Source organism: Pseudomonas sp. Colony2, assembly GCF_019382755.1.
Taxonomy (GTDB): Bacteria; Pseudomonadota; Gammaproteobacteria; order Pseudomonadales; family Pseudomonadaceae; genus Aquipseudomonas.
Window position 1 is genome coordinate 1 of record NZ_CP080030.1, and the last position, 55,387, is coordinate 55,387.

Sequence of the window (55,387 nt, forward strand, 5' to 3'; positions counted from 1 at the left end):
GTTTCATGGCGTGTTACCTGGTTCGTCCACAACGGCCGGAATGGCCCCCGTTTTAAGAGACCGGCGATTCTAGAGAAAGCAAGCCTCTAGGTCAATTTCCAACCAGCTTTTCCTTTAATTAGATATCTGGAGGCCTGCGGACCGAATCCGGGCGATTCGCCTTTCACGAGCAATGCCATAGATATAAAAATAAAGAAGGAAGTTATTTAAAGCTTTTCTGTAAAGCTTATAAAAGCTAGGCACCCCATCTTCTGTGGATAACTGCCTTGAGGCCATATTCTACGGGCTGTACAGAGAATGACAACACGGGGGAGAAACGGTGCTCTGCCTGTGCTGCGCTATCGGATAAGCTGTGTGTGGAATGGCTAGTTATCCACAGGCCAGTTACCCACAGACTTTCGACCCCACTTGTACAACGAGCTTAGGGGCGCTTATCCACAGAGCTTATGCACAGACCATTTGTCGCCTTTTTTACGGTTAAGGCATTGATTCTTGGCGCCCTGTGAGCAACCTACATGTGGATAAGTGGGCGGCTGGCCGCTACAATGGCGGCTGTTTTTGCCTCACCGGCTTTCAACTTAGGGGATATCCGTGTCAGTGGAACTTTGGCAGCAGTGCGTGGAGCTTTTGCGCGATGAGCTGCCTGCCCAGCAATTCAACACCTGGATCCGTCCGCTACAGGTCGAAGCCGAAGGCGACGAGTTGCGTGTCTACGCACCCAATCGTTTTGTTCTCGACTGGGTCAACGAGAAATACCTGAGCCGCGTTCTCGAATTACTCGATGAACATGGCAACGGGCTTGCTCCGGTGCTCTCCTTATTAATAGGCAGCAAACGTAGCTCGGCACCTCGTGCTGCGCCGAATGCACCGTTGGCAGCCAGTGCCTCCCAGGCTCAGGCCGCTGCGGCACCTGTTAATAACTCGCCAGCCCCGGCCGCCCAGACGCCTTCGAAATCCTCGTCGCAGAAAAACGCGCCTATAAATGAAGAGCCGTCCCGCGACAGCTTTGACCCAATGGCCGGCGCCAGCTCACAACAGGCCCCGGTTCGTGCCGAACAGCGCACCGTCCAGGTAGAGGGTGCGCTCAAGCACACCAGCTATCTGAACCGCACGTTCACCTTTGAGAACTTTGTCGAAGGTAAATCCAACCAGCTGGCCCGCGCGGCTGCCTGGCAGGTCGCCGACAATCCCAAGCACGGTTACAACCCGCTCTTCCTTTATGGTGGCGTTGGCTTGGGTAAAACTCACTTGATGCACGCCGTGGGTAACCACCTATTAAAGAAGAACCCGAATGCCAAGGTCGTGTACCTGCACTCGGAGCGCTTCGTGGCCGATATGGTCAAGGCGTTGCAGCTCAACGCCATCAACGAGTTCAAGCGGTTCTACCGTTCCGTTGATGCCTTGCTGATCGATGACATTCAATTCTTCGCCCGCAAGGAACGTTCCCAGGAAGAGTTTTTCCACACGTTCAACGCGTTGCTCGAAGGTGGCCAGCAGGTCATCCTGACCAGTGACCGTTATCCGAAGGAAATCGAAGGCCTGGAAGAGCGCCTGAAGTCGCGCTTCGGCTGGGGCCTGACCGTAGCGGTAGAACCGCCGGAGCTTGAAACCCGCGTCGCGATCCTGATGAAAAAGGCCGACCAGGCCAAAGTCGACCTGCCGCACGACGCCGCGTTCTTTATCGCCCAGCGCATTCGCTCCAACGTGCGTGAACTGGAAGGCGCACTCAAGCGGGTCATCGCTCACTCGCACTTCATGGGGCGTGACATCACCATCGAGCTGATTCGCGAATCCCTGAAAGACCTGCTGGCGTTGCAAGACAAGCTGGTGAGTGTGGATAACATCCAGCGCACCGTGGCCGAGTATTACAAGATCAAGATTTCCGACCTGCTGTCCAAGCGCCGTTCGCGCTCGGTAGCACGTCCCCGCCAGGTAGCGATGGCGCTCTCCAAAGAGCTGACCAACCACAGCCTGCCGGAAATTGGTGATGTGTTTGGCGGTCGCGACCACACCACGGTCTTGCACGCGTGCCGCAAGATCAACGAACTTAAGGAATCCGACGCGGATATTCGCGAGGACTACAAGAACCTGCTGCGTACACTGACTACTTGATGAACACCAGCGCAGCTTATTAAGGCAAGGGACTAGACCATGCATTTCACCATTCAACGCGAAGCCCTGTTGAAACCCCTGCAACTGGTCGCAGGCGTCGTCGAGCGCCGACAGACCTTGCCGGTGCTTTCCAACGTATTGCTGGTTGTCGAAGGCCAGCAATTGTCCTTGACCGGTACCGACCTGGAAGTCGAGCTGGTCGGTCGCGTCCAGCTCGAAGAGCCCGCCGAACCCGGCGAGATCACCGTGCCGGCGCGCAAGCTGATGGACATCTGCAAAAGCCTGCCCAACGACGCGCTGATCGACATCAAGGTTGATGAGCAAAAGCTGGTGGTCAAGGCCGGTCGCAGCCGTTTCACCCTGTCGACCTTGCCGGCCAACGACTTCCCGACCGTGGAAGAAGGCCCAGGCTCGCTGACCTGCAGCCTGGAACAAAGCCGACTGCGCCGTTTGATCGAGCGCACCAGTTTCGCCATGGCCCAGCAGGACGTGCGTTATTACCTTAACGGCATGCTGCTGGAAGTCTCCGAAGGCATCATCCGCGCCGTAGCCACCGACGGTCACCGACTGGCCATGTGCTCGATGAAAGCCGATATCGGTCAGCCGGATCGCCACCAGGTGATCGTGCCGCGTAAAGGTATTCTGGAGCTCGCGCGCCTGCTGACTGAGCCGGATGGCAGTGTCAGTATCGTGCTGGGCCAGCACCACATCCGCGCGACCACTGGCGAGTTCACCTTCACTTCCAAGCTGGTTGACGGCAAGTTCCCGGATTACGAGCGCGTTCTGCCTAAAGGCGGCGACAAGCTGGTGATCGGTGATCGTCAGGCCCTGCGTGAAGCGTTCAGCCGTACCGCTATTCTTTCCAACGAGAAATACCGTGGTATCCGCCTGCAATTGGCCAACGGCCAACTGAAAATCCAGGCGAATAACCCTGAGCAGGAAGAAGCGGAAGAAGAAGTGGGCGTCGACTACAACGGCGGCAACCTGGAAATCGGCTTCAACGTCAGCTACCTGCTGGACGTGCTGGGCGTGATGACCACTGAACAGGTTCGCCTGATTCTGTCTGACTCCAACAGCAGCGCCCTGGTACAAGAATCCGACAACGATGACTCGGCTTACGTTGTCATGCCGATGCGCCTGTAATCATGTTCAGCAGAAGCTAGATGTCCCTCAGTCGCGTCTCGGTCACCGCGGTGCGCAATTTGCACCCGGTGACCTTCTCCCCCTCCCCCCGCATCAATATCCTCCACGGCGCCAACGGCAGTGGCAAAACCAGCGTGCTGGAAGCCATTCACCTGCTGGGGCTCGCTCGTTCCTTTCGCAGTGCCCGCTTGTTACCGGTGATTCAGTACGAACAACTGGCGTGCACAGTATTTGGCCAAGTCGAATTGGCCGAAGGCGGTCATAGCAGCCTGGGGATTTCTCGTGATCGTCAGGGGGAGTTTCAAATCCGCATCGATGGGCAGAATGCTCGCAGTGCTGCGCAGCTGGCAGAAATCCTGCCACTGCAACTGATCAACCCGGACAGCTTCCGCTTGCTGGAAGGCGCGCCAAAAATCCGCAGGCAATTCCTCGATTGGGGAGTGTTCCACGTGGAACCGCGTTTCATGGCCACTTGGCAGCGCCTGCAGAAGGCCCTGCGGCAGCGGAACTCATGGCTGCGGCATGGTACACTTGACGCCGCTTCACAAGCTGCTTGGGACCGGGAACTGTGCCTGGCCAGCGCTGAAATAGATGAATACCGCCGCGCCTATATCAAAGCCTTGAAACCAGTCTTTGAGCAGACCTTGAGCGAGTTACTTGAACTCGAGGGGCTGACGTTGAGCTACTACCGTGGTTGGGACAAAGACCGGGAACTGAGTGCAGTGCTCGCGACGTCCTTGCAACGGGATCAGCAAATTGGTCACACCCAGGCCGGACCACAACGGGCTGATTTGCGCCTTAGATTGGGCGCACATAATGCTGCGGATATCTTGTCCCGCGGTCAGCAGAAGTTGGTGGTCTGCGCTTTGCGTATCGCCCAGGGGCATCTGGTTAGCCAGGCCCGGCGCGGGCAATGTATTTATCTGGTGGATGACTTGCCGTCCGAACTGGACGAGCAGCACCGCCGCGCGTTATGCCGCTTGTTGGAAGACTTACGCTGCCAGGTGTTTATCACCTGTGTAGACCACGAATTATTGAGGGAAGGCTGGCAGACGGAAACGCCAGTCGCTTTGTTCCACGTGGAACAAGGCCGTATCACCCAGACCCACGACCATCGGGAGTGAAGGCATGAGCGAAGAAAATACGAATACGTACGACTCGACCAGCATTAAAGTGCTTAAAGGTTTGGATGCCGTACGCAAACGTCCCGGTATGTACATCGGTGATACCGATGATGGCAGCGGTCTGCACCACATGGTGTTCGAGGTGGTCGATAACTCGATCGACGAAGCTTTGGCCGGTCACTGCGACGACATCAGCATCATCATCCACCCGGACGAATCCATCACCGTACGCGACAACGGTCGCGGCATTCCGGTAGATGTGCATAAAGAAGAAGGCGTTTCGGCGGCAGAGGTCATCATGACCGTGCTCCACGCCGGCGGTAAGTTCGACGATAACTCCTATAAAGTATCCGGCGGTTTGCACGGTGTAGGTGTTTCGGTAGTAAACGCCCTTTCTGAAGAGCTGATCCTGACTGTACGTCGTAGCGGCAAGATCTGGGAACAGACTTACGTTCATGGTGTTCCACAGGAACCGATGAAAATCGTCGGTGACAGCGAAAGCACTGGTACGCAGATTCACTTCAAGCCTTCGGCTGAAACCTTCAAGAACATCCATTTCAGCTGGGACATTCTGGCCAAGCGGATTCGTGAACTGTCTTTCCTGAACTCCGGTGTGGGTATCGTTCTCAAGGACGAACGCAGCGGCAAGGAAGAGCTGTTCAAGTACGAAGGCGGTCTGCGTGCGTTCGTTGAATACCTGAACACCAACAAGACCGCGGTCAATCAGGTGTTCCACTTCAACATCCAGCGTGAAGACGGCATCGGCGTAGAAATCGCCCTGCAGTGGAACGACAGCTTCAACGAGAACCTGTTGTGCTTCACCAACAACATTCCTCAGCGCGATGGCGGTACTCACCTGGTGGGTTTCCGTTCTGCACTGACGCGTAACCTGAACACCTACATCGAAGCGGAAGGCTTGGCGAAGAAACACAAAGTCGCCACCACCGGTGACGATGCCCGCGAAGGCCTGACCGCCATTATCTCGGTCAAGGTTCCGGATCCGAAGTTCAGCTCCCAGACCAAAGACAAGCTGGTGTCCTCCGAAGTGAAGACAGCGGTCGAACAGGAAATGGGCAAGTACTTCTCCGACTTCCTGCTGGAAAACCCGAACGAAGCCAAGCTGGTTGTCGGCAAGATGATCGACGCAGCACGGGCTCGTGAAGCGGCGCGTAAAGCCCGTGAGATGACGCGTCGTAAAGGTGCGCTGGATATCGCCGGCCTGCCGGGCAAACTGGCTGACTGCCAGGAGAAAGACCCTGCCCTCTCCGAACTGTACCTGGTGGAAGGTGACTCTGCTGGCGGTTCCGCCAAGCAGGGTCGCAACCGTCGCACCCAGGCCATCCTGCCGTTGAAGGGTAAGATCCTCAACGTCGAGAAGGCGCGTTTCGACAAGATGATTTCCTCGCAGGAAGTCGGCACCTTGATCACCGCCCTGGGCTGTGGCATCGGCCGCGATGAGTACAACATCGACAAGCTGCGCTACCACAACATCATCATCATGACCGATGCTGACGTTGACGGTTCGCACATCCGCACCCTGCTGCTGACGTTCTTCTTCCGTCAGTTGCCGGAGTTGATCGAGCGTGGCTACATCTACATCGCCCAGCCGCCGTTGTACAAAGTGAAAAAAGGCAAGCAAGAGCAATACATCAAAGACGACGACGCCATGGAAGAGTACATGACGCAGTCGGCCCTGGAAGATGCGAGCCTGCACTTGAACGACGAAGCCCCGGGCATCTCCGGTGAAGCGTTGGAGCGCCTGGTAAACGACTTCCGCATGGTGATGAAGACCCTCAAGCGTTTGTCGCGCCTGTACCCCCAGGAGCTGACCGAGCACTTCATCTACCTGCCATCCGTCAGCCTGGAGCAGTTGGGTGATCATGCCCACATGCAGGCTTGGTTGGCCCAGTACGAAGTCCGCCTGCGTACCGTTGAAAAATCCGGCCTGGTCTACAAAGCCAGCCTGCGTGAAGACCGTGAACGTAACGTCTGGCTGCCAGAGGTCGAACTGATCTCCCACGGCCTGTCGAACTACGTCACCTTCAACCGCGACTTCTTCGGCAGCAACGACTACAAGACGGTTGTTACCCTCGGCGCGCAACTGAGCACCCTGCTGGACGACGGTGCTTACATTCAGCGTGGCGAGCGCAAGAAAGCGGTCAAAGAGTTCAAGGAAGCCCTGGACTGGTTGATGGCGGAAAGCACCAAGCGCCATACCATTCAGCGATACAAAGGTCTGGGCGAAATGAACCCGGATCAACTGTGGGAAACCACCATGGACCCAGCCCAGCGTCGCATGCTGCGCGTGACCATCGAAGACGCCATTGGCGCGGACCAGATCTTCAACACCCTGATGGGTGATGCGGTCGAGCCTCGTCGTGACTTCATTGAGAGCAATGCCCTGGCGGTTTCCAACCTGGACTTCTGATCAGGTTGCAGCGCAAAAACAAAAAAGGCCAACGCTTAGCGTTGGCCTTTTTTATGGGCTGGATATGAGCATTTTATAAATGCTCCACGTGGAACATCTCAGTCCTCGGAAGCCGCCGTCACACTCTCCAACCGATATCCGTACCCATAGATCGTCAGCAACTGCCAACCCCGATCCGCCGTCAGCCCGAGCTTATTCCGCAGCCGATAAATATGCGTATCCAGCGGCCGCGACGACACCATCTCCTCATGGGTCCAGAACCGTTCATACAGGTACTCTCGAGACAGCGGCCGCGCCAGGTTCTCAAACAGGCACCGCGCCAGGCGGTATTCGCGCTCCGTCAGGCTGATGGGTTTTCCCGCCCTGCTCACCGTGAGTTCAGCATCATCAAAGGTCAGGTCATTGAAGGTATGCACCTCACTGGCTGCAGACTTCTGCAACCCGTGGCGACGCAGAACGGCATTCACCCGAGCCTTAAGCTCATTGGGACGAAACGGCTTGCTGACGTAATCATCGGCACCACTGTTCAGCGCCTGGACGATATCGCTCTCGGCATCGCGGCTGGTAAGCATGATGGCGGCTGGCGGCGCTTCCATGTGCTCGCGGGTCCAGCGCAGCAATGCCAGGCCACTGAGGTCGGGCAGTTGCCAGTCAAGGATCAGCAAGTCGAAGGTCTCGCGGCGCAGTTGTCGCAGCAGGTCTTCTCCACGCTCGAAGCAGTGCAGGGTCCATGGCTGATCCGCAGCGCTGGGGATTTGTCGCAGTGTCTGTTCCACCCGCCGCAGTTCAGCAGGTTCGTCATCCAATATTGCGACACGCATGGCAGGGTCCTTTCTTATTGAAGAATGCGGGCATCGAATCTGAACAATTATGGCCAGATTCTCAGGCCCTCTGAATCTCTCGGTACGCTGATATCAAATGGCCGCAAGCCATTGGAAATCGTCAACACCCAAGCTGGGAAGATACCGGCTCGAGACCTTCAGGAAAAGGATCAATGGCAATCTGGTTTTATGCTGTTTCGAGACGTATGGCCGTTCTGGGGAAGGTTGATGTATGGGGAAGACTGGTATTGGTGGTGATGGTTGCTACGCTGGGCACGGAAACGGTCGGGGCCAATAAGCCGGCGATACCTATGCCGTTCGAGGAACGGCAGACTTTGAGTGAGCCCGGCAATGGCATGGGCTTCGCCCGTTCACCGTTTCAGCAACTCAGCGAACAGCAGCAGACCCAACGTTGGGTATTTTAAGTACCCGCAAATCTGAACAAATGTTGCGAATCGGTCCGATGCACCTATGTTGTAGGTAAATTCGCTCTCGCTGGATGACACACGGATTGGAGCGACGGAAGTGCTCCGACACAGGGACGTGTCATCTTCTGCAATGGATCTCACGCTCCCAGATATTTCGGCTATCGACTGGATACCTCATCGAGTATCGTAGACGGTAATCAAGGTCTTCCCGCTGCAAGACGCTGCCTGAAAGTGCTTTCTGATGACCCATTAGAACTAGAATCTTGATGAGCGCCATGACCTTTTTCCCTTGCCGATTCCGCTCTGCCGCTTCTACGCTGTTGAGTTCGGGCCTGATCGTTACGCTTGGCGTAGTGAGTCTTCCGGCCTTGGCACGCCCTGCCCCTCCCCGTGCACCCTATATCGACGACAACCGGATGTGCCGCGCGCAACCGCTTCCGGCGGTGGTGCAGCACCTCACGGGCGAAGCCTGGAAACTGGATGCCAAGGGTGTGTCCGCGGCCCTGGAAGAAGGCATGTTCATTGATGAACAAGAAAGCGTAAAAACCTCATCGGGCGCATTTGTCAGCCTGTTGCTGGGGGACGGATCGCGGATTGTCTTGCCCTCCAGCTCCCAGGTCCGATTGCATCTGGTCGAGGAGCAATCCATTCCCCAGGTGATTCTTGAAGAAGGTCAGGTCGAGGCTTACGTGATCAAGCGTGCCAGCGACTATGACCGTTTCCAGATCATGACCCCGGTGGGCGTTCTGGGGGTACGCGGCACGCATTTCCGTGTGCGTAACGATGGCGAACAATCGCTGGTGGAAGTACTCAACGGGCAAGTGGCGGTCAATCGTGATGACGCTCCACCGACCCCGCACCCTATCAAGAAGAAGCCCATTACCGGTCCAGTCTCTGGTGAAGTAAAGGTTGGTGCGCGGCAGGGCCTCGCGTTCAAGAAACAAGGCGAACTCAAACCCGTGGAACTGCTTGATGCGCCACGGTTGGTCGGCCAGGACGGCCAAAAGGGCGATGCGCCTGTCTGGACCCTGTTCCTGCGGCCATTGGCCGGGGCCCAACGCTACCGGGCCCAGGTCGCGACCGATAAGGAGTTTCTGAACATCAAGCAGGAAAACTTCTCCGACAAGCCGCAAATGCGCTTCACTGGGCTGAAAGCATCGTTCTATCACGTTCGCTTGTCGGCATATGATGAACACGGGCTTGAGGGAGAAACCGGGGTTTATGACATTTTCTATTACCCACCCGCGAACCGCGTTCAGTAGTGCCCTGGACGCGAGCCGGTGAGGCTGTGGCACAGGGCTGAAAAGCGCCAACCGACTAAGGCTCAGCGGCTGTTCAATGGCCTGGTGCGCGAATGGCTGTGGGTCAGCCTGTTGCTATTACCCATCACGGCCTTCCTGTCCCTGAGCCCTGGCCTGGCCCTCAATAACCTGCTGTATGACAGCCTCCGCCGGCTGGCGCCTTTATCGGTGGATCCACGCATCCTGCTGGTAACGATCGACGACCGAAGCCTGAAGGAGCTCGGCCAATGGCCGTGGTCCCGACGTGTGCATGCCGACCTGCTTGATCGGCTGAGCGCCGCCAAGCCTGCCGGCATCCTGTTTGATGTGATCTTCAGCGAGCCCGCCCGGGAGCCAGCCAATGACCTGCGCCTGGCCGAGGCTATGTGCAACGCTGGCAACGTCCTGTTGCCTTTGATTCGTGAAGGTTCGCCGCGCTACGGCCAGCCTGTGGCGCAAATCCTGCCTGTGTTGCCCTTGCGTGATTGCGCCCGTAGCGTCGGCCATATCAACGTGGAAGCGGACAGCGACGGTATCGTTCGAAGCCTGTATTTGCGTGAAGGCCCACCCGGTAATTTGACACCGCAGTTGGCCTGGCTGGCGTTTGAACTGAGCGGCCAGCCATCCGGAATGCCGGGCGCACCTGGTCCGTCAGAAAGCTCCAGCTGGCAGCGGGAAAATGCCATTCGAATTCCTTTTATCGCCAGTCATGCTGGCTTTCCCAGCGTGCCGTATATCAGTGTCTTGCGCGGGGAGGTGCCACCCGAGTTGCTGCGCGACCGCTTGATCCTGATTGGCGCTACGGCACCGGGCATGGGCGACCGTTATGTCACGCCGCTTTCGGCCAGTGTCGGCACCACCCCGGGCGTGGAGATCCAGGCAAATATTCTCAATGGCTTGCTGCAAGGGCGCAGTATTGTCGATCTGCCCGTGTGGATGGCGACGCTACTGGCCACCGCGATGGTCGCGGTGCTGTTGGGCCTTCTGCTGTTTCGCCCGCGTTATGCACTGTGGCTGACCCTCGGTTGCATGGTGGCTGCGCTTCTGGGTTCATGGGGCCTGTTGCGCCTGGGCCATTGGTGGTCGCCGGCAGCAAGTCTGATTGGCATGCTGCTCAGCTACCTGATCTGGAACTGGCGGCGCCTGAGCGTGATCCTGGCCTACTTCGGCTGGGAACTGGCACGCCTGGACAACGAACCCAAAGTGCTCCCGGAGCGCCGTCGAGCGCCCGCCAGCCAGGGTGATGTATTGCAGGGACGAATCTTCGCCCTCGAACAAGCGGTCAGCCGTACCCGGGACACTCGTCGCTTCATGGCCGATGGGCTGGAATGTTTGCCTGTAGCAACCTTGATTACCGACCCCAAGGGCAACGTCCTGCTGGCCAATCGAATTGCCCGCGATGTGTTCGGCAATGAACTGGTGGCCGAAAACCTCTTGGATCAGCTCGCCGCATTGGGTTATCCACCGCTGCAGGACGGTGTTCGCCCTGCCCTGTCGACGCTGGATATTGTCGAGTTCCGCGACACCCTTGACCGCAGCCTGCGCCTCGACCTGGCGCCGCTGCTGCCTGCAGACGGTGACGTGGCCCTGGGCTGGCTGCTGAGCCTCACAGACCTGAGCATTGAGCGTGATGCCCAGCAGCAACGGGAGACCCTGCTGCGCTTTCTGTCCCATGACCTGCGTGCGCCGCATTCGGCGATCCTGGCCCTGTTGGATGTTCAGGACTCCGCCGCGCCGATATTTGCGCAGATCGAACAACAAGTCCGCCGTGCCCTGAACCTGACCGAATCATTCGTGCAGTTGGCGAAAGCCGAATCCGATGGCTACCAATTCCAGCCCAGCCTGTTCGCCATGTTGGTACTCGACGCATTTGATCAAGTCGCAGTGCACGCCCAGTTGAAAGGCATTCGCCTGGTCCATCACCTGGATGAAGACGGCGAAGAAATGGTGTGGGCGGATCAATCGCTGCTGACCCGCGCCTTGTTCAACCTGTTGGAAAATGCGGTGAAATACAGCCCATCGGGCACCACCGTTACGTTAAGCCTGACCAGTCATGAAGACGCTTTGGAGTGCCGCATCAGCGACCAGGGGCGAGGAATCTCCCCGCAGGATTTGCCCGAACTCTTCGCTCAATACCGGCGCTTCGCCTCGGCTCAGGGCAGTGAAGGATTGGGGTTGGGGCTGACCATGGTCAAGGCCGTCGTGGATCGTCACGGTGGGAGAATTCGCTGCGAAAGCGAGGTGGATAAAGGTACGACCTTCATCCTTCAGCTGCCATTGTGGCGAGACTGAATCGCGGCTTTTCACCTGTGCATAAAAAACCGGTCTCAAGGACCGGTTTTTTAATGCGGGAAAAACTTATGCACCTTTTCCGCTGTTTTATGAGCTTGGGAAATATGTAAGTAAATCAGCAGCCTATAAGCTAAAAAGAGCCATTCGCCAACAAACCGTACACAGGTTATCCACAGAAACTCAAATCACCGGCGTGTCGACCACAACCGGCTCCGGCGGCAACGAACCCATGGCCCGTTGTTGCGCTTCATTCCATGCCTGGGCACGGTCGTTCAGCGCTGCAATGGCACGTGGGCCTTCGCCCTCGGCATACATGGGCTCGCCAATGATTACAGTGATGGTGCCTTCACGCTTGGCCCAGCCGGTCTTTGGCCAGAACTTGCCGGCATTGTGAGCAATCGGCAGCACCGGCAGCCCGGCGTTCACCGCCAGGGCCGTACCGCCACGTGAGAACTTGCCCACAGTGCCGTAGGGCACGCGTGTGCCTTCAGGGAAGATCAGCACCCAAACCCCATCCTTCAACAGCTCATCGCCCTTCTTGGCCACATGCTTGAGTGCGGCCTTGGGGTTGTCGCGGTCGATGGCGATCGGTCGCAGCATGGCCATGGCCCAGCCGAAGAATGGCACGTACAGCAGCTCACGCTTGAGCACCTGGCTCAGGGGCGAGAAATACGCAGACAGGAAAAAGGTTTCCCAGGTGCTCTGGTGGTTCGACAGAATCACACAAGGCTGGTCCGGGACGTTTTCGGCGCCCTTGATCTCGAAACGAATGTTCAGGAACACCTTGGTCAACCACAGCGCGCAGTTGCACCAAAAGACGTTGATGAAACGATAGCGCGCCTTGAACGGCAGGAAAGGCGCGATAAAAAAGCTCAGGGTGCACCAGAGAAAAGAGCTGGTGCCCAACAGCAGGTAAAAGAAGAAGGTTCTGATGGCCTGCAAAATCGACATGGCGGCATTTACCGTTGCGGGACAACGCCCGCCTGTTAAAAGCGCGCTCCCGAACAGTCCTTGGTCAGGAAGTCAGAAGGGCTGCTAGTTGTTGATAAGTTCTGCGGCAACCGCCGCCAGATCGTCAAAAATCAAAGTACCTACCGGCAGGGTTTTAGCCTGGGTCTTTTCGCCTTTCCCGGTTTTTACCAAAACTGGCTGAGAGTCGACGGCTTTGGCGGCTTCCAGGTCACCGAGGCTGTCCCCGACAAACCATAGCCCAGCCAACGGCACGTTGTAATGTTCAGCAATAGTTTTAAGCATACCCGGTTTGGGCTTGCGGCAATCGCAGCCTTCATCCGGGCCGTGCGGGCAATACACCACCAGCCCTACTTCACCGCCCTGCTCGGCCACCAGCGTGCGCAGGCGCGCGTGCATGGCGTCGAGGGTGGCGATGTCGTAGTAGCCGCGAGCGATGCCGGACTGGTTGGTGGCGATGGCCACTGTCCAGCCCGCTTTGCTCAACTGCGCGATGGCCTCGATCGAGCCGGGCAGTGGAATCCATTCCGCCACCGATTTGATGTAAGCGTCGGAGTCGTAATTGATCACTCCGTCCCGATCGAGAATCAGCAGTTTCAACATGGTCAGCTCAGTACGGAAATGTCAGCGATATTGATGAACAGGCCGCGCAGGCGCGCCAGCATGGCGTAGCGGTTTTTCCGCACGCCCGCGTCTTCGGCATTGATCATCACCGCTTCGAAGAACGCATCCACCGGCTCACGCAACGTGGCCAGGCGCGCCAAGGCTTCGGCGTAGTTGCGTTCGGCGATCAGCGGCTTCACTGCATTTTCTGCCTTGGCGATGGCCGAGTTCAGCGAGAACTCCTTGGCATCGGCAAACAGGCCCGGGTCGACTTCGGCATTGCCGAGGTTGTCGGCCTTGCTCAGCAGGTTCGACACACGCTTGTTCACGGCGGCCAGGGCACCGGCTTCCGGCAGCTTGCGGAAGGCCTGTACGGCCTGCACACGCTGGTCGAAGTCCAGCGCCGAACCTGGTTGCAGGGCACGTACCGACAGGTACACCGAAACGTCCACACCTTCGTCTTCGTAACGCGCACGCAGACGGTCGAACACGAACTCCAGCACTTGCTCGGCCAGGCCGGCTTGCTTGACCTTGGCACCGAACTGGCCAACCGCAAACACCACGGCCTGGGTCAGGTCGAGGTCGAGCTTCTTGTCGATCAGGATGCGCAGCACGCCCAGGGCCGCACGGCGCAGCGCATACGGGTCTTTGCTGCCGGTAGGCAACATGCCGATACCGAAGATACCGACGAGGGTATCCAGCTTGTCAGCGATGGCCACGGCCGCACCGGTGAGGGTGGTCGGCAGCTCGGCGCCGGCACCGCGCGGCATGTACTGCTCGTTCAGCGCGAGGGCGACGTCCTGCGGCTCGCCATCATTCAGGGCGTAGTAGTAACCGGCAACACCTTGCATCTCCGGGAACTCGCCGACCATCTCGGTGGCCAGGTCGCACTTGGACAGCAGGCCGGCACGCGCAGCCCAGGCAGCATCGCCACCAATGCGTGGCGCGATGTAGGCCGCCAGCTTGGAAACCCGTACGGCCTTGTCGTATACGCTGCCGAGTTTTTCCTGGAACACCACGTTCTGCAGGCGCAGGTTGAAGTCTTCGAGCTTCTGCTTCTTGTCTTGCTTGAAGAAGAACTCGGCGTCAGTCAGGCGCGGGCGAACGACTTTTTCGTTACCGGCGATGATCTGCTGCGGGTCCTTGCTTTCGATGTTGGCCACGGTGATGAAGCGCGGCAGCAGCTTGCCGTCGACGTCCAGCAGGCAGAAATACTTCTGGTTGTCCTGCATGGTGGTGATCAGCGCTTCCTGCGGCACGTCGAGGAAACGCTCCTCGAACGAGCACACCAGCGGCACTGGCCATTCAACCAAAGCGGTCACTTCGTCCAGCAGGCTTGGCGGCACGATGGCGGTGCCTTCCTGCAGGCGGGCCAGCTCTTCGGTACGCTTGCTGATCAGCTCGCGGCGCTCATTGGCATCCGCCAGCACATAGGCTGCACGCAGGTCGTTGAGGTAGTTGGCGGGCGCGGTGATGCGCACGGCTTCAGGATGGTGGAAGCGGTGGCCACGTGAATCACGGCCGGCCTTCTGGGCGAGGATGGTGCAGTCGATGACCTGGTCACCGAGCAGCATCACCAGCCATTGGGTCGGGCGCACGAACTCTTCCTTGCGGGCACCCCAGCGCATGCGCTTGGGAATCGGCAGGTCGTTCAGCGAGTCTTCAACGATGGTCGGCAACAGGCTGGCGGTCGGCTTGCCGGTGATGACCTGGCTGAAACGCAGCTTCGGGCCACTCTGGTCGATTTCGCTCAGCTCGACGCCACACTTCTTGGCAAAACCAAGGGCGGCTTGAGTCGGGTTGCCTTCAGCATCGAAGGCGGCCTGGCGTGGCGGGCCGTCGAGGTTGATGCTGCGGTCCGGCTGCTGGGTTTCCAGTGCGGTGAGCAACACAGCCAGTCGGCGCGGCGCGGCGTAGACTTTTTTTGCGGCGAACTTCAGGCCAGCGGTTTGCAGGCCTTTTTCGATACCGGCCAGGAATGCGTCGGCCAGGGTATTCAGTGCCTTGGGTGGCAGCTCTTCGGTGCCCAGTTCAACCAGGAAATCTTGAGCACTCATTGTGCAGCCTCCAGCTTAGCCAACACTTCATCACGCAGGTCCGCGGTGGCCATCGGGAAGCCCAGCTTGGCGCGAGCCAACAGGTAGGCTTGGGCGACGGAACGCGCCAGGGTGCGTACACGCAGGATGTATTGCTGGCGCGCAGTTACCGAGATGGCACGACGGGCGTCCAGCAGGTTGAAGGTGTGGGATGCCTTCAGAACCATTTCATAGCTTGGCAACGGCAGCGGCTGATCCAGTTCGATCAGGCGCTTGGCTTCGCTTTCATAGAAGTCGAACAGTTCGAACAGCTTCTCGACGTTCGCGTGTTCGAAGTTGTAGGTCGACTGCTCCACTTCGTTCTGGTGGAACACGTCGCCGTAGGTCACCTTGCCGAACGGGCCGTCAGCCCACACCAGGTCGTAGACCGAGTCCACGCCTTGCAGGTACATGGCCAGGCGCTCGAGACCGTAGGTGATCTCGCCGGTCACCGGGTAGCACTCGATGCCGCCGGCTTGCTGGAAGTAAGTGAACTGCGTCACTTCCATGCCGTTGAGCCAGACTTCCCAGCCCAGGCCCCAGGCGCCCAGGGTTGGCGATTCCCAGTTGTCTTCGACGAAACGGATGTCGTGGACCAGCGGGTCCAGGCCGACATGTTTCAACGAGCCCAGGTACAGCTCCTGGAAGTTGTCCGGGTTTGGCTTCAGAACCACCTGGAACTGGTAGTAGTGCTGCAGGCGGTTCGGGTTTTCGCCGTAGCGGCCGTCAGTCGGGCGACGACTGGGCTGCACATAAGCGGCGTTCCAGGTTTCCGGGCCGATGGCCCGCAGGAAGGTAGCGGTGTGGAAAGTGCCGGCGCCTACTTCCATATCGTAGGGCTGAAGTACCACACAACCTTGCTCGGCCCAGTATTGCTGGAGGGCGAGGATCAAGTCTTGGAAGGTACGCACGGCTGGCGTAGGCTGGCTCACGAAATTCACCTGTTACTTGGGCTGCGATTTAAAGAGCGGGAGTATACCCGATTCGGCCGCGCCACCATCCCCTGGAGCCTTATGCCACGCTGCTTTTGGTGTTCTGAAGATCCGCTGTACATGGCTTATCACGATCAGGAGTGGGGAACGCCGCTGCGCGATGCGCAGGGACTGTTCGAGTTGCTTTTGCTCGAAGGGTTCCAGGCGGGCCTGTCCTGGATCACCGTTTTACGCAAACGCGAGCATTATCGAAAGGTCTTGTTCGGCTTTGATGCGCAGCGTCTGGCGCAACTGAGCGATGCCGAGATCGAAGCGCTGATGCTCGATTCGGGCATCGTGCGTAACCGCCTGAAACTCAATGCCACCCGGCGCAATGCCGCCGCCTGGCTGGCGCTGCAGGACCCCGTGGAGTTTCTGTGGTCGTTTGTGGGCGGCGTGCCCAAGGTCAATCATTTCAAGGACCGCAGCCAGGTCCCGGCCATTACGCCGGAGGCTGAGGCCATGAGCAAAGCCTTGAAAAAAGCCGGCTTCACCTTCGTCGGGCCGACCATCTGCTACGCGTTCATGCAGGCCTCGGGCATGGTCATGGACCACACTCAGGACTGCGACCGTTACGCGGACCTCGCCAACGCCGGTTAGAATGGCGGCTTTGCGCACCACACACGATCAGGAGTGACCTGTGGAAAAGTTTAAAGGCGCCTTGCTGGTAGGCGCTCTTCGGTTGTTTGCCCTGCTGCCCTGGCGCGCGGTGCAAGCGGTCGGTTCGGCAATTGGCTGGATCATGTGGAAAACCCCCAACCGTTCCCGTGAGACGGTGCGGATCAACCTGTCCAAATGCTTCCCGGACATGGATCCGGCCGAGCGCGAGCGTCTCGTTGGACGCAGCCTGATGGACATCGGCAAGTCCCTGACCGAAAGCGCCTGCGCCTGGATCTGGCCGGCCCAGCGTTCCATCGACCTGGTGCGCGAGGTCGAAGGCCTGGAAGTGCTGCACGAAGCCCTGGCTTCGGGCAAAGGCGTGGTCGGCATCACCAGCCACCTGGGCAACTGGGAAGTGTTGAACCACTTCTATTGCAGCCAGTGTAAACCGATCATTTTCTACCGCCCGCCGAAGCTCAAGGCGGTGGATGACTTGCTGCGCAAACAGCGGGTGCAACTGGGTAACCGCGTGGCGGCGTCCACCAAGGAAGGCATCCTCAGCGTCATCAAGGAAGTGCGCAAAGGCGGCCAGGTGGGGATTCCTGCGGATCCGGAGCCGGCGGAATCGGCCGGGATCTTCGTGCCGTTCTTCGCCACCCAGGCGCTGACCAGCAAGTTCGTGCCGAACATGCTGGCGGGGCACAAGGCGGTCGGGGTGTTCCTGCATGCCCTGCGGCTGCCGGATGGCTCGGGCTACAAAGTGATCCTGGAAGCGGCGCCGGAAGACATGTACAGCACCGATACAGCCACTTCGTGTGCGGCGATGAGCAAGGTGGTGGAGCGCTATGTGGGGGCTTACCCGAGCCAGTACATGTGGAGCATGAAACGCTTCAAGAAACGCCCGCCGGGTGAGGCGCGGTGGTATTGATGTACGGCTGACTCAAGGTTGGCACAAAACAAAATGTGGGAGCGGGCTTGCTCGCGAAGGCGGTGTATCAGACACAAATTCGGTGACTGACACGACGCCTTCGCGAGCAAGCCCGCTCCCACATTGGGTTCTGCTTAAGCTTGGCGGTCGAGTTTCTTCAGGAATACGGTCATTTCCTTTTCGGCCTGCTTGTCGCCATGTGCCAGGGCCGCTTCAATACCCTTCTCCCAAGCTAACCGCGCTGCAGCGTTATCACCCTGCCCCAGCTGCGCCTTGCCCAACAGCTTCCACGCCGCCGAATACTTCGGATCGAACTCGACGCATTTCTGCAAATGCTCGGCCGCCTTGGCGTTGTCCTTCAGATCAAGATAACCCTTGCCCAAACCAAACCGCAGCAGTGAGTTATCCACGCCCTTGGCGAGCATTTTTTCCAGGGATTCGAGCATGTCGGTCACTCCGTTTGATCAGAAAAAGCTCAGGCCCACGTGGAACAGCTTCTCCACATCGCGGATATGTTTTTTATCCACAAGGAACAGAATCACGTGGTCGCCCGTGGCGATCACCGTGTCGTCGTGGGCGATGATCACTTCTTCATCGCGAATGATTGCGCCGATGGTGGTGCCCGGCGGCAGGCCGATATCGCGGATCGCCTTGCCAATCACCTTGCTCGATTTTGAATCACCATGGGCAATCGCCTCGATGGCTTCCGCCGCACCCCGGCGCAACGAGTGCACACTGACGATATCGCCGCGCCGCACGTGGGCCAGCAAGGTGCCGATGGTCGCCAGTTGCGGGCTGATGGCGATGTCGATATCGCCGCCCTGGATCAGGTCGACGTAGGCCGGGTTGTTGATGATGGTCATCACCTTCTTCGCCCCCAGCCGCTTGGCCAGCAACGACGACATGATGTTGGCTTCGTCATCGTTGGTCAGGGCCAGGAAGATGTCGGCGTCGGCGATGTTTTCTTCCAGCAGCAGATCACGATCCGAGGCGCTGCCCTGCAGGACCACGGTGCTGTCGAGGGTGTCGGACAAATACCGGCAGCGTGCCGGATTCATCTCGATGATCTTCACCTGGTAGCGGCTTTCGATGGCCTCGGCCAAGCGCTCACCGATCTGCCCGCCGCCGGCGATGACGATGCGTTTATAGGTTTCATCCAGACGGCGCATTTCGCTCATCACCGCGCGAATGTTCGCTTTGGCGGCGATGAAAAACACCTCGTCGTCAGCCTCGATCACCGTATCGCCCTGGGGCAGGATCGGCCGGTCGCGACGGAAGATCGCCGCCACCCGCGTCTCGACGTTGGGCATGTGCTCGCGTAGCTGGCGCAGTTGCTGGCCCACCAACGGTCCGCCGTAGTAGGCCTTGACCGCCACCAGCTGTGCCTTGCCTTCGGCGAAGTCGATCACCTGCAAGGCGCCCGGGTGTTCGATCAGGCGCTTGATGTAATGGGTCACCACCTGTTCCGGGCTGATCAGCACATCGACCGGGATCGCGTCGTTGTCGAACAGTCCGGCGCGGGTCAGGTAGGCCGCCTCACGCACTCGGGCGATCTTGGTCGGAGTGTGAAACAGGGTGTGGGCGACCTGGCAGGCAACCATGTTGGTCTCGTCACTGTTGGTGACTGCCACCAGCATGTCGGCATCGTCGGCACCGGCCTGGCGCAGCACTGTAGGAAACGAGGCGCGGCCCTGTACGGTACGGATGTCCAAACGGTCGCCCAAATCCCGCAGGCGCTCCGCGTCGGTGTCGACCACGGTGATATCGTTGGCTTCGCTGGCCAAATGCTCGGCCAGCGTACCGCCAACCTGCCCTGCGCCGAGGATGATGATTTTCATCCGGTCACTCCCTTAAAACCATTCAGCCGCGAGCGGCGGCAATCTTGATCAGCTTGGCGTAATAGAACCCGTCGTGGCCGCCTTCCTGGGCCAGCAACTGGCGGCCATGAGGCTGCTTGATCCCGGCCTGGATGTCGAGGTCCAGTTCCCGTGCGCCGCTGGTGCGAGCAAGGAAGGCTTCGATGACTTCAGTGTTTTCGGTAGGCAGCGTCGAGCAGGTGGCGTACAGCAGGATGCCGCCTACTTCGAGGGTCGGCCACAACGCGTCCAGCAACTCGCCTTGCAGCACGGCCAGGGCGGCGATGTCGTCGGGTTGGCGGGTCAGCTTTATGTCCGGGTGGCGGCGGATCACGCCGGTGGCGGAGCACGGTGCGTCCAGCAGGATGCGCTGGAACGGCTTGCCGTCCCACCAGGTGGCGGTGTCGCGGCCGTCAGCGGCGATCAGCTCGGCGCTGAGGCCCAGGCGGGCGAGGTTTTCCCGCACACGCACCAGGCGCTTGGCTTCCAGGTCGACGGCGACGACACCGGCCAGGTCTGCTTGCACTTCCATGATGTGGCAGGTCTTGCCGCCGGGGGCGCAACAGGCGTCCAGTACGCGTTGGCCCGGGGCCAGGTCCAGCAGGTCGGCGGCCAGTTGAGCGGCTTCGTCCTGCACGCTGATCCAGCCTTCGGCGAACCCGGGCAGGTTACGTACATCGCCCGGTTCTGTAAGAACGATGCCGTCCTGGCTGTAGACGCAGGCCGTGGCCGCTACACCGGCTTCGCCAAGCAATGTGAGATAAGCGTCGCGGGTGTGATGACGGCGATTGACCCGCAGGATCATCGGCGGGTGCGCGTTGTTGGCCGCGCAGATGGCTTCCCATTGCTCGGGCCAGAATGCCTTCAGGGATTTTTGCAGCCAGCGCGGGTGGGCGGTGCGCACCACCGGGTCATGTTCCAGCTCGGCCAGCAGCGCTTCGCTTTCGCGCTGGGCGCGGCGCAGCACGGCGTTGAGCAGGGCCTTGGCCCAAGGCTTTTTCAGCTTGTCGGCGCAACCGACGGTTTCGCCGATGGCCGCGTGGGCCGGCACGCGGGTGTAGAGCAGTTGATACAGGCCCACCAGCAGCAGCGCCTCGACATCGGCGTCCGCCGCCTTGAACGGCTTTTGCAGCAGCTTGGCCGCCAGCGCCGATAAACGTGGCTGCCAGCGGGCGGTACCGAAGGCCAGGTCCTGGGTAAAGCCGCGATCGCGGTCTTCGACTCTATCCAGTTGGGTCGGCAACGAACTATTGAGGGAAGCCTTGCCGTTGAGCACGGCGGCCAGGGCCTTGGCGGCGGCCAGACGTGGGTTCATTGCGCGTCCACCGCTTGGCCGAGGACGATGCCAACGGCAAATTTCTCACGGCGGCTGTTGAACAAGTCGCTGAAGTTCAGCGCCTTGCCGCCGGGCAATTGCAGACGGGTCAGACACAGCGCCTGTTCACCGCACGCTACCAACAGGCCGTCCTTGCTGGCGCCGATGATCTCGCCGGGGGCGCCCTTGCCTTCGGCCAGGGTGGCGGCCAGTACTTTCAAGGCCTCGCCATTGAGCGTGCTGTGGCAGATCGGCCACGGGTTGAAGGCACGCACCAGACGCTCCAGCTCAACGGCCGGGCGGCTCCAGTCGATGCGGGCTTCATCCTTGTTCAATTTGTGGGCGTAGGTGGCGAGGCTGTCGTCCTGCACTTCACCTTGCAGGGTGCCGGCAGCCAGGCCGACGATGGCCTGGACGACAGCCGGCGGGCCCATTTCGGCGAGGCGATCATGCAGGCTGCCGCCGGTGTCTTGACCGGTGATCGGGGTGGTGACTTTCAGCAGCATCGGCCCGGTGTCCAGGCCTGCTTCCATGCGCATCACGGTCACCCCGCTTTGCGCATCACCGGCTTCGACGGCACGCTGGATCGGTGCCGCGCCACGCCAGCGAGGCAGCAGCGAGGCGTGGCTGTTGATGCAGCCCAGGCGCGGGATATCCAGCACAGCCTGGGGCAGGATCAAGCCGTAGGCCACCACCACCAGCAGGTCTGGCTTCAGCGCAGCCAGTTCGGCCTGGGCATCGGCGTTGCGCAGGGTCGGCGGCTGCAGCACCACAATGTTGTTTTCCAGTGCCAGCTGCTTGACCGGGCTGGGCATCAGTTTTTGCCCACGACCGGCCGGGCGATCGGGCTGGGTGTAGACCGCCACGATTTCATAAGGGCTGGCGAGCAGGGCCTTGAGGTGTTCGGCGGCGAATTCGGGGGTGCCGGCAAAAACGATGCGCAGTGGCTCGGTCATGGGAAACGTCTCACAAAAGAAAAAGGCTTGCCGGAGCAAGCCTTTGAAAGAAGGGAATCAAGCTTGCTGGCGATGCTTCTTTTCCAGCTTCTTCTTGATCCGGTCGCGTTTAAGCGTGGACAGGTAATCGACAAACAGCTTGCCGTTGAGGTGGTCGCACTCGTGTTGGATGCACACCGCCAGCAGGCCTTCGGCAATCATCTCGAACGGCTTGCCGTCACGGTCCAGGGCCTTGATCTTGACGCGCTGGGGACGGTCGACGTTCTCGTAGAAGTCGGGCACCGACAGGCAGCCTTCCTGGTACTGGCCCATCTCGTCGGTCAGGGTTTCGAACTCAGGGTTGATAAACACCAGGGGCTCGCTGCGGTCTTCGGACAGGTCCATGACCACGACGCGCTGATGCACGTCGACCTGGGTCGCGGCGAGGCCGATACCCGGGGCTTCATACATTGTTTCAAACATGTCATCGACCAACTGACGAACCTTGGCGTCCACTACGGCCACTGGCTTGGCGATGGTGCGCAGGCGTGAGTCCGGAAATTCGAGGATGTTCAAAATAGCCATAAGCGTAATTGCTGCACATGTGAGGTAAAGGCAAGTCGGCGCCGGGGATGGACCCTTGATGTGCCGGGATAAGTGCCGTGGGAAAACGTCCGAAAGCCGCGAAGGCCAAGGCGTTTCACGCGAATGCACATAATAAAGGAGATTCACCCCATGAGGAAATCGCTACTCGTCTTGCTGCTGTGGGCCCAGGCCGTTATTGCCCAGGTTCCCGAGAGCTATCCACAGCCCGGCCAACCGTTGCCACTTCATACGCAGCAGGCCATCCAGCGCTTTTTACTGCACAACCGCATTCTCGATACCCCCCAGGAACTGGAGCACGCTCCCTATATTGTTGCAGCAGATGCCGGACGAGTATTGGGCGCCGATGGCGAGCGTATTTATGCGCGAGGTGCCCTGGACCCTGCAGTCGAAAGCTACGGGATCTTCCGTCGCGGCAAGGCCTATACCGACCCGCAAAGCCAGGAATTGCTGGGTATCAACGTCGACGACATTGGCACCGCACGTTTTGTGACGGCGGGCGATGTCAGCACGTTGGGTGTGCAGCGCGTCACCCAGGAAGTGCGGCCCGGCGACCGATTGCTCAGCCAGCAAGCGCCCACCGACCTGGCCAGCCTGGTGATTCAGATGCCTGCTCGCGCCACTGCCGGACACATCATCGACGTGCCACGGGGCGTGACGCAGATCGGCGTGCTGGACGCGGTGACGCTGAACAAGGGCCGTCGTGACGGCCTGATGGAAGGCCATTTGCTGGCCGTGGTGAAAACCGGGGAAACCGTTCGGGACCGAGTGACCGGTGCTCCGGTGAAGATGCCCGACGAGCCGGCCGGGACGCTATTGGTGTTCCGTACCTACGAAAAGCTCAGCTACGGCCTGGTGCTCAGCGCGTCGCGTTCGCTGGCGGTAATGGACCGTTTTGAGGCGCCTGAACGAAGACAATAATTAGGTTGCTAAATAAGTTACCAACAGAGTTATCCACAGCTTGTTCCGATCAAGGACGATCAAATGTTACCGACGAATGACCGTGAAATTTCCCCGGCAGAACTGGAAGCCCGACTACGCTTGCACAGGCTGCCGGAACTGGGTCCCAAGGGCTTTAAAAAACTTATCGAGGCCTTTGGTTCTGCGTCAAAAGCCATCAGCGCACCGGCCAGTGCCTGGCGCTCCCTGGGGCTCAAGGTGGCCAGCGCCGATGCCCGGCGTTGCGAGGAAGTACGTGATGGTGCCAGTGCGGCATTGGCCTGGTTGGAGCGTCCGGCCCAGCATTTGCTGATGTGGGACCAACCCGACTACCCGGCATTGCTTGCAGAATTGGATGATGCACCCCCGCTATTATTCGTCGCCGGCAACCCGGCGATTCTGGAGAAACCGCAGCTGGCGATGGTCGGCAGCCGTCGCGCCTCCAGGCCAGGAATGGATACCGCCGCCGCGTTTTCCCGCAGCCTGGCGAGTGCCGGTTTTGTCATCACCAGTGGCCTTGCCCTGGGTATCGACGGTGCTGCTCACCAGGCGGCTTTGGATGTTGGTGGACATACAATCGGCGTGCTGGGCACCGGGCTCGAAAATTTTTATCCACAGCGCCATCGACGCTTGGCCGAGGCGATGATTGCCCAAGGCAGCGCCGTTGTTTCCGAGTTTCCGTTGGACGCCGCGCCCCAGGCCGGCAACTTCCCGCGCCGCAACCGTATTATCAGTGGCCTGTCGCTTGGGGTACTGGTGGTGGAGGCCAGCATGGCCAGCGGTTCGCTGATCACCGCGCGGCTGGCGGCGGAGCAAGGGCGCGAGGTATACGCCATCCCCGGCTCCATCCATCACCCTGGGGCCAAAGGCTGCCATCAACTGATCCGCGATGGCGCGGTGCTGGTGGAAACCATCGAGCACATTCTCGAAAACCTGCGTGGCTGGCAGGCCCTCTCCCGCCCGGCGCCGATTGCGGTCAATCATCCGCTGGTGGCGCTGTTGCACGCGGCGCCCCACACCAGTGAAGCCCTGGCGATTGCCAGTGGCAGGGCCTTGTCCGAGGTGCTGGCCAGCCTGACGGAGCTGGAACTGGAAGGCCGAGTGATCTGCGAAAGCGGGCGCTGGCTTGCGCGCAGCTAGGTTTTGTAACGAAGATCGGTAAACTGCGCAGAGCTTTAGTCCGGAGAGTGAGTAATGGTCAACAGGTGGCGTGTGCGAGAAGCCGCACGAGAAATTCGCGCAGGCGCAGTGATTGCCTATCCAACCGAGGCGGTCTGGGGCCTGGGCTGTGACCCTTGGAACGAAGAAGCGGTGGATCGGTTGCTGGCGATCAAGGGCCGGTCTGTGGATAAGGGGCTGATCCTGATTGCCGACAATATCCGTCAGTTCGATTTTCTCTTCGAAGACTTTCCCGATGAGTGGATGGACCGCATGGCCAGTACCTGGCCTGGCCCGAATACGTGGCTGGTGCCCCATCAGGACTTGCTGCCCGAGTGGATTACCGGGGTGCATGACACGGTGGCGTTGCGGGTGACTGATCATCCGCAAGTGCGGGATCTGTGCTCGCTGGTCGGGCCACTGATTTCCACCTCGGCCAACCCGCAGGGCCGCCCGGCGGCGCGCACGCGGATTCGTGTGGAGCAGTACTTCCGCGGGCAGGTGGATCTGGTATTGGGGGGGAATCTGGGGGGGCGCAAGAACCCGAGTCTGATTCGGGATCTGGCGACGGGTGAGGTTGTGCGGCCTTCCTGAGACCGAGTCGCCTGCATTCGCGAGCAAGCCCGCTCCCACATTTGACCGAGTCCAACTTTTGGAACGCGGTCAAATGTGGGAGCGGCGGTGCGACGATTCGACTTGCTCGCGAAGAGGCCTTCAAACCCGCTGAAAATCCAACGCCCTAAGGCAACAGAATGGTCGACCCAGTCGTCCGCCGCGCCGACAACTCAATTTGCGCCTTCGCCGCATCCCCCAACGAAAACCGTTGGTTAATATCAATCTGCAGCTTCCCGCTGATGATCATCGAAAACAGATCATCCGCCATCGCCTGCAGGTTTTCCGGGTTGTTGGCATAGGTCGCCAATGTCGGCCGGGTCACATACAGCGAGCCCTTGGCCGCCAGAATCCCCAGGTTGACCCCATCCACCGCCCCCGAAGCATTACCGAAACTCACCACCAATCCGCGTGGCGCGACGCTGTCCAGCGAGGTGAGCCAGGTGTCCTTGCCTACGCCGTCGTACACCACTGGGCACTTCTTGCCGTCAGTCAGTTCCAGCACGCGTTGTGCGACATTTTCCTTGCTGTAGTCGATGGTTTCCCAGGCGCCGAGGGATTTGGCCAGCGCCGCTTTTTCCGGCGAACTCACGGTACCGATCAGCTTCACGCCCAAGGCCTTGGCCCATTGGCAAGCCAGGGAGCCGACGCCACCGGCAGCGGCGTGGAACAGAATGGTTTCGCCGCCCTTCAACTCATAGGTCTGGCGCAACAGGTACTGCACCGTCAGGCCCTTGAGCATCGCGCCGGCGGCCTGTTCGAAGCTGATGTCGTCCGGCAGGTGCACCAGGTTGGCAGCCGGCAACACATGCAATTCGCTGTAGGCGCCCAGCGGGCCGCTGCCGTAGGCCACGCGATCGCCGACCTTGAATTGAGTGACTTCGCTGCCCACCGCATCAACCACGCCGGCACCTTCTGCGCCCAGGCCCGACGGCAAGGCCGGTGGTGCATACAGGCCGCTGCGGAAATAGGTGTCGATGAAGTTCAGGCCAATGGCCTTGTTCTGCACGCGAACCTGCTGCGGGCCGGGTTCTGCCGGGGTGTAGTCCACATACTCAAGCACTTCGGGGCCGCCATGGGCACGGAACTGGATACGTTTGGCCATCTGCACTCTCCTTAAGTCATTTCGCGTAGCCCCCTATCGGACTCCTAAGCTTGATCTTCGTCAACTGTGGCAGCAGTGGGTGCAGTGGTATCCTGTGCGCCCATTTGCCGCCGATGCCCAATGGCCTCGTGTAGCGTTGCCCGATTCAAGGTGATGTCATGACTACCCGCACCGAGGCTGTCAAAGCCTACCTGCTTGACCTGCAAGACCGCATTTGCAGCGCCCTGGAAACCTTCGAGACGGACAGTCGCTTCATCGAAGACGCCTGGACCCGGCCTGCCGGCGGCGGCGGTCGCACCCGTGTGATCGAAAACGGTTCGGTAATCGAGAAAGGCGGCGTTAACTTTTCCCACGTGTTTGGCAGCGGCCTCCCACCGTCCGCCAGTGCCCATCGCCCGGAATTGGCCGGTCGCGGTTTTGAGGCCCTCGGCGTGTCGCTGGTGATCCACCCGCACAACCCGCATGTGCCGACTTCCCACGCCAATGTGCGTTTTTTCATCGCTGAAAAAGAAGGTGAAGAGCCGGTGTGGTGGTTTGGCGGCGGCTTCGACCTGACGCCCTACTACGGCAACGAAGAAGACTGCATCCACTGGCACCGCGTCGCCGAACAGGCCTGCGCGCCGTTTGGCCCGGACGTTTATTCGCGCTACAAGGCCTGGTGCGACACCTACTTCCACATCAAGCACCGCAACGAACCGCGGGGCATCGGCGGTTTGTTCTTCGATGATTTGAACGAGTGGGACTTCGACACCAGCTTCGCCTTCATGCGCGCCATCGGCGACGCCTACATCGACGCCTACCTGCCGATCGTCCAGCGCCGCAAGGCCATGGCCTATACCGAGCAGCAGCGCGAATTCCAGGAATTCCGCCGTGGCCGCTACGTCGAGTTCAACCTGGTCTACGACCGCGGCACTTTGTTTGGCCTGCAATCGGGCGGGCGTACCGAGTCGATCCTGATGTCGCTGCCACCCCAAGTGCGCTGGAGCTATGACTGGAAAGCCGCCCCCGACAGCGAAGAAGCGCGCCTAACCGACTACTTCCTGCAAGACCGCGACTGGCTGGGTGTGCTGCCCAAGGCGGCGGTCTGATGGATCGTTATGTCGTCTTCGGCAACCCCATCGGCCACAGCAAGTCGCCGCTGATTCACCGTCTGTTCGCCGAACAGACCGGCGAGCAACTGGACTACAGCACCTTGCTCGCGCCGTTGGAGGATTTCACCGGCTGTGCAAAAGCATTTTTCGCACAAGGCCGTGGCGCCAACGTCACCGTACCGTTCAAGGAAGAGGCCTATCGCCTGGCCAATACCCTGACCGAACGCGCCCAACGGGCCGGCGCGGTGAATACCCTGAGCAAGCTCGGCGATGGCAGCCTGTTGGGAGACAACACCGACGGCGCCGGCCTGGTGCGGGATTTGACGGTGAATGCCGGGTTCAGCCTGCAAGGCAAACGCATCCTGCTGCTGGGCGCCGGTGGTGCGGTGCGCGGCGCGTTGGAGCCATTGCTGGCTGAGCAGCCGGCTGCGCTGATCATTGCCAATCGCACCGTGGAAAAAGCGGAATTGCTCGCCGAGCTGTTCGACGATCTCGGCCCGGTGTCCGCCAGCGGTTTCGACTGGCTGCGTGAACCGGTGGACCTGATCATCAATGCCACGTCCGCCAGCCTGTCAGGCGATGTACCGCCGATTGCCGGCAGCCTGATCGAACCCGGAAAGACTTTTTGCTACGACATGATGTACGGCAAAGAGCCTACGGCTTTCTGCCGCTGGGCCAGTGAGCAGGGCGCGGCGGTGGCAATGGATGGCCTGGGGATGCTGGTGGAACAGGCCGCGGAAGCGTTCTTCCTGTGGCGCGGTGTGCGCCCGGATTCGGCGCCGGTGCTGGCTGAATTGCGTAGCCAACTGGCCTGACGCAATCCAAATGTGGGAGCGGGCTTGCTCGCGAATGCGGTGGATCAGTCGATACATACGGCGACTGTCACACCGCATTCGCGAGCAAGCCCGCTCCCACAGTTTTAACCGCATTCAGTCTTCGAAATGGATGGGGCATTGGTCGGCCCCTTCCAGTTTCTTCAGCTCTTCCACCACCTGCGGCCGGGCCTTGCGCAACGCCAGGCTGCGCCCCACTCCATTCAATCGGCGCGCTTCCTGGTGCAGCATCTCCACCCCGGAATAGTCGATAAAGTTGATCTGCTGCGCCTCGATCACCACCCGCTGGCCGTGCAGGCTTTGCAGCCGCACCTGCAGGTAATGGCTGGCGCCGAAAAAGATCGACCCGCCGACCCGCAGCACATCGTCCTCTCCGTCACGCCATTGCTGGACCCGCGGCTGCGAGGTGCGCTTGAGGTAGAAAAACAGCGACGCCAGCACCCCGGCGTAAATGGCCGTTTGCAACTCCAGCAACAGCGTGGCGATGCAGGTCAGGCTCATCACCACGAACTCTGCGCGGCTGACCCGGAACAGCGCCCGAATACCGCGATGGTCGACCAACCCCCAGCAAATCAGCAGGATGCTGGCGGCCATGCTCGGGATCGGGATATGCGCGATCAATGCCGCACCGAACAGCGCGAACAACGCCACCCACAATGCGGAAAACACCCCCGCCAGCGGCGAACAGGCGCCTGCCTCATAACTCAGGCCCGACCGTGTGAAGGAACCCGCCGACAAATACCCGGAGAAAAATCCGCCGACGATGTTGGATAAACCCTGGGCGCGCACTTCCTGATTTGCATCGAGCAATTGTTGGGAGCGGGCCGACAGTGAGCGCGCAATCGACAGGCTGGTCACCAGCCCCAGCATGCCCACCGCCACGGCACTCGGCAGCAGGCGCAGGACCATGTCCAGGTCCATCGGCAGCGGGCTGAACGGTGGCAGCTTGCCGACAAATGAACTGACCCGCGCCACCTCCCCGAACATCGTCGGCCACAGCCACGGGATGAGGCTGCCCAGGGCCAGCGCGATCAACAGGGTTGGCCAGCGCGGTACCCAGAGTTTCAGCAGCACCCCCACCAGCAAGGTGCCGAGCCCGAGCACCAGTGAAGGACGATTCCACTCCCCGGCATGGTTGATCAGCGCCAGCAGACTGTTGATCGCCGTGGCCTGGCTGGGCAGGTCCAGCCCCAGCAGGTTGGGCAGTTGGCCCAGGGCGATCACCACCGCAGCGCCGAGGGTGAAGCCGAGCACCACTGAATGCGAGACGAAATTCACCAGGGCGCCGAAGCGCAGCATGCCCAACAGCCATTGGAAGACGCCGGCCAGGAATGTCAGCAACAGGATGAGTGTGATGTAGTCCTGGGAGCCGGGCACGGCCAGCGGGCTGACGCTGGCGTACAGCACGATAGATATGGCTGCCGTGGGGCCGCAGATCAGGTGCCAGGAAGAGCCCCACAAGCAGGCGATCAATACCGGGATGATCGCGGCGTACAGGCCATACTCCGGTGGAAGCCCGGCGATCAGCGCGTAGGCAATGGACTGGGGTAATGCCAGGACTGCACCGCTCAGGCCGACGACCGCGTCCCTTCCGACGCTGGCGCGGGTTTGGCGCGGGAGCCAGCTGAGGAAGGGGAAGAGTGTATGGCGGTTGGGCCAGGGCATTGGAAACTCGGTTGAAGAGGTTTGAATCAGAGTATCAAGCTCATGATGATCGTTCCCACGCTCTGCATGGGAATGCCGTCCTGGACGCTCTGCGTCCGCTCTTGAGTCTTGACGCGCAGCGTCACCGGATGCGTTCCCACGCAGAGCGTGGGAACGATCAGTGCATCAGAGTTTGGCTTTTACAGCGGCCAGTGCATCCTGGCCGTCCACGGTTTTAACCCCGTCCAGCCACTTGTCCAGCACCGCCGGGTTCGCCTTGATCCACGCCTTCGCCGCGTCCGCATTACTGACCTTCTTGTTCACCACCTCAGCCATGATGGCGTTCTCCATCTCCTGGGTGAAACTCAGGTTGGTCAGCAATTTCCCCACATTCGGGCACGCTTGTGCATAGCCCTTGCGGGTCAACGTATACACGCTGCCGGTGTCACCAAAGTACTTCTCCCCACCCTTGAGGTAATGCATCTTCAACTGCACGTTCATCGGGTGCGGCGTCCAGCCGAGGAAGGTCACGAACTTCTGCTTCTTCACCGCCCGGGACACTTCGGCCAGCATCGCCTGTTCACTGGACTCGATCAGCTTCCACTGGCCCAAGTCAAAGTCGTTCTTCTTGATGATTTCCTGCAACGAGAGATTCGCTGGCGCACCCGAACCGATGCCGTAGATCTTCTTGTCGAACTTGTCGGCAAACTTGTTCAGGTCGGCAAAGTCATGCACCCCGGCGTCCCAGACATAGTCCGGCACGGCCAGGGTGAATTCGGTACCGTCGAGGTTCTTCGCCAGTTGCACCACATCGCCATTGGCCACGAACTTGTCGTAGAAGCCTTGCTGCGCCGGCATCCAGTTACCCAGGAACACATCCACCTGGCCGTCCTTGAGCCCGCCAAAGGTGATCGGCACCGCAAGGGTGTCGACCTTGGCCTTGTAGCCCATGCCGTTCAACAGGAAACCGGTAATGGCATTGGTGGCGGCGATATCGCTCCAGCCCGGATCGGCCATCTTCACGGTGTCGCAGCTGGTGTCCGCGTAGACGCCGGCACTGCTCAATGCCAGCAGCGCAACGCTCAACACGGTGGATAACTTTTGCATGGCCTTCCCCTCAGTTTTATTGGTTTTGGCAGGGTTGTGGAAAACGTGCCTTGCGCTCCAGATCGTCGAGGTCGATGTGGTTGCGCATGTATTGCTGACTGGCGTCTACCAGTGGCTGGTGGTCCCAGCTCTTCAGCTTGCCCTGGGTCAGCGCCTCGAACACCAGGCGGCGACGGCGTTGGCTGGCGAGCACCTGCTGGTGGATCGCCGGGATGTCCCATTTGGCCCGCGCCTCACGCAAAAACGCCTCGAACAGTGGCCGGTGTTCCGGTGACTGGCTGAGGTCCTCCCGCTCGTGCGGGTCGTTGTGCACATCGAACAATAGGCAAGGATCGTCCTCGCTGTAGATGAACTTGTAGGCACCACGGCGGATCATCATCAGCGGGCTGATGGTGCCCTCGGCCATGTACTCACCGAACACTTCGTCGTGCCCGCCCTGCCCTTGCAGGTGAGACACCAGCGAGCGGCCGTCCAGCGCCAGCCTCGGGTCCAGCTCGCCGCCGGCCAGTTCCACCAGGGTAGGCAGCAGGTCGGCGGTGGACACGGCGGCGGTCACCCGGCCGGCCGCAAACTGCCCCGGCGCGCTGATCAGCAGCGGCACCCGGGCGGCCATTTCAAACCAGTGCATTTTGTACCAGAGCCCGCGTTCGCCGAGCATGTCGCCGTGGTCGCCGGAGAAGATGATGATGGTGTCATCGGCCAGGCCCGTATCTTCCAGGGTTTGCAGGACCTTGCCGACGTTGCTGTCAATGTAGCTGCACGCGCCGAAGTAGGCGCGGCGTGCATCGCGGATCTTGTTCAGCGGCAGCGGCTTGTCCCACAGGTCATAGACCTTGAGCAGGCGCTGGGAGTGAGGGTCGAGGTCAGCCTGTGGCGGTGTTGCAGGCAGCGGGATGTCGTTGTCGTCGTACAGGTCCCAGAACGGTTTGGGAATGGTGTAAGGGTCGTGTGGGTGCGTCATCGACACGGTCAGGCAGAACGGCTGGTCGCCATCTTCGCGGATATGGTCGAACAGGTACTGCTGGGCCTTGAACACTACCTCTTCGTCGAAATCCAGCTGGTTGGTGCGCACGCACGGCCCGGCCTGCAGCACCGACGCCATGTTGTGGTACCAGGAGGGGCGCACGTCCGGCTCATCCCAGTTCACGGCCCAGCCATAGTCGGCCGGGTAGATGTCACTGGTCAGGCGTTCTTCATAGCCGTGGAGCTGGTCGGGGCCGCAAAAATGCATCTTGCCCGACAGCGCGGTGCGGTAGCCGAGGCGGCGCAGGTAGTGGGCATAGGTCGGCACGTCGGCGGGGAAATCGGCCGCGTTGTCGTAGGCGCCGATCTTGCTCGGCAACTGCCCACTCACCAGGGTAAAGCGCGATGGCGCACACAGCGGACTGTTGCAGTAAGCGGCGTCGAACACCACGCCCTCAGCGGCGAGGCGACTCAAGTTTGGCAGTTTGATAGGCGAAGGACCGTAGAACGGAAGCATCGGCGCGGCCATTTGATCGGCCATGATAAAAAGAATGTTCTTGCGCTTCATGGTTTTCGCGGCATTCCATAGTCGATGTTTATGCGAATGAGCATGCAGGCCATGGAAATCGTGGTAAAGCCCATGAGAAGCAATGTCTAGGATAAGCCCAGCTTATGTATGAATCCCTCGGTCACCTGTCACTCGACCTGCTGCGTGCCTTTGAATCCGCAGCGCGCCAACGCAGCTTTACGGCAGCGGCGATGGAGTTGGGCACCACTCAGCCGGCCATCAGCCAGCAGATCAAGCGCCTGGAAGAACAGCTGAAGGTGCGCCTGTTTGATCGCATCTACCGTGGCATCGAGCTGACCGACGCGGGCGCCTTGTTATTCGAGCAGGTACAGGCCGGTTTGCAGAGCATCAACCAGGGCCTGAGCGCGATTGCCGAGCAGGACCAGCATGAAGTCCTGCAGGTGGCGACCGACTTTGCCTTCGCCGCGTATTGGCTGATGCCACGCCTGCATCGTTTCCATGAAGCCAACCCGCAGGTGGACGTGAGCCTGGTCACCAGCGAGCGTAACCACGCCACGTTGCGCAGCGATATCGACGTAGCGGTGCTGTTCGGTGACGGCCGCTTCAAACAGGGCGACAGCCTCTGGCTGTTCAACGAGGAAGTGTTCCCGGTGTGCAGCCCGCAGCTACTCCAGGACCGAGTCGCGCCACTGTCGGTGCAGAGCCTGCTGGAGTTCCCCTTGCTGCACCTGCGCCAGCAAAACAACAACCAGTGGTTCGACTGGAGCGGGGTGTTTCGCGAACTGGGCATCACCACCGCGCCCACCCCGGGCCAACTGCGTTTCGACAATTACACGCTGTTGATCCAGGCCGCGATCGCGGGCCAGGGCGTGGCCATCGGCTGGCGTCACCTTGTGGATAACCTGCTGGAGCAAAAATGGCTGTGCCGGCCGATTGGCGACACGGTGATCTCGCGCTTCGGCTATTACGTGGTGCTGCCCCAGCGCAAACGCCGCAGCCAGTTGATCGAGCGTTTCGTCGACTGGCTGATGACCGAACAGGCCAGCAGCGCACAATCGCTGACCGGTCTGGCCCTGCCGTCCATTGCGGTCTAGGATTTGCCGATCAATGAGTCCGGAGCCTGTCATGCAACGTATCAAGGGCTACCACGCCCATATCTATTTCGACGCCAACACCATCGACCAGGCGCGCAAACTCTGCGAAGACGCCGCGCAATTGTTTCCGCTGCGCATGGGCCGCGTGCATGAACGCCCGGTGGGCCCGCACCCGGACTGGAGCTGCCAGCTGGCATTCGAACCTGAATACATCGGCGTCGTGCTGCCTTGGCTGGCCCTCAACCGCAACGGCCTGGTGGTGTTCCTGCACCCGACCACCGGTGATGACCTCAAGGACCACACCGAACACGCGATCTGGATGGGGGCGATGCGCACGCTGGATCTGTCAATATTTTAAGTCTTTAATTTCCCTATATATGGGACTGATATTTATATATTGAGACTTTGCCGGTCTTGGGTTTATATTCGCCTCATCCGCTCAGAACACTCAGGTGAAGCGATGCAGGCGCAATTGATCGCGCTCGATTGGGGAACCAGTTCCCTTCGTGCTTACAAGCTCGGCCCGGCAGGCGTCGTGATCGAACGGCGCACCTTGGCGTCGGGGATCATGCACCTGCCGATTGAAGCCCGGGAAATAGCCGGTGTTCGCTGCAGCAACGGGTTCGAGCTGGCATTCGACGCAGCCTGCGGTGACTGGCTCGACACCCAGCCCGACCTTCCCGTTATCGCTTGCGGCATGGTCGGCAGCGCCCAGGGCTGGGGCGAAGCGGCTTACCGCGACACCCCGGCCGACGTTTCTACCCTCGGCCAGGCGCTGCATGTGGTGCGCAGCCTGCGGGGCGCAGCGGTGCACATCGTGCCCGGTGTGATTCAACTCGGCGCGTTGCCCAATGTGATGCGCGGTGAAGAAACCCAGGTGCTCGGCGTGCTGCAAAGCCTGTCTGCCCATACCGGGCGCGACGTATTGATCGGCCTGCCGGGCAGCCATTCCAAGTGGGTGGAGGTGGTGGAAGGCTGCATCACTCACTTCGATACTTTCATGACCGGCGAGTTGTTCGCCGTGCTCAGTCAACACAGCATTCTGGGGCGCACCCAGCGCCCTTCCGAACAGTTCCAGGTGGCCGCTTTTGATCGCGGTGTTCAGGTTGCGCTGTCGGCAGACGGCCAAACGGGGCTGTTGTCGAACTTGTTCAGCGCACGCTCCCTGGGATTGACCGGCGAGCTGGCGCCTGACGAGCAACCGGACTATCTGTCCGGGCTGTTGATCGGCCACGAACTGACCGGCCTACGCACTCGCAAGCCCAGCCAGCAGCGCGACATCGTCCTGGTCGGCACACCCCAACTCTGCACCCGCTACCAGCGTGCACTCCAACTCTGTGGCTTCCCCCACGTGACCCTGGCGCAGGAGGCTACCGAGCGTGGCCTTTGGCAGCTGGCCATGGCGGCGGGGCTGCTGCCTGCAACCTGACGAGAGGCCCGACATGCTCAAGCAAGCACTGACACACAACGGTTTGATCGCGATCCTGCGCGGCCTGCGACCGGAGGAGGCGCTGGCGATCGGCGAGGTGTTGTACACGGCGGGCTTCAGGGTGATCGAAGTGCCGCTGAACTCGCCGGATCCTTATTCCAGCATCCGCATCCTGCGGGACAGCCTGCCCGCCGATTGCCTGATCGGCGCCGGCACCGTGCTGACCCCGGAACAGGTCGATCAAGTCAAAGCCGCCGGCGGCCAGGTGATCGTCATGCCCCATAGCGATGCCAAGGTGCTGCGAGCCGCCAAGGCCGCGGGCCTGTATCTGTCGCCGGGTGTGGCCACGCCCACCGAAGCGTTTGCCGCGCTGGCCGAAGGCGCCGACGTGCTGAAGCTGTTCCCGGCCGAGCAAATGGGCCCGGCGGTGGTCAAGGCCTTGCTCGCGGTACTGCCCGCCGGCACCGTGCTGCTGCCGGTGGGCGGCATCACCCCGGACAACATGCAGGTATTTTTCGACGCGGGCGTCAAAGGCTTCGGCCTGGGCTCCGGGTTATTCAAGCCGGGCATGAGCGTCGCCCAAGTGGCGAGCAACGCCCAGGCCTACGTCGCGGCCTGGCACGCCTTGGGCTGATCAGCGTTCTCCATCTACAAGAGAGATAAGAAGATGAAAATCACCAAACTGACCACCTTCATCGTCCCGCCGCGCTGGTGCTTCCTCAAGGTTGAAACCGACCAGGGCGTGACCGGTTGGGGCGAGCCCGTTGTCGAGGGCCGCGCCCATACCGTGGCTGCCGCCGTCGAGGAATTGTCCGACTACTTGATCGGCAAGGACCCACGCAATATCGAAGACATTTGGACCGTGCTCTATCGCGGCGGTTTCTACCGTGGCGGCGCGATCCATATGAGCGCTCTCGCCGGTATCGACCAGGCGCTGTGGGACATCAAGGGCAAGGCCCTCGGCGTGTCGGTCAGCGACCTGCTGGGTGGCCAGGTGCGCGACAAGATCCGCGTGTATTCATGGATTGGTGGCGACCGCCCGGCCGACACTGCCCGCGCCGCCAAGGAAGCCGTGGCCCGTGGTTTTACTGCGGTGAAAATGAACGGCACCGAAGAGCTGCAATTTCTCGACAGCTTCGAAAAAGTCGACCAGGCCCTGGCCAACGTCGCCGCCGTGCGGGATGCGGTCGGTCCGAACGTCGGCATCGGCGTCGACTTCCATGGCCGGGTGCACAAACCCATGGCCAAGGTGCTGATGAAGGAACTCGACCCCTACAAACTGATGTTTATCGAAGAGCCGGTGCTCAGCGAAAACTACGAAGCGCTGAAAGAGCTGGCGCCGCTCACCAGCACCCCGATTGCCCTCGGCGAGCGCCTGTTCTCGCGCTGGGACTTCAAGCGCGTGCTCAGCGAAGGCTACGTCGACATCATCCAGCCGGATGCGTCCCACGCCGGCGGTATCACCGAAACCCGCAAGATTGCCAACATGGCCGAAGCTTACGACGTGGCCCTTGCCCTGCACTGCCCGCTCGGCCCGATTGCCCTGGCAGCGTGCCTGCAGCTGGATGCGGTTTGCTACAACGCGTTCATCCAGGAACAGAGCCTGGGCATTCACTACAACGAGAGCAATGACCTGCTGGATTACGTGCGCGATCCGGGTGTTTTCGACTACGACCAGGGCTTTGTGAAAATCCCCAACGGGCCAGGCCTGGGCATCGAGATCAACGAGGAATACGTGATCGAACGCGCGGCCATCGGGCATCGCTGGCGCAATCCGATCTGGCGGCATGCCGACGGCAGTTTTGCGGAGTGGTAAACACCGCGAATTTGAGGTGAAAACCCGATCAGTGTGGGAGCGGGCTTGCTCGCGAAGGCGGAGTGTCAGTCAACACATCCGCTGCTGGTAGACCGCTTTCGCGAGCAAGCCCGCTCCCACATTTGATTCGGTTTCGTCAGTAAGACCTGTCCTCAATAACCATAAGAAGAGGCAACCCCCATGCAATCCGAGTCCTTCACCGGGCAGGCTTCTTTAGTCACGCCCAGCCGAAAGCGTTTCTTCATCATGGTGCTGCTGTTCATCACCGTGGTGATCAACTACCTGGACCGCAGCAACCTGTCGATTGCCGCTCCGGCCCTGACCAGCGAGCTGGGGATCGACCCGGTGCATGTCGGGCTGATCTTCTCCGCGTTCGGCTGGACCTACGCGGCCATGCAGATTCCCGGCGGCTGGCTGGTGGACCGGGTGCCGCCGCGCATTCTCTACAGCGTCGCCCTGCTGCTGTGGTCGGTGGCCACGGTGATGCTCGGTTTCGCCGCCAGCTTCATCGCGCTGTTCGTATTGCGCATGGCGGTGGGCGCCCTGGAGGCCCCGGCCTACCCGATCAACAGCCGCGTGGTCACCACCTGGTTCCCCGAGCGTGAACGGGCCACGGCGATCGGCGTTTATACCTCCGGGCAATTTGTCGGGCTGGCGTTTCTCACGCCGGTGTTGGCCTGGCTGCAACACACCTTTGGCTGGCACATGGTGTTTGTCGCCACCGGCGGCGTGGGCATTGTGTGGGCGTTGATCTGGTACGCGGTGTACCGCGAGCCACGGGATTTCAAAGGCGCGAATGCGGCGGAAATCGAGCTGATCCGCGAAGGCGGCGGGTTGGTGGACATCCAGGCGCAGGCGGCCAAGGCGCCGTTCAGCTGGGTCGACCTCGGCATCGTGTTGAGCAAGCGCAAGCTGTGGGGGATCTACCTGGGGCAGTTCTGCCTGAATTCCACGTTGTGGTTTTTCCTGACGTGGTTTCCCACCTACCTGGTGAAATATCGCGGCATGGACTTCATCAAGTCCGGCCTGCTGGCGTCGCTGCCGTTTCTGGCGGCGTTTGTCGGGGTGCTGTGTTCGGGGCTGTTTTCCGATTGGCTGATTCGCCGGGGAGCGTCCGTGGGGTTTGCGCGCAAGTTGCCGATCATTGGCGGGCTGTTGATTTCCACGGCGATCATCGGCGCCAACTTTGTTGATTCCACGGCGTGGGTGATTGCGTTTCTGGCGGTGGCGTTTTTCGGCAATGGCCTGGCGTCGATCACCTGGTCGCTGGTGTCGACCCTGGCGCCGGCAAGGCTGCTGGGGCTGACCGGAGGGATGTTCAACTTCATCGGCAATCTGTCGGCGATTACCACGCCGATCGTGATTGGCTTTCTGGCGACCGGGGATTCGTTTGCGCCGGCGATTACGTACATCGCGGTGCTGGCGTTGTTGGGTGCGTTGTCCTACATCTTGCTGGTCGGCAAGGTCGAGCGTATCGAGATTTAGGCGACTGCTGCGGCGAGGGAGCTTGCGGTGGCGAGGGAGCTTGCGGTGGCGAGGGAGCTTGCGGTGGCGAGGGAGCTGGTGTGGCGAGGGAGCTTGCTCCCGCTGGAGTGCGCAGCGCTCCCAGGATTTTGGGGCCGCTGCGCAGCCCAGCGGGAGCAAGCTCCCYMGCCACACCARCTCCCYRGCCACAGCAAGCTCCCTCACCACAAAAGCAGTGCGGCTCTAGTACAGCGCGCCATCCAGAATCTGATAGACGATGCTGGTGCCAACGGCGATCAATACGATGTCCCCACCCGAACGGCGCCATTCATAACCAGGGTATTGCGGCAGATGGCCCAGCGCCCGTGGGTCCAGACGCTCACCATAGTAGTTTGGCGGCAGGCGCTGGCCGCGCACCAGGTGGATGCCGGGAGGCGGCGGCGCGCCACGGCGGAAGTCGCCATGGTTGTCGCGGATGACCTGTCTCACAGGACCAAAGTCCTGAGGAGGCCCGCCACGGTGGTTGTCCTGCGGCCCGCGATGGTCATCGCCACGTTGATCGTGCTGGCCCTGTGGGCCACCACGGTCAGGTCCGCCACCCTGATCATAGGGCGCAGCTTGGACCAGGGCGCTGGCGCCAAGCACCAGCACGCCTACACCTGCAATCAAACGTTTGGGAATTTTCATGGGGCTGTTTCCTCAGTACTGCACGAACAAAAAAGGGATCTCGAACCACGTTCGAAATCCCTTGGTCTTGTTAGCTTAGGTACTGATTTGCCAGCATGATTCCTCTGTATCAGGAACTTTACCTACCGCTTACGAGCCGCTTACTTACGGGCGTTGCGTACACCTTCCGACAGCGCAGAGCACAGGGTCAATACACCGTCGATGGCCTGTTGATCATTGCTGGCGTTGGCGATGTGGTCGATCAGTGCCGACCCCACCACCACACCGTCTGCCAGGCGGGCGATTGCAGCGGCCTGCTCCGGGGTGCGGATGCCGAAACCGATGCTGATCGGCAGGTCGGTATGCCGACGCAGACGGGTCACGGCCTCTTCGACGTGTTCCAGGGTCGCGGCACCGGCACCGGTCACACCGGCCACCGACACGTAGTACACAAACCCTGAGCTGCCGTTGAGCACGGTCGGCAGGCGCGCGTCGTCGGTGGTCGGCGTGGTCAGGCGGATAAAGTCGATACCGGCAGCCTGGGCCGGGTCGCACAGCTCGCCGTTATGTTCCGGCGGCATGTCGACCACGATCAGGCCGTCGACGCCGGCTTCTTTCGCATCGCTGATGAAGCGTGGCACGCCGTACATGTGGATCGGGTTGAAGTAGCCCATCAGCACCAGCGGCGTGTCGCTGTTGCCCTCGCGGAACTCGCGAACCATTTGCAGGGTTTTCGTGAGGTTCTGCTTGGCGGTCAGCGCGCGGATGTTGGCCAGTTGAATGGCCGGGCCGTCAGCCATCGGGTCGGTGAACGGCATGCCCAGTTCGATCACATCGGCGCCGGCCGCCGGCAACCCTTTGAGGATCGCCAGCGAGGTGTCATACCCCGGGTCGCCAGCGGTGACGAAGGTCACCAGGGCGGCGCGGTTTTGTTCTTTCAGTTGCGCAAAACGTGTTTGCAGGCGGCTCATTTAGTGTTTCTCCTGCTTGGACTGTTCCATGTGGTGCATCACGGTTTGCATGTCTTTGTCGCCACGGCCGGACAGGTTGACCACCATCAGGTGATCTTTCGGCAAGGTCGGCGCGCGCTTGAACACTTCGGCCAAGGCGTGGGCGCTTTCCAGTGCAGGAATAATCCCTTCCAGGCGGCAGCATTTGTGAAAGGCGTCGAGGGCTTCGTCGTCGGTCACCGAGGTGTACTGGACGCGGCCGATGTCGTGCAACCAGGCGTGTTCAGGGCCGATGCCCGGGTAGTCGAGGCCCGCGGAGATCGAGTGGGCGTCGATGATCTGGCCATCGTCGTCCTGCAACAGGAAGGTACGGTTGCCGTGGAGCACACCCGGTACGCCGCCGTTGAGGCTGGCCGCGTGTTTGCCGGTCTCGATGCCGTAGCCGGCCGCTTCAACGCCGATGATTTCGACGCTGGTGTCATCCAGGAACGGATGGAACAGGCCCATGGCATTGGAACCGCCGCCGATGCACGCCACCAGGCTGTCGGGCAGACGGCCTTCCTGGGCCTGCAGCTGGGTACGGGTTTCCTTGCCGATCACGGCCTGGAAGTCGCGAACCATCGCCGGGTACGGGTGCGGGCCGGCCACGGTGCCGATCAGGTAGAAGGTGCTGTCGACGTTGGTGACCCAGTCACGCAGGGCTTCGTTCATCGCGTCTTTCAGGGTGCCGGTACCGGCGACTACCGGGATCACTTCAGCGCCCAGCAGCTTCATGCGAAATACGTTGGCCTGCTGGCGCTCGATGTCGGTGGTGCCCATGTAGATGACGCATTGCAGGCCGAAACGCGCGGCGACGGTGGCAGTGGCCACACCGTGCATGCCGGCGCCGGTCTCGGCGATGATGCGTTTTTTACCCATGCGCCGCGCCAGCAGGATCTGGCCGATGCAGTTGTTGATCTTGTGGGCGCCGGTGTGGTTCAGCTCTTCGCGTTTGAGGTAGATCTTGGCGCCACCGCAGAACTCGGTCAGGCGCTCGGCGAAGTACAGCGGGCTTGGGCGTCCGACGTAGTCGCGCTGGAAGTAGGCCAGTTCTTCGTTGAAGGCCGGATCGATCTTGGCCGCTTCGTATTCGCGGGCCAGGTCAAGGATCAACGGCATCAGGGTTTCCGCCACGTAGCGGCCGCCGAACGAACCAAACAGGCCATTGGCATCCGGGCCGTTGCGTAAATCGGTCTGGGTCTGAGTCATGGGACGCTCCAGGTAGAAAATGTGTAAGAGGCAATGACGGTCACTCTACCCCTGACGCTTCCACGTGAAAACCGATAAGATCGCCACAACCTGTCAGGAAAACTCACAGATGAGCCGAGACCTCCCACCGCTGAATGCCTTGCGCGCTTTTGAGGCGACTGCGCGCCTGAACAGCGTTAGCCAGGCCGCTGAGCAACTGCACGTGACCCATGGTGCGGTCAGCCGGCAGCTCAAGGTGTTGGAAGAACACCTTGGCGTCAGCCTGTTCGCCAAGGACGGGCGCGGCCTCAAACTCACAGATGCCGGCATTCGTCTGCGGGATGCGAGTTTCGAGGCCTTCGAGCGACTGAGGGACACTTGCGCCGAGCTCACGCAAAGCAGTGCCGATGCGCCGTTTGTGCTCGGCTGCTCCGGCAGCCTGCTGGCGCGCTGGTTTATTCCGCGTCTGGGGCGCCTGAACGCCGAGTTGCCGGATTTGCGCCTGCATCTGTCGGCGGGTGAAGGCGATCTTGACCCGCGTCGCCCCGGCCTGGACGCGCTGCTGGTGTTCGCCGAACCTCCATGGCCGGCGGATATGCAGGTGTACGAATTGGCCAGCGAACGCATCGGCCCGGTCATGAGCCCGCGTTTTGCCCATTACGAGCGATTGCGCCAGGCGCCTCCCGAGGCGCTGCTGAGTGAGGCCCTGTTGCACACTACCTCACGCCCGCAAGCCTGGCCCAGCTGGGCGCAGCACCATGGGATCGATGCTGGCGCGTTGAAGTACGGTCAGGGGTTTGAGCATTTGTATTATTTGCTGGAGGCGGCGGTGGCCGGGCTAGGGGTAGCAATTGCGCCTGAGCCGCTGGTGGCAGAGGACCTGCGAGCGGGTCGCCTGGTTGCGCCGTGGGGTTTCAGTGAAACCCCGGCGCAACTGGCGTTGTGGCTACCCAAGCGCGCCGCAGATGGGCGCGCCGGGCAACTGGCGCAGTGGCTCAAGGCTGAGCTTGCGCGCCAGGACGTTTAGTCGCCGCGTTTGCACAGCAAGTAAGCCGCCAGCAAACCCAGCGCGCCGACGGCGACACCGGCGGTAGTCCATGGATGCTCTTGCGCGTAGTCCCGTGTTGCAACACCGGTTTCGCGGATTTTGACTTTGCTTTCTTCGTAGGCATCGCTGATCAGGTGGCGGGAATGCTTGAGAGCGTTCTCGGCATTGCTTTTCAGGGCCTTCAGGGTTTTGCGCGACTCGTCAGACGCATCGTCCTTGAGGCTTTCCAAAGATTTGAGCAGGCTCGAAATCTCGGCTTCCATGCTTTCCAATGACGCTTTGCGTAAAGAGGTGTTGGCCATGTGGGCTCTCCTGGAGTGATTGAGTGGCGTGTGTTGTTTCCGACTGCGGCGGTTTCAGAAAGTGCAGTAAATCTGAACTTTCACATCGCAATAGCCGCCAGAAGCAGTACGAGAATTCACTGCTAGTCTTGATTAACGACCCCAGGAGAAAAACTTATGAGTGATCATCACACCTACAAGAAAGTCGAACTGGTGGGCTCTTCCGCGACCAGCATCGAGGAAGCCATCAACAACGCCCTGGCTGAAGCCAGCAAGAGCATCAAGCACTTGGAGTGGTTTGAAGTGACCGAAACCCGTGGCCACATCAAGGACGGCAAGGCTGCGCATTTCCAGGTCACCCTCAAGGTGGGGTTCCGAATTGCCAGTAGTTGATTGAGCCGGTTGAACTTGCGCGCTGGCCGATTGCCATAAACTCCGCTACAACCTTTAGGCACGTCGACGTGACGAGCGTCGGCGTGCTTCCTTTCGATCAACCCAAGGAAGTGACGGATGAAGAACTTTTTGTTGGCGGTAGGTTTGTTGAGCATTGCGGGCACGGCCCTGGCGGCGGGCAAGCCTTGTGAAGAGCTGAAAAGCGAGATTGCGGCGAAAATCGACGCTAAAGGCGCTTCGGGCTACTCCCTGGAAATCGTGGACAAAGGTGCTGCACCTAGTGACCACACGGTTGTCGGCAGCTGTGAAGCCGGTACCAAGGAAATCGCCTACAAGCGCGGGTGATCCCGTGTTGCAGACGTAAAAAACCGACGCAAGTGCGTCGGTTTTTTTATGCCTGCGATCCCTCGCTCCGCGTGGGAATGAAGCCTGGGATGCTCTGCGTCCCGCCTCACTCCTGGATTCAGCCCTTCATGACCTGCGCCAGCAGCTCGTAGGAATGAATCCGGTCGGCATGCTCGTACAGGTCACAGGTGAAGATCAGCTCATCCGCGCCGGTCTGCTCCACCAGCACTTCCAGCTTGGCGCGGATCTTCTGCGGGCTGCCCACCATGGCCAGGCCGAGGAAACTGCCGACCGCGTCTTTCTCATGGGGCAGCCACAGCCCGTCCATGGTCTTGACCGGCGGGCGCTGCACCAGGCTTTGCCCACGCATCAAAGCGAGAATTCGCTGGTACACCGAGGTGGCCAGGTAGTCGGCTTGCTCATCGGTGTCGGCGGCCACCAGCGGGATGCCGAGCATCACATAGGGCTTGTCCAGCACGGCCGAAGGCTTGAAGTGGTTGCGATAGACGCGAATCGCTTCATGCATCAGGCGCGGTGCGAAATGCGAGGCAAAGGCGTAAGGCAAACCGCGCTCGCCTGCCAGTTGCGCACTGAACAGGCTTGAACCCAGCAGCCATACCGGGACGTTGGTGCCGGTGCCGGGTACGGCGATCACTCGCTGGTCCGGAGTGCGCGGGCCGAGGTAGGCCATCAGTTCAGCCACGTCTTCCGGGAAATCATCGGCGCTGCCGGAGCGTTCACGGCGCAGCGCGCGGGCGGTCATCTGGTCGGAGCCTGGTGCGCGGCCAAGGCCCAGGTCGATGCGGCCCGGGTACAGGCTTTCCAGGGTGCCGAACTGCTCGGCGATCACCAACGGCGCGTGGTTGGGCAGCATCACGCCACCGGAACCGACACGGATCGTCGAGGTGCCGCCGGCCAGGTAACCCAGCAATACCGAGGTCGCCGAGCTCGCGATGCCGTCCATATTGTGGTGTTCGGCGACCCAGAAACGGTTGTAGCCGAATTTTTCCACGTGCTGGGCCAGGTCCAGGGAATTGCGCAGCGACTGCGCCGGGCTGCCGTTGGCGCGCACGGGCACGAGGTCGAGGGTCGAGAACTTTACGTCGGACAGCGATTTCATAAGCCTGCTTCTCCAATGGGGGCGCAGGCTTCTTAGACGAACCAAAACCTGCCGCTTCATGTGCATGTCCTATGCAATGAGGGCATATACCCGAGATTCAATAGCGATGGTGAAATTTCCTACTTAATCGCTAGGTTTCTCCGACAAGATGAACTTTGCCGTGGCGTCTATCCTCAGAACCCTTACTGACGCAAAACCACCGTTCGAGGAGACCGCTATGAGTATTGTTAAAAAAGCATCCGCGCATTGGGAAGGCGACCTGAAGACTGGCCTGGGTTCCATTTCCACCGAAACCGGCGTTCTGCGTGAAGCGCCTTACGGCTTCAAGGCCCGTTTCGAAGGTGGCAAGGGCACCAACCCTGAAGAACTGATCGGCGCAGCCCATGCCGGTTGTTTCTCCATGGCGTTTTCCATGATTCTCGGCGATGCCGGGCTCAAGGCCGACAGCATCGACACCCAGGCCGAAGTGACCCTGGACCAAGTGGACGGTGGCTTTGCGATTACTGCCGTGCACCTGACCCTCAAGGCGAAGATCCCGGGCGCCAGCCAGGCGCAGTTCGATGAGCTGAGCAAAAAGGCCAAGGAAGGATGCCCCGTGTCCAAGGTGCTGAATGCAACCATTACCCTGGATGGCACGCTGGTTAGTTGATGCAACCCCCTTGCAGGGGTGAGCTTGCTCGCCCCTGCAGGTGCAAATGTGGTCGAATAGCCGATTGCAGACTCAGCGCACACCCGTGCGCGTGCATTCAGGGAGCTTCACACATGAAACGTATTGCCTTGGCGGTTATCTGCTGTGCACTGGCCACGTCGGCGCTGGCGGCGCCAAAAGATTGTGAAGAGCTCAGGAAGGAGATCGAGGTCAAAATCCAGGCGAATGCCGTTCCGTCCTACACCCTCGAAATCGTCACCAAGGAAGAAGCTGACAAGCACGACAGCGCCATGGTTGTCGGCAGCTGTGAGAATGGCACCAAGGCCATCGTCTACCAGAAGAACAACGACTGATCAGATGCAGTTGACGCTACGTTCTTCGGCCAGCAATTGACCCGCTTTGTTGTACAGCCGGATATTCGGGTTGTAGCCCAGTGAGCGCCCTTCCAGGCGATAGCGCTGGCCTGCCTCGAAACGGTCGTATTGCAGGGTCATGAAGCAGGTACGGTCAGTGGTTTGGCCAAACCCGCCGAAACTGCCGCCGGTAGGCACCTCGAAATCAAAACGTACCATCAGCTCATGGCTGCCAGGCGGCACCTGGAAGAAGCGTCCGTCGTTCAGGTTTTTCCCGTCCAGGCGTTGCGCCATTACCAGCTTGGCGCCGGGTGTCGGGGTAGCGAAGTCGACCCAGGCCTGATGTGGATCAACCGGCGGTAGTGGCGTCGACGCACAGGCACTGAGAAAAATCGCGGCGACGGGAAGCAGTAGCTGACGCATGTTAAGCACTCAACTGTAGGAATGGTTTTTTGAACGGCTGCGTTCGGCAGCACGCTCCCTATGAGTATAAACACGCCACGCCATGGAAAAATTCTCCACAGGCGAGATAGTCTGGCGGGATGGTTACCGGCGAGAGGTTTTAATGGTCAGGCGTTTGCTTCCCGGCTTGATGCTGCTGTTGCTCAGTGGCTGTTCCAGCGTCAGTTATTACAGCCAACTGGCAGACGGCCAATGGCAATTGCTGCGTGCCCGGGAGCCGGTCTCCGCGGTCGTCGCCGACCCGTCCCGGCCACAGGTGCTGCGCGAGCACTTGGCGCAATCGCAGAAAGCCCGCACCTTCGCCAGCGAACACCTGCACCTGCCGGATAACCAGAGTTACCGGCTGTATGCCGATATCGGCCGTCCTTACGTGGTCTGGAACGTGTTCGCCACGCCTGAATTTTCCCTGTCCCCGCAAACCCACTGCTTCCCGATTGCCGGTTGCGTGGCCTATCGCGGCTACTACAACCAGGGCGCCGCACGCGGCCAGGCGGCTTTGTTGAAGCAGCAAGGGATGGATGTGTCGATTGGCGGCGTGGAGGCCTATTCCACCCTCGGCTGGTTCAACGACCCGATCATGAGTTCGATGATGAGCTGGGGGGACGAGCGCCTGGCCACGCTGATTTTTCATGAGCTGGCGCACCAGCGGTTTTATGTGAAGGACGACACCGAGTTCAACGAGTCGTACGCCACCTTCATCGAGCAGGAAGGTACCCGGCAATGGCGCGCCGCCCAAGGCTTGCCGCCTGCCAGCGAGTCAGCGCTGAAACAGCGCGACCAGTTCACCCGGCTGGTGCTCGATACCCGCAAACGCCTGGAGCAGTTGTATGCGCAGCCGCTGACGGCAGATGCCATGCGCCAGGCCAAGGCCGCTGAATTCGAGCGCCTGCGCCGTGACTACCGGCACATGCGCGATAGCCAGTGGGGTGGCGACAAGCGTTATGACGCCTGGGTCAACCTGCCGATGAACAACGCAAGGTTGCTGCCGTTTGGGCTGTATGACCAGTGGGTGCCGGCGTTCGTCGCGTTGTTCCGGCAGGAAGGCGGGGATTGGCCGAGGTTCTTTGCGGCGGTGGAGAAGCTGGGCGGGTTGCCGGTGGATCAGCGCAAGGCGGCCCTGAGGGCGTTGGAGGGATCCGGGCAAGTGGTTGGCCGGTAGGGCCTCATGGCGGGCAAGCCCGGCTCCCACATTTGACTGAGTTGTCTTGGCCGACCGTGATCAAATGTGGGAGCTGGCTTGCCTGCGATAGCGCATTCAAGGCCGTTGCAAAAACGCCTGATGCATCTCGGCCAACGTTTCGAAATGCCAGGTCGGCGCCTCGGCACTCAGCTCTTCACGGCTGCCAAACCCATAACCCACTGCCGCCGAATCCAGCCCATTGCTGCGGGCCCCGATCAGGTCGTGCTTGCGGTCGCCAATCATCAAGGTGCTGGCCGGGTCCAGGCTTTCTTGCGCCATCAGGTGGGCGATCAACTCGACCTTGTTGGTGCGCGTGCCGTCCAGCTCGCTGCCGTAGATCACCTTGAAGTGCTTGGCGAAATCAAAATGCCGGGCGATTTCCCGGGCAAATACCCAAGGCTTGGACGTGGCTACATACAGCTGGCGGCCCTGGCCATTCAATTCCTCAAGCAGCGGCATCACGCCGTCGAACACGCGGTTTTCGTACAGGCCGGTGACCTTGAAGCGCTCGCGGTAGAAATTCACCGCCTCCCAGGCCTTGGCTTCGTCGAAGCCATAAAACTGCATGAACGCTTGCAGCAGCGGCGGGCCGATAAAGTGCTCAAGTTTGGTCAGGTCCGGCTCATCGATCCCCAGTTTGGCGAGGGCGTACTGGATCGAGCGGGTGATGCCTTCGCGCGGGTCGGTGAGGGTGCCATCGAGGTCGAACAAAACGGTCTGGTAATGCATGGGTGTCCTTGTCATTGGTCGAAGCCTTCGGCCAGGTGCAGGTCTTTGAGCTTTACGTAGTTCGCGGCGCTGTAGGTGAAAAATGCCCGTTCCTTGTCAGTCAGCGGGCGGATTTGTTTAACCGGGCTGCCAACATACAAAAAACCGCTCTCAAGTTTCTTGCCCGGCGGCACCAGGCTGCCGGCGCCGATGATCACCTCGTCTTCCACCACGGCGCCGTCCATCACAATGCTGCCCATGCCGATCAGGATCCGGCTGCCTACCGTGCAGCCATGCAGCATGACCTTGTGGGCAATGGTCACATCGTCGCCGATCAGCAGCGGGAAACCATCAGGATTGAAGGGGCCTGCGTGGGTAATGTGCAGCACGCAGCCGTCCTGCACGCTGGTGCGCGCACCGATGCGGATGCGGTGCATGTCGCCGCGGATCACCGTCAGCGGCCATACCGAGCTGTCGGTGCCGATTTCGACGTCGCCGATCACCACCGCCGATGCATCGACGAAAGCCCCGGCGGCCAGGGCCGGCGTGTGATTCTGGTAGGTGCGAAGGGTCACGATAGGCTCTCTCTCTTCTGCTGATAGCTGCGGTGGGCGTTGATTGTAATTAAGATGGCCCCATCTTTGTTCTTACATGTTTCTTCAGCCAAGGTGCCAACCGTGAGCGCGAACAACCCTCTTCTGCAGTCCTACGACCTGCCGCCGTTCTCGGCGATCCGTGCCGAGCACGTACAGCCGGCCATTGAACAGATCCTCGCCGACAACCGCGTCGCCATCGAAGGCATCCTGCAAAGCCAGGGTAAAAATCCGACCTGGGCCGGGCTGGTCCTGGCCATGGACGAACTCAATGACCGCCTGGGCGCCGCCTGGAGCCCGGTCAGCCACCTGAATGCCGTGTGCAACAGCGCCGAACTGCGGGAAGCCTACGAGGCGTGCCTGCCGGCACTGAGCGCCTACTCCACCGAGATGGGCCAGAACCGCGAGTTGTTCCAGGCCTTCGACGCCCTGGCCAACAGCCCGGAAGCCGCCGGCTTCGACGTGGCGCAAAAAACCATCCTGGAACACTCCCTGCGGGACTTCCGTCTGTCGGGTATCGATTTGCCGCCTGAGCAGCAAAAGCGTTATGCCGAAGTGCAGAGCAAGCTCTCCGAACTGGGCAGCAAGTTCTCCAACCAATTGCTCGATGCCACCCAGGCCTGGACCAAGCACGTCACTGACGAAGCAACCCTCGCCGGCCTGACCGATTCCTCCAAGGCGCAAATGGCTGCGACTGCCCAGGCCAAGGGCCTCGACGGCTGGCTGATCACCCTGGAATTCCCAAGCTACTACGCGGTGATGACCTACGCCCACGACCGCGCCCTGCGTGAAGAAATCTACGCAGCCTACTGCACCCGCGCGTCGGACCAAGGCCCGAATGCCGGTCAGAACGATAACGGCCCGGTCATGGAACAGATCCTCGACCTGCGTCAGGAGCTGGCGCAACTGCTGGGCTTCGCCTCGTTCTCCGAGCTGAGCCTGGCCACCAAAATGGCCGAGTCCAGCGACCAGGTGCTGAGCTTCCTGCGTGACCTGGCCAAGCGCAGCAAGCCGTTTGCCACCCAGGACCTGCAACAGCTCAAGGCCTATGCCGCCGAACAAGGCTGCGCGGACCTGCAAAGCTGGGACAGCGGTTTCTACGGCGAAAAACTGCGTGAGCAGCGTTACAGCGTTTCCCAGGAAGCCCTGCGCGCCTACTTCCCGATCGACAAGGTACTCAGCGGCCTGTTCGCCATCGTGCAACGCCTGTATGGCATCGAGATCGCCGAGCAGAAAGGCTTCGACACCTGGCACCCGGATGTTCGCCTGTTTGAAATCAAGGAAAACGGCCAGCACGTCGGCCGCTTCTTCTTCGACCTGTATGCCCGCGCCAACAAGCGTGGGGGTGCCTGGATGGACGGCGCCCGTGACCGTCGCCGCACGGTTGATGGCGTGCTGCAAAGCCCGGTGGCCAACCTGGTGTGCAACTTCACCCCGGCCGACAGCGGCAAGCCTGCCCTGCTGACCCACAATGAAGTGACCACGCTGTTCCACGAATTCGGCCACGGCCTGCACCACCTGTTGACCCGTGTCGAGCACGCCGGCGTGTCCGGCATCAACGGCGTGGCCTGGGATGCGGTGGAGTTGCCGAGCCAGTTCATGGAAAACTGGTGCTGGGAGCCGGAAGGCCTGGCGCTGATTTCCGGTCACTATGAAACCGGTGAGCCGCTGCCTCAGGACCTGCTGGAAAAAATGCTCGCGGCGAAGAACTTCCAGTCCGGCCTGATGATGGTTCGCCAGTTGGAGTTCTCGCTGTTCGACTTCGAGCTGCACGCTACCCACGGCGATGGCCGCAGTGTGCTGCAGGTGCTGGAAGGCGTGCGTGATGAGGTGTCGGTGATGCGTCCGCCCGCCTACAACCGCTTCCCCAACAGCTTCGCGCATATCTTCGCTGGCGGTTACGCCGCGGGTTACTACAGCTACAAGTGGGCGGAAGTGCTGTCGGCCGATGCCTTCTCCAAGTTCGAAGAAGATGGCGTGCTCAATGCCGAGACTGGCCGGGCGTTCCGCGAGGCGATCCTGGCCCGTGGCGGTTCCCAGGCACCGATGGTGCTGTTCGTCGATTTCCGCGGACGGGCGCCGTCGATTGACGCACTCTTGCGCCACAGCGGCCTGAGTGAGGACGCGGCAGCATGAGTGAAGCACCTGTGAAAACCAAAAAACGCTTTATCGCCGGGGCAGTCTGCCCGGCGTGCAGCGAGCCGGATAAGTTGATGATGTGGAGCGAGGACGATATTCCGCACCGCGAATGCGTGGCTTGCGGCTACTCCGACACGCTGAATGAACAAGGTCTGTCAGTGCCCAAGGAATTGGGTACGCGGGTCAATACGTCGGCGTTGAAAGCACCGGACCCCAAGGTGCAGGCGGTGCAGTTCTTCCCTAATCCGAAGCTGAAAAAAGACTGACCGAGAAGCGCTCCCTGGGTTGATGGCTCAGGGAGCGACCACCCAGGCGGTTTTTTCCTCGGCCGGGTCTTTGGCGTTGTCCGCGGTATTCAGCCAGCTTTTCATCGAGCACAGCGCAAAGGCGCTGGTGCTGCATTCGCCGTTGGCCAGTGCAGTGCGTAACTTGTCGACATCCGCCTTCATCATGTAGCGAACGCCGTCCTTGAAGCCGCTACTGGCGCCGAAGCCGCCCAAGGTCATTTCGTTCAGCGCGTCTTCCTTGCTCCATCCCTGAATCACCACCCGATACATCGCCGCCATCAGGCCCGTGCGGTCGGAGCCGTGTTTGCAGTGCATCAGCACCGGGCCGTTGGCTTCGGCATCCTGAATCGCGCGCAACGCTGCGAGCACATCGGCGTCATCGACATGGTTGGTGCGATAGGACAATTGCACCTGGTTGATGCCGGGTGATTTCAGCCAGTTGGCATCTGACTCGGGCAGAAAGTTGATCACCGTTCCGATCTTGAGCTTTTCCAATACAGGAACAGCACCGCTATCCGGCAGCCCGCTGCGATAGAGCGTGGGCGTCATTTGATACAGGTTGTATTGATTGCCCACAGGCTGGGCCCATTCCGATGAACGGATGGGCGTGAGCTCTTCGGCCTGGGACGGTGCGGTGGTGAACAACGCCATGAACACGAGGCTGAGGGCAGGCAGCAATTGATTCTTGAACATGCGCGATGTAACCGAATAGGGAAGGGGCTGATGGGGCCCAGATTCGCCTACAGGGGGTCAATGCCGCGTGAGGTGCTCGTCAAAGAATCGTGAATAAGCCGGCTCCGAGCAGGTTTTTTCGCGCTGAATCGATTTTCCCCGATCCTTAGCCTGCTATCCTTTGTAACTATTGATTGCTGCTGTGTTCTATCCCCTTGGGTCCTTTGGATCCCATTTACTGCCAAAACTATAAGTCGTTCCTCGAAGCGGCTGATAAATCCGTGACCACATGATGAGGTGCCACCATGTCTGATCAAGATCAAGACAACCCCCGGCGTGAGTTTTTACGCAAATCCTTGACCTTGATCCCCGTGGTCACTGTCGCCAGCACGGGCCTGGGCGGTTCGATGCTGATGGCGGTTCCCGAACCGGCTCAAGCCAGCCCGGAGAAGGTGCCCGTCAGCAGCAAGGCCTATGAGCCGAGCTATTTCACTGCCGAGGAATGGGCCTTTATCAACGCGGCCGTTGCGCGCCTGATCCCGGCGGACGACCAGGGCCCAGGCGCCCTGGAAGCCGGCGCGCCGGAATACATCGACCGTCAGATGAACACGCCGTACGCGGCGGGTGCCCTGTGGTTCATGCAAGGCCCGTTCAATGCCGACGCGCCGCCTGAAATGGGCTGGCAGAGCAAATTGGTGCCCAAGGAGATCTACCGCCTGGGCATCGCTGCCATGGATGCCTGGTCGAAAGCGATGAACGGTAAGTTATTTGCCGAGCAAGACAGCGCTACCCAGGAAAAGTTGTTGCAGCGCCTGGAGGCCGGCGACGCGCAGTTCGACAGCGTCCCGCCGAAGATTTTCTTCAATCTGTTGCTGCAAAACACCAAGGAAGGGTTCTTTTGCGACCCGGTCCACGGTGGCAACAAAGGCATGGTCGGCTGGACCATGATCGGCTTCCCCGGCGCCCGCGCCGATTTCATGGATTGGGTTGAACGCAACGAGCAATACCCCTTCCCGGCTGTTTCGATCCGTGGCGAGAGGGCGTAAACGTGGCGACCATCATGAAGAAAGTGGATGCAGTGATTGTCGGCTTTGGCTGGACCGGCGCGATCATGGCCAAGGAGCTGACGGAAGCTGGCCTCAACGTGGTAGCGCTGGAGCGCGGCCCGATGCAGGACACCTACCCGGACGGCAACTATCCCCAGGTCATCGACGAACTGACCTACAGCGTGCGTAAAAAGCTCTTCCAGGACATCTCCAAGGAAACCGTGACCATTCGCCATAGCGTGAATGACGTGGCGATGCCCAACCGCCAACTGGGCGCTTTCCTGCCTGGCAACGGTGTCGGCGGTGCAGGCCTGCACTGGTCCGGCGTGCACTTTCGGGTGGACCCAATCGAGTTGCGCATGCGTAGCCATTACGAAGAGCGCTACGGGAAAAACTTCATTCCCAAGGACATGACCATCCAGGATTTCGGCGTCAGCTATGAAGAGCTGGAGCCATTTTTCGACTATGCCGAGAAAGTCTTCGGCACCTCCGGGCAAGCCTGGACGGTGAAAGGTCAGTTGGTGGGCGAAGGTAAGGGCGGCAACCCTTACGCACCGGATCGCTCCAATCACTTCCCGCTGGAATCGCAGAAGAACACAGTCTCCGCACAGCTGTTCCAGAAGGCCGCCACGGCCGTGGGGTACAAGCCCTACAACCTGCCTTCCGCGAATACATCGGGGCCGTACACCAACCCTTACGGCGCCCAGATGGGCCCGTGCAACTTCTGCGGCTTCTGCAGCGGTTATGTCTGCTACATGTATTCCAAGGCTTCGCCGAACGTGAACATCCTGCCGGCCTTGCGCCAGGAACCCAAGTTCGAACTGCGGCCCAACTCCCACGTGCTGAAGGTCAATCTCGACAGCACCAGGAGCAAGGCGACCGGCGTGACGTATGTCGACGCCCAGGGGCGGGAATGCGAGCAGCCGGCGGACCTGGTGATCCTCGGTTCCTTCCAGTTCAACAACGTGCGCCTGATGCTGCTGTCGGGCATCGGCAAACCCTACGACCCGATCTCCGGTGAGGGCGTGGTGGGCCGCAACTTCGCCTACCAGAACATGGCCACCATCAAGGCGTTCTTCGACAAGGACGTGCACACCAACAACTTCATCGGTGCCGGCGGCAATGGCGTGGCGGTCGATGACTTCAACGCCGACAACTTCGACCATGGGCCGCACGGCTTTGTGGGCGGCTCGCCGATGTGGGTCAACCAGGCGGGCAGCCGGCCGATTGCGGGCACCTCCAACCCGCCGGGCACGCCGGCCTGGGGCAGCGCGTGGAAGCGCGCCACGGCTGATTACTACACCCATCAGGTGTCGATGGATGCCCATGGCGCCCACCAATCCTACCGTGGCAACTACCTCGACCTGGACCCGGTTTACCGCGATGCCTACGGCCTGCCGCTGCTGCGCATGACCTTCGACTGGCAGGAAAACGACATCAAGATGAACCGCTTCATGGTCGAAAAAATGAGCAAGATCGCCGAAGCGATGAACCCCAAGGCGATTGCCTTGCTGGGCAAAAAGGTGGGCGAGCACTTCAACACCGCGTCCTACCAGACCACCCACCTCAACGGTGGCGCGATCATGGGCACCGACCCGAAAACCAGTGCCTTGAACCGCTACCTGCAGTGCTGGGACGTACACAACGTGTTTGTCCCGGGCGCTTCCGCGTTCCCACAAGGCTTGGGCTACAACCCTACGGGCCTGGTGGCGGCGCTGACCTACTGGTCGGCGCGGGCAATTCGCGAGCAGTACCTGAAAAACCCCGGCCCACTGGTTCAGGCATAAGGAGCGATGACCATGAAAGCATTTGTTATCGCGTCCCTGGCTTTGTTCAGCAGCTGCTCGGTGAGTGCGGCTGAAACCGATCTGGTCAAACAGGGTGAATACCTGGCTCGCGCCGGTGACTGTGTGGCCTGCCACACCGCCAAGGGCGGCAAACCGTTCGCCGGTGGCCTGCCGATGGAAACCCCGATCGGCACCATCTACTCCACCAACATCACCCCGGATAAAACCGGCCTGGGCGACTACAGCTTCGAAGACTTCGACCAGGCCGTGCGCCATGGCGTCGCCAAGAACGGTAGTACGCTTTACCCGGCGATGCCCTACCCGTCTTACGCGCGGGTCAGCGAAAGCGACATGCAGGCGCTGTACGCGTACTTCATGAAGGGCGTGGAGCCGGTGGCGCAGGTGAACAAGGACAGCGACATTCCCTGGCCGTTGAGCATGCGCTGGCCGTTGGCCGGATGGCGCTGGATGTTTGCGCCCAAGGTCGAGGACTACAAGGCCCAGGCGGGCGCCGATCCGGTGATCAGCCGTGGCGCGTATCTGGTGGAAGGCCTCGGCCACTGCGGCGCTTGCCACACACCACGGGCCCTGACCATGCAGGAAAAATCCCTGAGTGCGTCGGATGGCAGCGCTTTCCTGTCCGGCAGTGCGCCGCTGGAAGGCTGGATTGCCAAAAGCCTGCGGGGCGACCACAAGGACGGCCTGGGTAGCTGGAGCGAAGACCAACTGGTGCAATTCCTCAAGACCGGGCGCAGTGATCGCAGCGCGGTGTTTGGCGGCATGAGCGACGTTGTGGTCCACAGCATGCAGTACATGTCGGAAGAGGACCTGACGGCTATCGCCCGTTACCTCAAGACCCTGCCGGCGGTGGATCCCAAGGACCAGCCGCATCAGTACGACAAGCAGGTCGCCGACGCGCTCTGGAAGGGCGATGACAGCAAGCCGGGTGCCTCGGTGTACATCGACAACTGCGCGGCCTGCCACCGTACCGACGGCCACGGCTACACCCGCGTGTTCCCGGCGCTGGCGGGCAACCCGGTATTGCAGACGGCGGATGCAACCTCGTTGATCAACATCGTGTTGAACGGCGGCACGTTGCCGGCGACGCATACGGCACCTTCGACCTTCACCATGCCGGCGTTCGCCTGGCGGCTGTCGGATCAGGAAGTGGCGGATGTGGTCAGTTTCGTTCGGGGCAGCTGGGGTAATAAGGG

General features: G+C 60.6%; 54 protein-coding genes. 31 read left to right on the top strand and 23 right to left on the bottom strand.

Annotation, left to right across the window (positions count from 1 at the left end; genetic code table 11):
- The first annotated feature begins 591 nt into the window (after positions 1-591).
- Genes dnaA through gyrB form a run of 4 tightly spaced genes read left to right on the top strand, consistent with a single transcriptional unit; the run spans position 592 to position 6,807 of the window.
- Complete coding sequence (dnaA, locus tag JV201_RS00005) at positions 592-2,112, top strand: chromosomal replication initiator protein DnaA (protein ID WP_177090138.1); 1,521 nt, start codon at positions 592-594, stop codon at positions 2,110-2,112.
- Between the two features lie 39 nt (positions 2,113-2,151).
- Positions 2,152-3,255, top strand: a complete 1,104-nt coding sequence (dnaN, locus tag JV201_RS00010; protein ID WP_219406339.1) for a DNA polymerase III subunit beta — start codon at positions 2,152-2,154, stop codon at positions 3,253-3,255.
- A gap of 20 nt (positions 3,256-3,275) precedes the next feature.
- Complete coding sequence (gene recF, locus JV201_RS00015; protein WP_003213585.1) at positions 3,276-4,379, top strand: DNA replication/repair protein RecF; 1,104 nt, start codon at positions 3,276-3,278, stop codon at positions 4,377-4,379.
- A 4-nt stretch (positions 4,380-4,383) separates the two neighbouring features.
- A complete protein-coding gene (gene gyrB, locus JV201_RS00020; protein ID WP_003213587.1) occupies positions 4,384-6,807 on the top strand; it encodes a DNA topoisomerase (ATP-hydrolyzing) subunit B in 2,424 nt (807 codons plus the stop codon).
- Between the two features lie 98 nt (positions 6,808-6,905).
- Here gyrB and JV201_RS00025 read toward each other — a convergent pair whose 3' ends face one another.
- Positions 6,906-7,628, bottom strand: coding sequence for a response regulator transcription factor (locus JV201_RS00025; protein WP_003213588.1), 723 nt, complete (start codon positions 7,626-7,628; stop codon positions 6,906-6,908).
- A gap of 173 nt (positions 7,629-7,801) precedes the next feature.
- Here JV201_RS00025 and JV201_RS00030 point away from each other — a divergent pair, with 173 nt between their 5' ends.
- The 3 genes from JV201_RS00030 to JV201_RS00040 all read left to right on the top strand — a co-directional run bounded on the left by JV201_RS00030 (position 7,802) and on the right by JV201_RS00040 (position 11,628).
- Complete coding sequence (locus JV201_RS00030) at positions 7,802-8,053, top strand: hypothetical protein (RefSeq protein WP_003213590.1); 252 nt, start codon at positions 7,802-7,804, stop codon at positions 8,051-8,053.
- Between the two features lie 269 nt (positions 8,054-8,322).
- Entirely contained in the window at positions 8,323-9,318 is a 996-nt protein-coding gene (locus JV201_RS00035; protein WP_256347145.1) for a FecR domain-containing protein, read from the top strand.
- Between the two features lie 18 nt (positions 9,319-9,336).
- Entirely contained in the window at positions 9,337-11,628 is a 2,292-nt protein-coding gene (locus tag JV201_RS00040) for a CHASE2 domain-containing protein (RefSeq protein ID WP_219406340.1), read from the top strand.
- A 180-nt stretch (positions 11,629-11,808) separates the two neighbouring features.
- Here the strand turns inward: JV201_RS00040 and JV201_RS00045 are convergent, their stop codons facing one another.
- From JV201_RS00045 to glyQ, 4 genes are all read right to left on the bottom strand, one after another.
- On the bottom strand, positions 11,809-12,579 hold the full coding sequence (locus tag JV201_RS00045; RefSeq protein WP_003213596.1) for a 1-acyl-sn-glycerol-3-phosphate acyltransferase: 771 nt from the start codon (positions 12,577-12,579) through the stop codon (positions 11,809-11,811).
- An 84-nt stretch (positions 12,580-12,663) separates the two neighbouring features.
- Entirely contained in the window at positions 12,664-13,200 is a 537-nt protein-coding gene (gene gmhB / locus JV201_RS00050; protein WP_166742131.1) for a D-glycero-beta-D-manno-heptose 1,7-bisphosphate 7-phosphatase, read from the bottom strand.
- A 2-nt stretch (positions 13,201-13,202) separates the two neighbouring features.
- Positions 13,203-15,257, bottom strand: a complete 2,055-nt coding sequence (gene glyS / locus JV201_RS00055; protein WP_003213599.1) for a glycine--tRNA ligase subunit beta — start codon at positions 15,255-15,257, stop codon at positions 13,203-13,205.
- Positions 15,254-16,207 carry a glycine--tRNA ligase subunit alpha gene (gene glyQ / locus JV201_RS00060; RefSeq protein WP_219406341.1) on the bottom strand — a complete coding sequence of 318 codons (954 nt, stop codon included), beginning with the start codon at positions 16,205-16,207 and terminating at the stop codon, positions 15,254-15,256. The genes glyS and glyQ overlap by 4 nt, the downstream gene beginning before the upstream one ends.
- A gap of 81 nt (positions 16,208-16,288) precedes the next feature.
- On the opposite strand from glyQ, the gene JV201_RS00065 reads away from it, so the two are divergent.
- The gene (locus JV201_RS00065; protein ID WP_003213603.1) at positions 16,289-16,846 is read left to right on the top strand and encodes a DNA-3-methyladenine glycosylase I; all 558 of its coding nucleotides are present in this window, start codon (positions 16,289-16,291) and stop codon (positions 16,844-16,846) included.
- A 40-nt stretch (positions 16,847-16,886) separates the two neighbouring features.
- Entirely contained in the window at positions 16,887-17,774 is an 888-nt protein-coding gene (locus JV201_RS00070; protein WP_003213605.1) for a lysophospholipid acyltransferase, read from the top strand.
- A gap of 134 nt (positions 17,775-17,908) precedes the next feature.
- Here JV201_RS00070 and JV201_RS00075 read toward each other — a convergent pair whose 3' ends face one another.
- Genes JV201_RS00075 through def form a run of 5 tightly spaced genes read right to left on the bottom strand, consistent with a single transcriptional unit; the run spans position 17,909 to position 22,465 of the window.
- Entirely contained in the window at positions 17,909-18,220 is a 312-nt protein-coding gene (locus JV201_RS00075) for a lipopolysaccharide assembly protein LapB (RefSeq protein WP_003213608.1), read from the bottom strand.
- Positions 18,221-18,238: 18 nt separating this feature from the next.
- Positions 18,239-19,612: a Trk system potassium transporter TrkA gene (trkA, locus tag JV201_RS00080; protein ID WP_003213611.1), complete on the bottom strand. Its 1,374-nt coding sequence runs from the start codon at positions 19,610-19,612 to the stop codon at positions 18,239-18,241.
- A gap of 22 nt (positions 19,613-19,634) precedes the next feature.
- Positions 19,635-20,945, bottom strand: a complete 1,311-nt coding sequence (gene rsmB, locus JV201_RS00085; RefSeq protein ID WP_177068639.1) for a 16S rRNA (cytosine(967)-C(5))-methyltransferase RsmB — start codon at positions 20,943-20,945, stop codon at positions 19,635-19,637.
- Positions 20,942-21,901 carry a methionyl-tRNA formyltransferase gene (gene fmt, locus JV201_RS00090; protein ID WP_219406342.1) on the bottom strand — a complete coding sequence of 320 codons (960 nt, stop codon included), beginning with the start codon at positions 21,899-21,901 and terminating at the stop codon, positions 20,942-20,944. Before fmt ends, rsmB begins: the two co-directional genes overlap by 4 nt.
- A 57-nt stretch (positions 21,902-21,958) precedes the next feature.
- Positions 21,959-22,465, bottom strand: coding sequence for a peptide deformylase (gene def / locus JV201_RS00095; RefSeq protein WP_003213617.1), 507 nt, complete (start codon positions 22,463-22,465; stop codon positions 21,959-21,961).
- A gap of 150 nt (positions 22,466-22,615) precedes the next feature.
- On the opposite strand from def, the gene JV201_RS00100 reads away from it, so the two are divergent.
- From JV201_RS00100 to JV201_RS00110, 3 genes are all read left to right on the top strand, one after another.
- Positions 22,616-23,404 carry a peptidoglycan-binding protein gene (locus tag JV201_RS00100; RefSeq protein ID WP_219406343.1) on the top strand — a complete coding sequence of 263 codons (789 nt, stop codon included), beginning with the start codon at positions 22,616-22,618 and terminating at the stop codon, positions 23,402-23,404.
- A 63-nt stretch (positions 23,405-23,467) separates the two neighbouring features.
- Complete coding sequence (gene dprA, locus JV201_RS00105; protein ID WP_177050671.1) at positions 23,468-24,562, top strand: DNA-processing protein DprA; 1,095 nt, start codon at positions 23,468-23,470, stop codon at positions 24,560-24,562.
- A 54-nt stretch (positions 24,563-24,616) separates the two neighbouring features.
- Entirely contained in the window at positions 24,617-25,174 is a 558-nt protein-coding gene (locus JV201_RS00110; RefSeq protein ID WP_003213622.1) for an L-threonylcarbamoyladenylate synthase, read from the top strand.
- 145 nt (positions 25,175-25,319) lie between these two features.
- Here JV201_RS00110 and JV201_RS00115 read toward each other — a convergent pair whose 3' ends face one another.
- Positions 25,320-26,297, bottom strand: a complete 978-nt coding sequence (locus JV201_RS00115; protein WP_076013283.1) for an NADPH:quinone reductase — start codon at positions 26,295-26,297, stop codon at positions 25,320-25,322.
- Between the two features lie 158 nt (positions 26,298-26,455).
- Between JV201_RS00115 and hemF the strand changes: the two genes are divergently transcribed.
- Positions 26,456-27,385 carry an oxygen-dependent coproporphyrinogen oxidase gene (hemF, locus tag JV201_RS00120; RefSeq protein ID WP_219406344.1) on the top strand — a complete coding sequence of 310 codons (930 nt, stop codon included), beginning with the start codon at positions 26,456-26,458 and terminating at the stop codon, positions 27,383-27,385.
- Positions 27,385-28,203 (top strand): shikimate dehydrogenase, encoded by an 819-nt coding sequence (gene aroE, locus JV201_RS00125; protein ID WP_219406345.1) that lies wholly within the window; start codon positions 27,385-27,387, stop codon positions 28,201-28,203. Before hemF ends, aroE begins: the two co-directional genes overlap by 1 nt.
- Before the next feature lie 114 nt (positions 28,204-28,317).
- On the opposite strand, the gene JV201_RS00130 is transcribed toward aroE, so the two are convergent.
- The 3 genes from JV201_RS00130 to betC all read right to left on the bottom strand — a co-directional run bounded on the left by JV201_RS00130 (position 28,318) and on the right by betC (position 32,503).
- Positions 28,318-29,886, bottom strand: coding sequence for a SulP family inorganic anion transporter (locus tag JV201_RS00130; RefSeq protein WP_003213628.1), 1,569 nt, complete (start codon positions 29,884-29,886; stop codon positions 28,318-28,320).
- Between the two features lie 165 nt (positions 29,887-30,051).
- A complete protein-coding gene (gene choX, locus JV201_RS00135) occupies positions 30,052-30,972 on the bottom strand; it encodes a choline ABC transporter substrate-binding protein (RefSeq protein WP_102604433.1) in 921 nt (306 codons plus the stop codon).
- Positions 30,973-30,988: 16 nt separating this feature from the next.
- Positions 30,989-32,503 carry a choline-sulfatase gene (gene betC / locus JV201_RS00140; RefSeq protein WP_219406346.1) on the bottom strand — a complete coding sequence of 505 codons (1,515 nt, stop codon included), beginning with the start codon at positions 32,501-32,503 and terminating at the stop codon, positions 30,989-30,991.
- A 104-nt stretch (positions 32,504-32,607) separates the two neighbouring features.
- Here betC and JV201_RS00145 point away from each other — a divergent pair, with 104 nt between their 5' ends.
- The 6 genes from JV201_RS00145 (at position 32,608) to JV201_RS00170 (ending at position 38,288) form a co-directional block, all read left to right on the top strand.
- A complete protein-coding gene (locus tag JV201_RS00145) occupies positions 32,608-33,558 on the top strand; it encodes a choline sulfate utilization transcriptional regulator (protein WP_008439576.1) in 951 nt (316 codons plus the stop codon).
- Positions 33,559-33,589: 31 nt separating this feature from the next.
- Positions 33,590-33,916 (top strand): DOPA 4,5-dioxygenase family protein, encoded by a 327-nt coding sequence (locus tag JV201_RS00150; RefSeq protein WP_003213639.1) that lies wholly within the window; start codon positions 33,590-33,592, stop codon positions 33,914-33,916.
- A 102-nt stretch (positions 33,917-34,018) separates the two neighbouring features.
- A complete protein-coding gene (locus tag JV201_RS00155) occupies positions 34,019-34,987 on the top strand; it encodes a 2-dehydro-3-deoxygalactonokinase (protein WP_219406347.1) in 969 nt (322 codons plus the stop codon).
- Between the two features lie 13 nt (positions 34,988-35,000).
- Positions 35,001-35,621: a 2-dehydro-3-deoxy-6-phosphogalactonate aldolase gene (locus JV201_RS00160; protein WP_219406348.1), complete on the top strand. Its 621-nt coding sequence runs from the start codon at positions 35,001-35,003 to the stop codon at positions 35,619-35,621.
- Positions 35,622-35,654: 33 nt separating this feature from the next.
- Complete coding sequence (dgoD, locus tag JV201_RS00165; protein ID WP_003213645.1) at positions 35,655-36,803, top strand: galactonate dehydratase; 1,149 nt, start codon at positions 35,655-35,657, stop codon at positions 36,801-36,803.
- Positions 36,804-36,983: 180 nt separating this feature from the next.
- Positions 36,984-38,288: an MFS transporter gene (locus JV201_RS00170; RefSeq protein ID WP_219406349.1), complete on the top strand. Its 1,305-nt coding sequence runs from the start codon at positions 36,984-36,986 to the stop codon at positions 38,286-38,288.
- Positions 38,289-38,510: 222 nt separating this feature from the next.
- Here the strand turns inward: JV201_RS00170 and JV201_RS00175 are convergent, their stop codons facing one another.
- From JV201_RS00175 to trpB, 3 genes are all read right to left on the bottom strand, one after another.
- Positions 38,511-38,954 (bottom strand): anti-virulence regulator CigR family protein, encoded by a 444-nt coding sequence (locus tag JV201_RS00175; protein WP_003214903.1) that lies wholly within the window; start codon positions 38,952-38,954, stop codon positions 38,511-38,513.
- A 140-nt stretch (positions 38,955-39,094) separates the two neighbouring features.
- Entirely contained in the window at positions 39,095-39,904 is an 810-nt protein-coding gene (trpA, locus tag JV201_RS00180) for a tryptophan synthase subunit alpha (RefSeq protein ID WP_003214901.1), read from the bottom strand.
- Entirely contained in the window at positions 39,905-41,131 is a 1,227-nt protein-coding gene (trpB, locus tag JV201_RS00185) for a tryptophan synthase subunit beta (RefSeq protein WP_003214899.1), read from the bottom strand.
- Positions 41,132-41,240: 109 nt separating this feature from the next.
- Here trpB and JV201_RS00190 point away from each other — a divergent pair, with 109 nt between their 5' ends.
- Positions 41,241-42,137: a LysR family transcriptional regulator gene (locus JV201_RS00190; protein WP_008439584.1), complete on the top strand. Its 897-nt coding sequence runs from the start codon at positions 41,241-41,243 to the stop codon at positions 42,135-42,137.
- On the opposite strand, the gene JV201_RS00195 is transcribed toward JV201_RS00190, so the two are convergent.
- Positions 42,134-42,460 carry a YqjD family protein gene (locus tag JV201_RS00195; RefSeq protein ID WP_003170746.1) on the bottom strand — a complete coding sequence of 109 codons (327 nt, stop codon included), beginning with the start codon at positions 42,458-42,460 and terminating at the stop codon, positions 42,134-42,136. The genes JV201_RS00190 and JV201_RS00195 overlap by 4 nt on opposite strands.
- Positions 42,461-42,616: 156 nt before the next feature.
- Here JV201_RS00195 and JV201_RS00200 point away from each other — a divergent pair, with 156 nt between their 5' ends.
- Positions 42,617-42,832, top strand: coding sequence for a dodecin (locus tag JV201_RS00200; protein WP_008439585.1), 216 nt, complete (start codon positions 42,617-42,619; stop codon positions 42,830-42,832).
- A gap of 117 nt (positions 42,833-42,949) precedes the next feature.
- Positions 42,950-43,177: a DUF1161 domain-containing protein gene (locus JV201_RS00205; RefSeq protein ID WP_003214893.1), complete on the top strand. Its 228-nt coding sequence runs from the start codon at positions 42,950-42,952 to the stop codon at positions 43,175-43,177.
- 118 nt (positions 43,178-43,295) lie between these two features.
- Here JV201_RS00205 and JV201_RS00210 read toward each other — a convergent pair whose 3' ends face one another.
- Positions 43,296-44,297, bottom strand: coding sequence for an LLM class flavin-dependent oxidoreductase (locus JV201_RS00210; RefSeq protein ID WP_087694564.1), 1,002 nt, complete (start codon positions 44,295-44,297; stop codon positions 43,296-43,298).
- A gap of 217 nt (positions 44,298-44,514) precedes the next feature.
- Between JV201_RS00210 and JV201_RS00215 the strand changes: the two genes are divergently transcribed.
- Positions 44,515-44,946, top strand: a complete 432-nt coding sequence (locus tag JV201_RS00215) for an OsmC family protein (protein ID WP_008439587.1) — start codon at positions 44,515-44,517, stop codon at positions 44,944-44,946.
- Between the two features lie 113 nt (positions 44,947-45,059).
- Complete coding sequence (locus JV201_RS00220) at positions 45,060-45,299, top strand: DUF1161 domain-containing protein (protein WP_003214887.1); 240 nt, start codon at positions 45,060-45,062, stop codon at positions 45,297-45,299.
- On the opposite strand, the gene JV201_RS00225 is transcribed toward JV201_RS00220, so the two are convergent.
- Positions 45,300-45,722, bottom strand: a complete 423-nt coding sequence (locus JV201_RS00225; protein WP_032899915.1) for a hypothetical protein — start codon at positions 45,720-45,722, stop codon at positions 45,300-45,302. It abuts the gene before it with no gap.
- A gap of 142 nt (positions 45,723-45,864) precedes the next feature.
- On the opposite strand from JV201_RS00225, the gene JV201_RS00230 reads away from it, so the two are divergent.
- Entirely contained in the window at positions 45,865-46,920 is a 1,056-nt protein-coding gene (locus JV201_RS00230) for an aminopeptidase (RefSeq protein ID WP_219406350.1), read from the top strand.
- A 96-nt stretch (positions 46,921-47,016) separates the two neighbouring features.
- On the opposite strand, the gene JV201_RS00235 is transcribed toward JV201_RS00230, so the two are convergent.
- Together JV201_RS00235 and JV201_RS00240 are read right to left on the bottom strand one after the other, a co-directional pair.
- Positions 47,017-47,670 (bottom strand): HAD family hydrolase, encoded by a 654-nt coding sequence (locus JV201_RS00235; protein ID WP_008439600.1) that lies wholly within the window; start codon positions 47,668-47,670, stop codon positions 47,017-47,019.
- An 11-nt stretch (positions 47,671-47,681) separates the two neighbouring features.
- On the bottom strand, positions 47,682-48,224 hold the full coding sequence (locus tag JV201_RS00240; protein WP_003214876.1) for a gamma carbonic anhydrase family protein: 543 nt from the start codon (positions 48,222-48,224) through the stop codon (positions 47,682-47,684).
- Between the two features lie 54 nt (positions 48,225-48,278).
- Between JV201_RS00240 and prlC the strand changes: the two genes are divergently transcribed.
- Together prlC and JV201_RS00250 are read left to right on the top strand one after the other, a co-directional pair.
- A complete protein-coding gene (gene prlC / locus JV201_RS00245; RefSeq protein WP_219406351.1) occupies positions 48,279-50,378 on the top strand; it encodes an oligopeptidase A in 2,100 nt (699 codons plus the stop codon).
- Entirely contained in the window at positions 50,375-50,647 is a 273-nt protein-coding gene (locus tag JV201_RS00250; protein WP_219406352.1) for a YheV family putative zinc ribbon protein, read from the top strand. Before prlC ends, JV201_RS00250 begins: the two co-directional genes overlap by 4 nt.
- A 27-nt stretch (positions 50,648-50,674) precedes the next feature.
- On the opposite strand, the gene JV201_RS00255 is transcribed toward JV201_RS00250, so the two are convergent.
- Positions 50,675-51,361, bottom strand: coding sequence for a tyrosine-protein phosphatase (locus tag JV201_RS00255; protein ID WP_219406353.1), 687 nt, complete (start codon positions 51,359-51,361; stop codon positions 50,675-50,677).
- Positions 51,362-51,645: 284 nt separating this feature from the next.
- Between JV201_RS00255 and JV201_RS00260 the strand changes: the two genes are divergently transcribed.
- The 3 genes from JV201_RS00260 to JV201_RS00270 form a co-directional block, all read left to right on the top strand.
- Positions 51,646-52,386 carry a gluconate 2-dehydrogenase subunit 3 family protein gene (locus JV201_RS00260; RefSeq protein WP_219406354.1) on the top strand — a complete coding sequence of 247 codons (741 nt, stop codon included), beginning with the start codon at positions 51,646-51,648 and terminating at the stop codon, positions 52,384-52,386.
- A gap of 2 nt (positions 52,387-52,388) precedes the next feature.
- A complete protein-coding gene (locus JV201_RS00265; RefSeq protein ID WP_003214867.1) occupies positions 52,389-54,173 on the top strand; it encodes a GMC family oxidoreductase in 1,785 nt (594 codons plus the stop codon).
- Positions 54,174-54,185: 12 nt separating this feature from the next.
- The coding region (locus JV201_RS00270) for a c-type cytochrome (protein WP_374707355.1) at positions 54,186-55,387 on the top strand (1,202 nt) is incomplete at its 3' end.

What these genes read in the sequence shown, in the direction of transcription:
- dnaN (WP_219406339.1), top strand. Translation starts at nt 2,152, where the DNA reads ATGCATTTCACCATTCAACGCGAAGCCCTGTTGAAACCCCTGCAACTG.
- recF (WP_003213585.1), top strand. Translation starts at nt 3,276, where the DNA reads ATGTCCCTCAGTCGCGTCTCGGTCACCGCGGTGCGCAATTTGCACCCG.
- gyrB (WP_003213587.1), top strand. Translation starts at nt 4,384, where the DNA reads ATGAGCGAAGAAAATACGAATACGTACGACTCGACCAGCATTAAAGTG.
- JV201_RS00025 (WP_003213588.1), bottom strand. Translation starts at nt 7,628, where the DNA reads ATGCGTGTCGCAATATTGGATGACGAACCTGCTGAACTGCGGCGGGTG.
- JV201_RS00030 (WP_003213590.1), top strand. Translation starts at nt 7,802, where the DNA reads ATGGCAATCTGGTTTTATGCTGTTTCGAGACGTATGGCCGTTCTGGGG.
- JV201_RS00035 (WP_256347145.1), top strand. Translation starts at nt 8,323, where the DNA reads ATGAGCGCCATGACCTTTTTCCCTTGCCGATTCCGCTCTGCCGCTTCT.
- JV201_RS00045 (WP_003213596.1), bottom strand. Translation starts at nt 12,579, where the DNA reads ATGTCGATTTTGCAGGCCATCAGAACCTTCTTCTTTTACCTGCTGTTG.
- gmhB (WP_166742131.1), bottom strand. Translation starts at nt 13,200, where the DNA reads ATGTTGAAACTGCTGATTCTCGATCGGGACGGAGTGATCAATTACGAC.
- glyS (WP_003213599.1), bottom strand. Translation starts at nt 15,257, where the DNA reads ATGAGTGCTCAAGATTTCCTGGTTGAACTGGGCACCGAAGAGCTGCCA.
- JV201_RS00065 (WP_003213603.1), top strand. Translation starts at nt 16,289, where the DNA reads ATGCCACGCTGCTTTTGGTGTTCTGAAGATCCGCTGTACATGGCTTAT.
- JV201_RS00075 (WP_003213608.1), bottom strand. Translation starts at nt 18,220, where the DNA reads ATGCTCGAATCCCTGGAAAAAATGCTCGCCAAGGGCGTGGATAACTCA.
- trkA (WP_003213611.1), bottom strand. Translation starts at nt 19,612, where the DNA reads ATGAAAATCATCATCCTCGGCGCAGGGCAGGTTGGCGGTACGCTGGCC.
- rsmB (WP_177068639.1), bottom strand. Translation starts at nt 20,945, where the DNA reads ATGAACCCACGTCTGGCCGCCGCCAAGGCCCTGGCCGCCGTGCTCAAC.
- fmt (WP_219406342.1), bottom strand. Translation starts at nt 21,901, where the DNA reads ATGACCGAGCCACTGCGCATCGTTTTTGCCGGCACCCCCGAATTCGCC.
- def (WP_003213617.1), bottom strand. Translation starts at nt 22,465, where the DNA reads ATGGCTATTTTGAACATCCTCGAATTTCCGGACTCACGCCTGCGCACC.
- JV201_RS00100 (WP_219406343.1), top strand. Translation starts at nt 22,616, where the DNA reads ATGAGGAAATCGCTACTCGTCTTGCTGCTGTGGGCCCAGGCCGTTATT.
- dprA (WP_177050671.1), top strand. Translation starts at nt 23,468, where the DNA reads ATGTTACCGACGAATGACCGTGAAATTTCCCCGGCAGAACTGGAAGCC.
- JV201_RS00110 (WP_003213622.1), top strand. Translation starts at nt 24,617, where the DNA reads ATGGTCAACAGGTGGCGTGTGCGAGAAGCCGCACGAGAAATTCGCGCA.
- JV201_RS00115 (WP_076013283.1), bottom strand. Translation starts at nt 26,297, where the DNA reads ATGGCCAAACGTATCCAGTTCCGTGCCCATGGCGGCCCCGAAGTGCTT.
- hemF (WP_219406344.1), top strand. Translation starts at nt 26,456, where the DNA reads ATGACTACCCGCACCGAGGCTGTCAAAGCCTACCTGCTTGACCTGCAA.
- aroE (WP_219406345.1), top strand. Translation starts at nt 27,385, where the DNA reads ATGGATCGTTATGTCGTCTTCGGCAACCCCATCGGCCACAGCAAGTCG.
- JV201_RS00130 (WP_003213628.1), bottom strand. Translation starts at nt 29,886, where the DNA reads ATGCCCTGGCCCAACCGCCATACACTCTTCCCCTTCCTCAGCTGGCTC.
- choX (WP_102604433.1), bottom strand. Translation starts at nt 30,972, where the DNA reads ATGCAAAAGTTATCCACCGTGTTGAGCGTTGCGCTGCTGGCATTGAGC.
- betC (WP_219406346.1), bottom strand. Translation starts at nt 32,503, where the DNA reads ATGAAGCGCAAGAACATTCTTTTTATCATGGCCGATCAAATGGCCGCG.
- JV201_RS00145 (WP_008439576.1), top strand. Translation starts at nt 32,608, where the DNA reads ATGTATGAATCCCTCGGTCACCTGTCACTCGACCTGCTGCGTGCCTTT.
- JV201_RS00150 (WP_003213639.1), top strand. Translation starts at nt 33,590, where the DNA reads ATGCAACGTATCAAGGGCTACCACGCCCATATCTATTTCGACGCCAAC.
- JV201_RS00155 (WP_219406347.1), top strand. Translation starts at nt 34,019, where the DNA reads ATGCAGGCGCAATTGATCGCGCTCGATTGGGGAACCAGTTCCCTTCGT.
- JV201_RS00160 (WP_219406348.1), top strand. Translation starts at nt 35,001, where the DNA reads ATGCTCAAGCAAGCACTGACACACAACGGTTTGATCGCGATCCTGCGC.
- dgoD (WP_003213645.1), top strand. Translation starts at nt 35,655, where the DNA reads ATGAAAATCACCAAACTGACCACCTTCATCGTCCCGCCGCGCTGGTGC.
- JV201_RS00170 (WP_219406349.1), top strand. Translation starts at nt 36,984, where the DNA reads ATGCAATCCGAGTCCTTCACCGGGCAGGCTTCTTTAGTCACGCCCAGC.
- JV201_RS00175 (WP_003214903.1), bottom strand. Translation starts at nt 38,954, where the DNA reads ATGAAAATTCCCAAACGTTTGATTGCAGGTGTAGGCGTGCTGGTGCTT.
- trpA (WP_003214901.1), bottom strand. Translation starts at nt 39,904, where the DNA reads ATGAGCCGCCTGCAAACACGTTTTGCGCAACTGAAAGAACAAAACCGC.
- trpB (WP_003214899.1), bottom strand. Translation starts at nt 41,131, where the DNA reads ATGACTCAGACCCAGACCGATTTACGCAACGGCCCGGATGCCAATGGC.
- JV201_RS00190 (WP_008439584.1), top strand. Translation starts at nt 41,241, where the DNA reads ATGAGCCGAGACCTCCCACCGCTGAATGCCTTGCGCGCTTTTGAGGCG.
- JV201_RS00195 (WP_003170746.1), bottom strand. Translation starts at nt 42,460, where the DNA reads ATGGCCAACACCTCTTTACGCAAAGCGTCATTGGAAAGCATGGAAGCC.
- JV201_RS00200 (WP_008439585.1), top strand. Translation starts at nt 42,617, where the DNA reads ATGAGTGATCATCACACCTACAAGAAAGTCGAACTGGTGGGCTCTTCC.
- JV201_RS00205 (WP_003214893.1), top strand. Translation starts at nt 42,950, where the DNA reads ATGAAGAACTTTTTGTTGGCGGTAGGTTTGTTGAGCATTGCGGGCACG.
- JV201_RS00210 (WP_087694564.1), bottom strand. Translation starts at nt 44,297, where the DNA reads ATGAAATCGCTGTCCGACGTAAAGTTCTCGACCCTCGACCTCGTGCCC.
- JV201_RS00215 (WP_008439587.1), top strand. Translation starts at nt 44,515, where the DNA reads ATGAGTATTGTTAAAAAAGCATCCGCGCATTGGGAAGGCGACCTGAAG.
- JV201_RS00220 (WP_003214887.1), top strand. Translation starts at nt 45,060, where the DNA reads ATGAAACGTATTGCCTTGGCGGTTATCTGCTGTGCACTGGCCACGTCG.
- JV201_RS00225 (WP_032899915.1), bottom strand. Translation starts at nt 45,722, where the DNA reads ATGCGTCAGCTACTGCTTCCCGTCGCCGCGATTTTTCTCAGTGCCTGT.
- JV201_RS00230 (WP_219406350.1), top strand. Translation starts at nt 45,865, where the DNA reads ATGGTCAGGCGTTTGCTTCCCGGCTTGATGCTGCTGTTGCTCAGTGGC.
- JV201_RS00235 (WP_008439600.1), bottom strand. Translation starts at nt 47,670, where the DNA reads ATGCATTACCAGACCGTTTTGTTCGACCTCGATGGCACCCTCACCGAC.
- prlC (WP_219406351.1), top strand. Translation starts at nt 48,279, where the DNA reads ATGGCCCCATCTTTGTTCTTACATGTTTCTTCAGCCAAGGTGCCAACC.
- JV201_RS00250 (WP_219406352.1), top strand. Translation starts at nt 50,375, where the DNA reads ATGAGTGAAGCACCTGTGAAAACCAAAAAACGCTTTATCGCCGGGGCA.
- JV201_RS00255 (WP_219406353.1), bottom strand. Translation starts at nt 51,361, where the DNA reads ATGTTCAAGAATCAATTGCTGCCTGCCCTCAGCCTCGTGTTCATGGCG.
- JV201_RS00260 (WP_219406354.1), top strand. Translation starts at nt 51,646, where the DNA reads ATGTCTGATCAAGATCAAGACAACCCCCGGCGTGAGTTTTTACGCAAA.